Origin of the sequence: Photorhabdus viridis (assembly GCF_040256935.1) — a bacterium.
In the GTDB taxonomy this organism is placed as follows: Bacteria; Pseudomonadota; Gammaproteobacteria; order Enterobacterales; family Enterobacteriaceae; genus Photorhabdus; species Photorhabdus viridis.
In genome coordinates, this window is sequence record NZ_JBEJZY010000038.1 from 1 (window position 1) to 57,664 (window position 57,664).

The 57,664-nt window shown below is 41.9% G+C and carries 49 protein-coding genes and 5 pseudogenes; 22 read left to right on the plus strand and 32 right to left on the minus strand.

Annotated features, from left to right (window positions below; genetic code table 11):
* Positions 1-173: 173 nt before the first annotated feature.
* The 4 genes from hemG to pepQ are packed head-to-tail and all read right to left on the minus strand — an operon-like array spanning position 174 to position 4,169.
* On the minus strand, positions 174-710 hold the full coding sequence (hemG, locus tag ABR397_RS16200; RefSeq protein ID WP_350306661.1) for a menaquinone-dependent protoporphyrinogen IX dehydrogenase: 537 nt from the start codon (positions 708-710) through the stop codon (positions 174-176).
* A 23-nt stretch (positions 711-733) separates the two neighbouring features.
* Positions 734-2,185 (minus strand): Trk system potassium transporter TrkH, encoded by a 1,452-nt coding sequence (trkH, locus tag ABR397_RS16205; protein WP_228939524.1) that lies wholly within the window; start codon positions 2,183-2,185, stop codon positions 734-736.
* A 38-nt stretch (positions 2,186-2,223) separates the two neighbouring features.
* On the minus strand, positions 2,224-2,835 hold the full coding sequence (locus tag ABR397_RS16210; protein ID WP_350306662.1) for an IMPACT family protein: 612 nt from the start codon (positions 2,833-2,835) through the stop codon (positions 2,224-2,226).
* Positions 2,835-4,169, minus strand: a complete 1,335-nt coding sequence (gene pepQ, locus ABR397_RS16215) for a Xaa-Pro dipeptidase (protein ID WP_350306663.1) — start codon at positions 4,167-4,169, stop codon at positions 2,835-2,837. The genes ABR397_RS16210 and pepQ overlap by 1 nt, the downstream gene beginning before the upstream one ends.
* 274 nt (positions 4,170-4,443) lie before the next feature.
* Between pepQ and fadB the strand changes: the two genes are divergently transcribed.
* Entirely contained in the window at positions 4,444-6,630 is a 2,187-nt protein-coding gene (fadB, locus tag ABR397_RS16220) for a fatty acid oxidation complex subunit alpha FadB (protein ID WP_350306664.1), read from the plus strand.
* Between the two features lie 11 nt (positions 6,631-6,641).
* Positions 6,642-7,808, plus strand: coding sequence for an acetyl-CoA C-acyltransferase FadA (fadA, locus tag ABR397_RS16225; RefSeq protein WP_350306665.1), 1,167 nt, complete (start codon positions 6,642-6,644; stop codon positions 7,806-7,808).
* A gap of 81 nt (positions 7,809-7,889) precedes the next feature.
* Here fadA and fre read toward each other — a convergent pair whose 3' ends face one another.
* From fre to pepE, 3 genes are all read right to left on the minus strand, one after another.
* Positions 7,890-8,591, minus strand: a complete 702-nt coding sequence (gene fre / locus ABR397_RS16230; protein ID WP_350306666.1) for an NAD(P)H-flavin reductase — start codon at positions 8,589-8,591, stop codon at positions 7,890-7,892.
* A 10-nt stretch (positions 8,592-8,601) separates the two neighbouring features.
* Positions 8,602-10,074, minus strand: a complete 1,473-nt coding sequence (gene ubiD, locus ABR397_RS16235; RefSeq protein ID WP_350306667.1) for a 4-hydroxy-3-polyprenylbenzoate decarboxylase — start codon at positions 10,072-10,074, stop codon at positions 8,602-8,604.
* A 144-nt stretch (positions 10,075-10,218) separates the two neighbouring features.
* Positions 10,219-10,944 (minus strand): dipeptidase PepE, encoded by a 726-nt coding sequence (gene pepE, locus ABR397_RS16240; RefSeq protein WP_350306668.1) that lies wholly within the window; start codon positions 10,942-10,944, stop codon positions 10,219-10,221.
* 223 nt (positions 10,945-11,167) lie between these two features.
* Here pepE and rfaH point away from each other — a divergent pair, with 223 nt between their 5' ends.
* Positions 11,168-11,656: a transcription/translation regulatory transformer protein RfaH gene (gene rfaH / locus ABR397_RS16245; protein WP_350306669.1), complete on the plus strand. Its 489-nt coding sequence runs from the start codon at positions 11,168-11,170 to the stop codon at positions 11,654-11,656.
* 49 nt (positions 11,657-11,705) lie between these two features.
* Here rfaH and hemB read toward each other — a convergent pair whose 3' ends face one another.
* The 12 genes and pseudogenes from hemB to udp all read right to left on the minus strand — a co-directional run bounded on the left by hemB (position 11,706) and on the right by udp (position 20,098).
* On the minus strand, positions 11,706-12,719 hold the full coding sequence (gene hemB / locus ABR397_RS16250) for a porphobilinogen synthase (RefSeq protein ID WP_350306670.1): 1,014 nt from the start codon (positions 12,717-12,719) through the stop codon (positions 11,706-11,708).
* 109 nt (positions 12,720-12,828) lie between these two features.
* Positions 12,829-13,605, minus strand: a complete 777-nt coding sequence (gene tatC, locus ABR397_RS16255) for a Sec-independent protein translocase subunit TatC (protein ID WP_350306671.1) — start codon at positions 13,603-13,605, stop codon at positions 12,829-12,831.
* A 21-nt stretch (positions 13,606-13,626) separates the two neighbouring features.
* The gene (tatB, locus tag ABR397_RS16260) at positions 13,627-14,070 is read right to left on the minus strand and encodes a Sec-independent protein translocase protein TatB (RefSeq protein WP_350306672.1); all 444 of its coding nucleotides are present in this window, start codon (positions 14,068-14,070) and stop codon (positions 13,627-13,629) included.
* 3 nt (positions 14,071-14,073) lie between these two features.
* A complete protein-coding gene (gene tatA / locus ABR397_RS16265; protein WP_021325746.1) occupies positions 14,074-14,334 on the minus strand; it encodes a Sec-independent protein translocase subunit TatA in 261 nt (86 codons plus the stop codon).
* An 83-nt stretch (positions 14,335-14,417) separates the two neighbouring features.
* Positions 14,418-16,058, minus strand: coding sequence for a ubiquinone biosynthesis regulatory protein kinase UbiB (gene ubiB / locus ABR397_RS16270; protein ID WP_350306673.1), 1,641 nt, complete (start codon positions 16,056-16,058; stop codon positions 14,418-14,420).
* Entirely contained in the window at positions 16,045-16,695 is a 651-nt protein-coding gene (ubiJ, locus tag ABR397_RS16275) for a ubiquinone biosynthesis protein UbiJ (RefSeq protein WP_350306674.1), read from the minus strand. The genes ubiB and ubiJ overlap by 14 nt, the downstream gene beginning before the upstream one ends.
* A 1-nt stretch (position 16,696) precedes the next feature.
* The gene (gene ubiE / locus ABR397_RS16280) at positions 16,697-17,452 is read right to left on the minus strand and encodes a bifunctional demethylmenaquinone methyltransferase/2-methoxy-6-polyprenyl-1,4-benzoquinol methylase UbiE (protein WP_350306675.1); all 756 of its coding nucleotides are present in this window, start codon (positions 17,450-17,452) and stop codon (positions 16,697-16,699) included.
* A gap of 41 nt (positions 17,453-17,493) precedes the next feature.
* Positions 17,494-17,701 (minus strand): annotated as a pseudogene (locus tag ABR397_RS16285) (hypothetical protein); the annotation flags it as partial.
* A pseudogene (locus ABR397_RS16290) lies at positions 17,680-17,784 on the minus strand (zinc ribbon domain-containing protein); the annotation flags it as partial. The pseudogenes ABR397_RS16285 and ABR397_RS16290, both read right to left, overlap by 22 nt.
* A gap of 77 nt (positions 17,785-17,861) precedes the next feature.
* A complete protein-coding gene (locus tag ABR397_RS16295; RefSeq protein WP_046974960.1) occupies positions 17,862-18,392 on the minus strand; it encodes a DedA family protein in 531 nt (176 codons plus the stop codon).
* Between the two features lie 74 nt (positions 18,393-18,466).
* The gene (locus ABR397_RS16300; protein ID WP_350306676.1) at positions 18,467-19,249 is read right to left on the minus strand and encodes a tyrosine-protein phosphatase; all 783 of its coding nucleotides are present in this window, start codon (positions 19,247-19,249) and stop codon (positions 18,467-18,469) included.
* 93 nt (positions 19,250-19,342) lie between these two features.
* Positions 19,343-20,098, minus strand: a complete 756-nt coding sequence (gene udp, locus ABR397_RS16305) for a uridine phosphorylase (protein WP_350306677.1) — start codon at positions 20,096-20,098, stop codon at positions 19,343-19,345.
* A 660-nt stretch (positions 20,099-20,758) separates the two neighbouring features.
* Between udp and pcp the strand changes: the two genes are divergently transcribed.
* Positions 20,759-21,415, plus strand: coding sequence for a pyroglutamyl-peptidase I (pcp, locus tag ABR397_RS16310; protein ID WP_350306678.1), 657 nt, complete (start codon positions 20,759-20,761; stop codon positions 21,413-21,415).
* A gap of 233 nt (positions 21,416-21,648) precedes the next feature.
* Here the strand turns inward: pcp and ABR397_RS16315 are convergent, their stop codons facing one another.
* Together ABR397_RS16315 and metE are read right to left on the minus strand one after the other, a co-directional pair.
* Positions 21,649-22,488, minus strand: coding sequence for an intradiol ring-cleavage dioxygenase (locus ABR397_RS16315; RefSeq protein ID WP_350306679.1), 840 nt, complete (start codon positions 22,486-22,488; stop codon positions 21,649-21,651).
* 240 nt (positions 22,489-22,728) lie between these two features.
* Positions 22,729-25,005: a 5-methyltetrahydropteroyltriglutamate--homocysteine S-methyltransferase gene (gene metE / locus ABR397_RS16320; RefSeq protein WP_350306680.1), complete on the minus strand. Its 2,277-nt coding sequence runs from the start codon at positions 25,003-25,005 to the stop codon at positions 22,729-22,731.
* Positions 25,006-25,114: 109 nt separating this feature from the next.
* Between metE and metR the strand changes: the two genes are divergently transcribed.
* Entirely contained in the window at positions 25,115-26,062 is a 948-nt protein-coding gene (metR, locus tag ABR397_RS16325) for an HTH-type transcriptional regulator MetR (protein ID WP_350306681.1), read from the plus strand.
* A gap of 119 nt (positions 26,063-26,181) precedes the next feature.
* Here the strand turns inward: metR and ABR397_RS16330 are convergent, their stop codons facing one another.
* The 3 genes from ABR397_RS16330 to ABR397_RS16340 form a co-directional block, all read right to left on the minus strand.
* Entirely contained in the window at positions 26,182-27,831 is a 1,650-nt protein-coding gene (locus tag ABR397_RS16330; protein ID WP_350306682.1) for a Na+/H+ antiporter, read from the minus strand.
* Between the two features lie 271 nt (positions 27,832-28,102).
* Positions 28,103-29,449 (minus strand): NCS2 family permease, encoded by a 1,347-nt coding sequence (locus ABR397_RS16335; protein WP_350306703.1) that lies wholly within the window; start codon positions 29,447-29,449, stop codon positions 28,103-28,105.
* A 445-nt stretch (positions 29,450-29,894) separates the two neighbouring features.
* Complete coding sequence (locus ABR397_RS16340) at positions 29,895-30,647, minus strand: sulfite exporter TauE/SafE family protein (RefSeq protein WP_350306683.1); 753 nt, start codon at positions 30,645-30,647, stop codon at positions 29,895-29,897.
* A 262-nt stretch (positions 30,648-30,909) separates the two neighbouring features.
* Here ABR397_RS16340 and eptB point away from each other — a divergent pair, with 262 nt between their 5' ends.
* The 6 genes from eptB (at position 30,910) to fghA (ending at position 39,867) form a co-directional block, all read left to right on the plus strand.
* Entirely contained in the window at positions 30,910-32,574 is a 1,665-nt protein-coding gene (gene eptB, locus ABR397_RS16345; RefSeq protein WP_350306684.1) for a kdo(2)-lipid A phosphoethanolamine 7''-transferase, read from the plus strand.
* Between the two features lie 240 nt (positions 32,575-32,814).
* Positions 32,815-35,340, plus strand: a complete 2,526-nt coding sequence (locus tag ABR397_RS16350; protein ID WP_350306685.1) for an AAA family ATPase — start codon at positions 32,815-32,817, stop codon at positions 35,338-35,340.
* On the plus strand, positions 35,337-37,154 hold the full coding sequence (locus tag ABR397_RS16355; protein ID WP_350306686.1) for a nuclease domain-containing protein: 1,818 nt from the start codon (positions 35,337-35,339) through the stop codon (positions 37,152-37,154). Before ABR397_RS16350 ends, ABR397_RS16355 begins: the two co-directional genes overlap by 4 nt.
* Before the next feature lie 207 nt (positions 37,155-37,361).
* Positions 37,362-37,694, plus strand: a complete 333-nt coding sequence (locus ABR397_RS16360; protein WP_350306687.1) for a hypothetical protein — start codon at positions 37,362-37,364, stop codon at positions 37,692-37,694.
* A 96-nt stretch (positions 37,695-37,790) separates the two neighbouring features.
* On the plus strand, positions 37,791-38,900 hold the full coding sequence (locus ABR397_RS16365; protein WP_350306688.1) for an S-(hydroxymethyl)glutathione dehydrogenase/class III alcohol dehydrogenase: 1,110 nt from the start codon (positions 37,791-37,793) through the stop codon (positions 38,898-38,900).
* Between the two features lie 118 nt (positions 38,901-39,018).
* A complete protein-coding gene (gene fghA / locus ABR397_RS16370) occupies positions 39,019-39,867 on the plus strand; it encodes an S-formylglutathione hydrolase (RefSeq protein WP_350306689.1) in 849 nt (282 codons plus the stop codon).
* Between the two features lie 323 nt (positions 39,868-40,190).
* Here the strand turns inward: fghA and ABR397_RS16375 are convergent, their stop codons facing one another.
* Positions 40,191-41,129, minus strand: coding sequence for an Rpn family recombination-promoting nuclease/putative transposase (locus tag ABR397_RS16375; protein WP_350306690.1), 939 nt, complete (start codon positions 41,127-41,129; stop codon positions 40,191-40,193).
* 262 nt (positions 41,130-41,391) lie between these two features.
* On the opposite strand from ABR397_RS16375, the gene ABR397_RS16380 reads away from it, so the two are divergent.
* The 7 genes from ABR397_RS16380 to ABR397_RS16410 all read left to right on the plus strand — a co-directional run bounded on the left by ABR397_RS16380 (position 41,392) and on the right by ABR397_RS16410 (position 49,910).
* Positions 41,392-42,120 (plus strand): DUF969 domain-containing protein, encoded by a 729-nt coding sequence (locus ABR397_RS16380; RefSeq protein WP_350306691.1) that lies wholly within the window; start codon positions 41,392-41,394, stop codon positions 42,118-42,120.
* Positions 42,117-43,136 (plus strand): DUF979 domain-containing protein, encoded by a 1,020-nt coding sequence (locus ABR397_RS16385; protein WP_350306704.1) that lies wholly within the window; start codon positions 42,117-42,119, stop codon positions 43,134-43,136. Before ABR397_RS16380 ends, ABR397_RS16385 begins: the two co-directional genes overlap by 4 nt.
* A gap of 94 nt (positions 43,137-43,230) precedes the next feature.
* Positions 43,231-44,001, plus strand: a complete 771-nt coding sequence (locus tag ABR397_RS16390) for a LamB/YcsF family protein (RefSeq protein WP_350306692.1) — start codon at positions 43,231-43,233, stop codon at positions 43,999-44,001.
* 56 nt (positions 44,002-44,057) lie between these two features.
* Positions 44,058-45,671 carry a 5-oxoprolinase subunit B/C family protein gene (locus ABR397_RS16395; protein ID WP_350306693.1) on the plus strand — a complete coding sequence of 538 codons (1,614 nt, stop codon included), beginning with the start codon at positions 44,058-44,060 and terminating at the stop codon, positions 45,669-45,671.
* Between the two features lie 35 nt (positions 45,672-45,706).
* Positions 45,707-47,461, plus strand: a complete 1,755-nt coding sequence (locus ABR397_RS16400; protein WP_350306694.1) for an acetyl/propionyl/methylcrotonyl-CoA carboxylase subunit alpha — start codon at positions 45,707-45,709, stop codon at positions 47,459-47,461.
* Between the two features lie 1,046 nt (positions 47,462-48,507).
* The gene (locus ABR397_RS16405) at positions 48,508-49,092 is read left to right on the plus strand and encodes an RtcB family protein (RefSeq protein ID WP_350306695.1); all 585 of its coding nucleotides are present in this window, start codon (positions 48,508-48,510) and stop codon (positions 49,090-49,092) included.
* 5 nt (positions 49,093-49,097) lie between these two features.
* Positions 49,098-49,910, plus strand: coding sequence for a nucleotidyltransferase domain-containing protein (locus ABR397_RS16410; protein ID WP_350306696.1), 813 nt, complete (start codon positions 49,098-49,100; stop codon positions 49,908-49,910).
* A 638-nt stretch (positions 49,911-50,548) separates the two neighbouring features.
* On the opposite strand, the gene ABR397_RS16415 is transcribed toward ABR397_RS16410, so the two are convergent.
* Positions 50,549-50,971 carry a cupin domain-containing protein gene (locus tag ABR397_RS16415; RefSeq protein WP_021324965.1) on the minus strand — a complete coding sequence of 141 codons (423 nt, stop codon included), beginning with the start codon at positions 50,969-50,971 and terminating at the stop codon, positions 50,549-50,551.
* Positions 50,972-51,416: 445 nt separating this feature from the next.
* Here ABR397_RS16415 and ABR397_RS16420 point away from each other — a divergent pair.
* A pseudogene (locus ABR397_RS16420) lies at positions 51,417-51,725 on the plus strand (DUF5655 domain-containing protein); the annotation flags it as partial.
* An 84-nt stretch (positions 51,726-51,809) separates the two neighbouring features.
* A complete protein-coding gene (locus ABR397_RS16425) occupies positions 51,810-52,097 on the plus strand; it encodes a hypothetical protein (RefSeq protein ID WP_350306697.1) in 288 nt (95 codons plus the stop codon).
* Positions 52,098-52,352: 255 nt separating this feature from the next.
* On the opposite strand, the gene ABR397_RS16430 is transcribed toward ABR397_RS16425, so the two are convergent.
* Together ABR397_RS16430 and ABR397_RS16435 are read right to left on the minus strand one after the other, a co-directional pair.
* Positions 52,353-53,597 carry a hypothetical protein gene (locus tag ABR397_RS16430; RefSeq protein WP_350306698.1) on the minus strand — a complete coding sequence of 415 codons (1,245 nt, stop codon included), beginning with the start codon at positions 53,595-53,597 and terminating at the stop codon, positions 52,353-52,355.
* A 234-nt stretch (positions 53,598-53,831) separates the two neighbouring features.
* On the minus strand, positions 53,832-54,638 hold the full coding sequence (locus tag ABR397_RS16435; RefSeq protein ID WP_350306699.1) for a helix-turn-helix domain-containing protein: 807 nt from the start codon (positions 54,636-54,638) through the stop codon (positions 53,832-53,834).
* A 44-nt stretch (positions 54,639-54,682) separates the two neighbouring features.
* Here ABR397_RS16435 and ABR397_RS16440 point away from each other — a divergent pair, with 44 nt between their 5' ends.
* Positions 54,683-54,982, plus strand: a complete 300-nt coding sequence (locus ABR397_RS16440; RefSeq protein WP_350306700.1) for a hypothetical protein — start codon at positions 54,683-54,685, stop codon at positions 54,980-54,982.
* A 258-nt stretch (positions 54,983-55,240) separates the two neighbouring features.
* Here the strand turns inward: ABR397_RS16440 and ABR397_RS16445 are convergent, their stop codons facing one another.
* From ABR397_RS16445 to ABR397_RS16460, 4 genes and pseudogenes are all read right to left on the minus strand, one after another.
* Positions 55,241-55,420, minus strand: a complete 180-nt coding sequence (locus ABR397_RS16445; RefSeq protein ID WP_350306701.1) for a TatD family hydrolase — start codon at positions 55,418-55,420, stop codon at positions 55,241-55,243.
* A gap of 192 nt (positions 55,421-55,612) precedes the next feature.
* Positions 55,613-56,563: a nucleotidyl transferase AbiEii/AbiGii toxin family protein gene (locus ABR397_RS16450; protein ID WP_350306702.1), complete on the minus strand. Its 951-nt coding sequence runs from the start codon at positions 56,561-56,563 to the stop codon at positions 55,613-55,615.
* A complete protein-coding gene (locus tag ABR397_RS16455) occupies positions 56,556-56,951 on the minus strand; it encodes a DUF6088 family protein (RefSeq protein WP_042527235.1) in 396 nt (131 codons plus the stop codon). The genes ABR397_RS16450 and ABR397_RS16455 overlap by 8 nt, the downstream gene beginning before the upstream one ends.
* 74 nt (positions 56,952-57,025) lie before the next feature.
* Positions 57,026-57,334 (minus strand): annotated as a pseudogene (locus ABR397_RS16460) (DUF4942 domain-containing protein); the annotation flags it as partial.
* Here ABR397_RS16460 and ABR397_RS16465 point away from each other — a divergent pair.
* Positions 57,335-57,448: pseudogene (locus ABR397_RS16465) on the plus strand (IS110 family transposase); the annotation flags it as partial.
* Between the last annotated feature and the right edge of the window lie 216 nt (positions 57,449-57,664).

Consider the following 57,664-nt stretch of genomic DNA (forward strand, 5'->3'; position numbering starts at 1 on the left):
AGAGTCAAGCGCTTATTTGCTTTGCTCTGCCTGGCCTCACACGCTTTGTCAGCGTTGTGTCGGTCAGTGGTGGCGCATTATAGGGTGTTCTTCGCCGCTGGCAAGCGTTTATTTAAAAAAAACTTTTGTTCGCGGTTTTTTTCAACTAAACACTGAAAAAAAGAACAAATCAGTTATTTTTCACTCACCATTCCAAGGAAATCATCAGCAAAATGATCGACTTGCTGCCAGTCGGTATATTCAATTTCTTTGGTTGTATCAGTTTCCCCACCTGTCATCTTCATGATCAGTTTAACCATTACACGATCAAACCAGCGATAACGAGGATAAAGTAACGCACCAGCAAAAACACCACACAGATCTGGCTGCCATGGGGTATTAAGCAAAAATTTACGGACATACACATTCGTTTCAGGTGTACGCTTCTCTGGTTTCCTTGCTGTCAGATTCACGCCAAAAAATGCGGTTGGCATTTTATTAAGCTGCTGTTGATGACAAATAGAAAATTTCTTCAGTGCTGAACTAAAATGACCATATCTGATTGAAGCTCCAATCATAACTTTGTCATAAGATTTCAAATCGATTGTTTCTGCTATTGCCAAGTCTCTGAGATCACATATCTGCCCTGCTCTGTGTAGATTCTCAGCAATGTAGGTAATAATTTTCTTAGTCTGCCCATCCCGACTGGAATAAAGCAATAAGCAGTTCATAGCGATATCCTTCTTCCAATAGATTATTCACGCCAGAAGGTCGGTGTAAATAAAACTAACAAAGTAAATACTTCCAAGCGGCCAAACAACATCGTTATAACTAATATCCATTTAGCCGCTGGATTCATTGCAGTGAAGTTATCAGCAACAACACCCAACCCAGGCCCTAGATTATTCAGTGTAGCGGCTATCGCAGAAAAAGCAGAAAGTTCATCTACTCCAGTGGCGATAAGCAATAACAAGCTGATGATAAATACCAAAACATAAGCAGAGAAGAATCCCCAGACAGCTTCAATAATACGTTCAGGTAATGCTCTTCGCCCTAATTTTAGGGTATAAACCGCATTCGGATGAACCAACCGCTTCAACTCACGGGAACCTTGGAGGAATAGCAATAAGATACGAATGACTTTCAGCCCCCCCCCCGTCGAACCCGCACAGCCACCGATAAAAGCAGAACACAGCAGCAGTATTGGCAAAAATGATGGCCAGCGGGCAAAGCTATCTGTACTGAACCCAGCCGTTGTCGCCATTGAAACAACCTGGAAAAAAGCTTGGTTCAGTGTCTCCATTCCCGATTTATAAACAGCATAGTGCCATAAGATAAAAGTACAGATAATCACCAGTGCTAATTGAATAGAGATGAACATACGGAATTCAGGGTCCCGCCAGTACACTGTCAGGCTGCGTCCCGTTAACACCGCGAAGTGCAGACCAAAATTACAACCAGAAATCAGCAGAAAAATCGCAATGATAGTATTTATCACTGGGCTATTAAAATAACCAATACTGGCATCATGAGTAGAAAACCCACCAATTGCAATGGTTGAAAAGCTGTGAGAAATAGCATCAAAAACTGACATACCAGCTGCCCATAACGCCAGAGCACAGGCAATTGTCAGTAACACATAAATCAACCACAGAGTTTTTGCTGTTTCAGCAATTCGTGGACGCATTTTATTATCTTTCAAAGGTCCAGGCATTTCAGCCCGATAAAGCTGCATTCCTCCGACCCCAAGCAGAGGCAATATTGCAACAGCCAGCACAATAATCCCCATCCCCCCCAACCATTGCAACATCTGCCGATAGAAGAGAATTGCTTTAGGCAAGGTGTCAAGCCCAATAAGTGTTGTAGCACCCGTTGTTGTTAAACCAGAGAAAGATTCAAAGAATGCATCCGTAATAGAAAGATTTGGCTGCTCAGAAAAAATGAAAGGTAAAGCCCCGACACTACCAAGTACCGTCCAAAACAAAACAACGATAAGAAATCCTTCCCGAGGCTTTAATTCATGTTTTTGTTCCCGGTTTGGTATCCAAAGCATTAAACCGATAACTAAAGCAAAAATAAATGTCTGACTAAATGCACGCCCAGCGCCATCACGATAGATTAGGGCTACCAACCCTGGAATAATCATGGTGACAGAGAAAAGAATGACAAGCAGCCCAACAATACGGGTTATGGCACGAAAATGCATTCAGCTGGTTCCTTAGAAATCCAGTTAACAGAGAATATTTACAGATCAGGTGTTAAATACAGTACACCACGACTCAGATCACGTAATTTATCACCGACTTCACCCACCAGGGTAGCTGGAAGTGAAATTCGCAAAGTAACATTCTCTGCATATTCACTGGCAATAATCTGCCCCTCTGATTTCTGTAATAACTGTTCAATCATAGAGATATGGGCATATTCACACTGCAAGGAGCAGACCTTCTGTGGAACCTTATATTTTGTTTCCAGTAATTTCAGCGTCTGTTGGACACTATTTCCATATGCCCTTACTAATCCACCAGTGCCTAATTTTATTCCGCCAAAATAACGGACAACAACTGCGGTTATTTCACCGACATTATTTCCCATAAGCTGGGATAGTATCGGCTTACCTGCGGTCCCTGAAGGCTCCCCATCATCAGAAAAACCCAATTGTTGTGAATCATCCGGAGCACCAGCAACAAATGCCCAGCAATGATGCCGGGCATCAGGGTACTGAGCTTTGATTTGCTGGATAAACGCCTTAGCTTCATCTACCCCACAGGTATGCTCCAACAGGGTAATAAAGCGACTTTTTTTAATCTCTTCAGTCAAACTCACTGGAGCTGCGGGTATCAAATAAGGCTTCATTATGGCAGTTGCAGATCCCTAGTCATGTTTTCCACCTTATTTTCATGAATAACAATATTATCTTCGATACGAATACCACCGAATGGTTTAAGCATCCCAATTTTATTCCAATCAAAGTGCTTACTGAACTCACTTTCACGCCAAGGTGCAAGCAACGATTCAATGAAATAAAGGCCCGGCTCGATAGTTAGCGCCATACGGGGTTCCAGAATACGGGTACAACGCAGATATGGATATATGGCCGGAGCTGCTAAATGTGTACCTGTATCATCCTGCATAAACCCTGCAGCATCATGGACCTGTAATCCAAGAGGATGACCAATACCATGTGGAAAGAATGGCGTTGTCAGCCCTTTTTCAATGATAGCTTCTTCACTGATATCTTTAACGATACCGTGTTTTTTCAGTAAGTTAGCAATCCGATGATGCATCTGAATATGATATTCGGTGTAGCGAACTCCTGCTTTAATCGTACTGATTAGCGCTTTTTGTTCAGCATTCATATCTCTAACCAGAACAGCAAATTCATTATTACTTTTTGCTGAATAAGTACGGGTGATATCTGCTGCATAACCATTATATTCAGCGCCAGCATCAATCAGGAAACTACGCACTTCTAAAGGTGCATTGTGCTGCAATACGGTGTAATGCAAAACAGCCGCATTTTCATTTATAGCAATAATATTATCATAAGGCACATCTGTATCACGATGACCTGTTGCCATCAGATAAGATATATTAATATCAAATTCACTCATTCCAGCCTGAAATGCTTCATGAGCTGCCAGATGCCCGACAACAGCCGTTTTTTGCGCTTCACGCATACAGACCAGTTCATAATCTGTTTTATATGAACGATAAAAATGCAAATAATCCAAAACAGCTTTCGGATTGATATTATGTTCAGAAAAACCAAGTTCTTTTGCTCTTGGTTGTGAACAACCAATATAAGCAACATTCTGTTTCACATAAGGACTTAACTCTGAATTGATATCTCCGGTATTTGCCAAATGAATCATTTCAACTTCTTTAGTCCAATAGCTAGTTGGCAACGGTTCTACACTGTGCCAATAATCTATCGGTGAATAAAACCATAATTTAGGCTTATTAATGCCATCTACCCATAACCAACAATTAGGTACTTTAGTTACAGGTACCCAAGCTTTGAAGTGAGCACTAACTTTAAAAGGATAGTCTCTGTCATCCAAGAAAATACGCTGTAATTCACCGGAGTGAATAAGCAAAGCATCCAATTGATTACGGGCCAGTACTTCGCGGGTACGTTGTTGCAATGTAGAGATGTGTTCGTGGTACAGAGATGCCAACTTTTCCATTTCAATTGACCTTTTTTTATTTTATGGCTGAACCATTAGCTTATCACAGTCATTAATATTTGCAGGTATCACACGAAAATCATCCCAATTTATCGAATCCTGCTAACTCCTTATTTATAAAAATATAAAAACAATTATTGTCAATGAGATACAAATCTCACTTGTGATCACCCTTGCAAAAAACTAATCACTCATTTGCATTTACTTAACATAATAACCACAATCAAGCCTATCTGGTCATACCAGATGGTATGCGCTCATTTAGGAGAACGACATGCTCTATCAAAGTGAAACAATTCAAGTAAGCTGGCTGAAAGATGGCATTGCTGAACTGGTTTTCAATGCCCCCGCCGCTATTAATAAACTGGATACCAAAACTGTTGCATCTCTAGATAAGGCTGTCGCCAATCTAGAGCAACAAGCTGAATTAAAAGGCGTTTTATTACGCTCTGATAAAGCTGCATTTATTGTTGGTGCAGATATTACTGAATTTCTCTCTTTATTCGATGCACCTGTAGAAAAACTGCGAGAGTGGCTTGATTTCGCAAATAGCATTTTTAACCGGATAGAAGATTTACCCGTCCCAACCATTTCAGCAATAAATGGTTATGCTCTTGGCGGCGGTTGTGAATGTGTTCTGTCTACAGATTTCCGTATAGCCTCCCCCGATGTGCGCATTGGGCTGCCAGAAACCAAGCTTGGCATTATGCCTGGTTTCGGCGGCTCAGTTCGCCTTCCACGCCTTATCGGGACTGATAACGCACTGGATATCATCGCCGCAGGTAAAGACATTGGTGCAGAAGAGGCATTGAAAAACGGCCTGATTGATGCCGTTGTCCCTGGTGAAAAATTGATTAATTCTGCAATATCAATGTTGGAACAGGCTATTGCAGGGAACCTTGATTGGAAAGCAGCACGCCAGCCAAAGTTAGAGCCCTTGAAACTCAATGAAGTTGAACGTGGCATGAGTTTTAGCGTGGCAAAAGGTATGGTGATGAAAGTGGCCGGCCCTCATTACCCAGCGCCTATTACCGCAGTTAAATCCATAGAAAAAGCCGCTACACTTGGCCGTGATGAAGCACTGGAAGTGGAAGCCGCCAACTTTATCCCTCTGGCGCAGACAGATGTTGCCCGTGCTTTGGTCGGTATTTTTCTTAATGACCAGTACATAAAAGGTCTGGCGAAAAAACATCTGAAAGAAGTTACGACACCTGAGTATGCCGCAGTTCTGGGCGCAGGGATCATGGGTGGTGGTATCGCCTATCAGTCTGCCCGTAAAGGGGTTCCTGTCATGATGAAAGACATCAATCAACAGGCCCTTGAATTAGGTATGAATGAAGCTGCAAAACTGCTGAACAAACAGTTTGAACGTGGCCGTCTGGATGCCATAAAAATGGCGCGAACCCTTTCTTCTATTCAACCTACATTAAATTATGCCGGTATCGAACAGGCTCAAATAGTGATTGAAGCCGTATTAGAGAATCCTAAGATCAAAGCAGCTGTACTCTCAGAAACTGAAACTCTGGTTAATGAAGAGTGTGTTCTGGCATCCAACACTTCAACAATTCCAATTTCAGAATTAGCTAAGTCCCTAAAACGCCCAGAAAATTTCTGTGGTATGCATTTCTTTAACCCAGTGCATCGTATGCCACTGGTTGAAGTGATCCGCGGTGAAAAAACCTCTGAAAAAACAATTTCAACTGTAGTTGCTTACGCCAGCAAAATAGGTAAAACACCTATTGTCGTTAACGACTGTCCGGGATTCTTTGTCAACCGGGTGCTGCTCCCTTATCTCCTTGGCTTCGGTATGTTGTTGCGTGACGGTGGTGATTTCCGCCAGATAGACAAAATTATGGAGAAGGAATTTGGCTGGCCAATGGGTCCTGCTTATCTTATTGATGTCATTGGTCTAGATACTGCATATCATTCTCAGTCAGTCATGGCTCAAGGGTTCCCGGATCGTATGCAGCGTGATTATAAAGATGCTATTGATGTTCTATATGAAAATCAACGCTACGGACAGAAAAATGGTATCGGTTTCTATAAGTACACACAGGACAAGAAAGGCAAACCGAAGAAAGAGCAGGACGAGCAAACTGATCAACTGTTGGCAACTATCTGCCAACCGAAGAACAATTTCTCCGGTGAAGAGATCATTGCCCGTACTATGATCCCAATGATCAACGAAGTTGTCCGCTGTTTGGAAGAAGGTGTCATTGCCAGCCCAGCAGAAGCGGATATGGCTCTGGTTTATGGTATTGGTTTCCCTCCGTTCCGCGGTGGTGTTTTCCGTTATCTGGAAACAATGGGAACAGCAAATTACGTTAAAATGGCTGATAATTATGCTCACCTCGGTGCTCTTTATCAGGTACCACCTGGTTTGAAAGCCAAAGCTGAACGTAATGAAAGTTACTACCCTACAGCAGCAACGATTGCTGTCAGCACCGGAACAACAGCGTGAGGTCTGGAAACATGGAAAATGTAGTCATTATTGATGGCATCCGCACCCCAATGGGGCGCTCAAAAGGTGGTGCATTCCGTCAGGTCCGGGCTGAAGATCTCTCCGCTCACCTGATGAAAGAGATATTTAAACGTAATCCGGCAATACAAAAACACAAAGTAGATGATATCTACTGGGGCTGTGTTCAGCAGACTCTAGAGCAAGGATTCAACATTGCCCGTAATGCTGCATTACTGGCTGATATCCCTCACTCTGTACCCGCTGTGACCGTTAACCGGCTGTGCGGCTCATCAATGCAGGCGCTGCATGATGGTGCCCGCATGATTATGACCGGAGAAGCCAATGTTACGCTGATTGGTGGTGTAGAGCATATGGGTCATGTTCCGATGACTCATGGTGTGGATTTCCATCCTAAAATGAGCCTGAGTGTCGCCAAAGCCGCGGGAGTTATGGGCTTGACCGCCGAGATGCTGGCAAAGATTCACCATATCAGCCGTGAAATGCAGGATGAATTTGCGCTTCGCTCTCACCAAAATGCAACACAAGCAACACAATCAGGTGCATTCTCCAATGAGATATCACCAATTTACGGTCATGATGCCGATGGCATACTAAAATTATTTGATTACGACGAAGTTATCCGTCCAGATACCAACCTGAAAGATCTGGCAGCTCTGCGTCCAGTCTTCGATCCTATAACAGGATCGGTTACAGCAGGCAGCTCCTCTGCCTTATCCGATGGCGCATCTGCGATGCTGATAACCAGTGAAAGCTATGCTAAAAATCTGGGACTAAAACCTCGCGCCCGCATCCGCTCAATGGCTGCTGTTGGTTGTGATCCTTCCATTATGGGATATGGCCCTGTCCCTGCTACACAGAAAGCTCTCAAAAAAGCAGGTTTAGAGCTGGATGATATTGGCGTAATTGAACTAAACGAAGCATTTGCCGCTCAATCACTTGCCTGCATGAAAGGTCTGAAGTTGCTGGATCGCATGGATGATAAGGTGAACCTTAACGGTGGAGCAATCGCTCTCGGGCACCCATTAGGCTGCTCAGGTGCTCGCATTACAACAACATTGTTGAATCTAATGGAGCGCCGCGATGTTCAGTTTGGGCTGGCAACCATGTGTATCGGTTTAGGCCAAGGTATTGCCACTATTATAGAAAGAATGGATTAAGAACTTATCTGTAAAAAAATATTATAACTGAGTCGTTGTTGCCGTAATTCCCGCCTGTCAGGGGCGGGCTTTTTTATTATTTTAAATGAATTCGAAAGCATCACTATACATGTTGTCAGCAGAAGCATCACGCTCACTGCAAAAGCGCTCACGAGCAATTTTTGCCATTTCAAATCGTCCCGCAATATAGATATCATGATTGGCTAAACTGCCAAAATCCTCTAATACCGCTTTGAGCACTGTTCCAGTACGTCCACACCAACCATTCTCCGACTGTTCAACAACCGGAACAACCACCAGATTAGGATAACGCTCTGTAAGTAATTGTAATTCAGCAAGCTCATATAAATGTTGTGATTCTCTGCCACCCCAATAAATAGAGATCTCGCGCTCAGGTTGTTCTTCCAACGCTGTCAGCAATATAGAACGGGTATAAGAAAAACCCGTCCCTCCCGCAATCAATAACAACGGATTAGTGCTGCTCTGCCGGAACCAAGCCTTACCATGAGGGATATCAATATTGATCATTTTCTGATCCAGAATTTTATCCATCACAGCCATCGCATATAAATTCAGCTCAGAAGCACCAATATGCAGTTCAATAAACTTCTTTTCTGAAGGTGTTGATGCCATTGAAAACGGACGTTTATCTCTCTGATCCATCACCACCATCAGATACTGACCGGCGCGGAATGAGAACGGAGAATCAGGAAATAACCGTACCCGATAAACCGTCTCCGTAATAGCCTCTACAGAGGTTACTTTACAGCTCAGTGTTGTCATGCGTTCCCTCTTATGGTCCTAAAATATCTAATTCATCCCAAATCTTGTTGACGCGGGTACGCACTTCTTCACTCATCACAATAGGGCGTCCCCATTCCCTCTGCGTCTCCCCCGGCCATTTGTTCGTTGCATCCATTCCCATTTTCGACCCTAATCCTGAGACTGGCGATGCAAAATCAAGATAATCGATTGGAGTATTCTCCATTAATACTGTATCTCTTGCCGGATCCATTCGTGTAGTTATTGCCCAAATGACATCATTCCAGTCTCTGGCATTAATATCATCATCACAAACAATCACAAATTTTGTATACATAAATTGCCGCAGATACGACCAAACTCCCATCATGACCCGCTTGGCATGACCGGCGTACTGTTTCTTCATGGTCACGACGGCAAGACGATAGGAGCAACCTTCCGGCGGCAGATAAAAATCAACAATTTCAGGAAACTGCTTTTGTAAAATCGGTACTAACACTTCATTCAATGCAACCCCTAGCACAGCAGGTTCATCTGGCGGACGACCAGTATAAGTCGAATGATAAATAGCATCGTGACGCTGAGTAATATGCGTTACGGTGAACACCGGGAACATATCGATTTCATTATAATAACCCGTATGGTCACCATATGGCCCTTCTGGAGCTAATTCACCGGGTTCAATATATCCCTCTAATATGATCTCAGCACTTGCGGGTACTTCCAGGTTATTTGAAAGACATTTCACAACTTCTGTTTTGTATCCTCTTAATAACCCAGCAAAGGCATATTCCGATAACGTGTCAGGAATTGGCGTCACAGCACCTAATATTGTTGCCGGATCGGCACCTAAAGCAACAGCTACCGGGAAGCGTTCTCCTGGATGAGCCTGACACCATTCCTGAAAATCAAGGGCTCCACCGCGATGAGATAACCAACGCATGATGAGTTTATTTTTACCCAGCACCTGCTGGCGATAAATACCAAGATTTTGCCGCTCTTTATTCGGACCACGGGTTACCGTCAACCCCCAAGTAATCAACGGAGCAGCGTCTTCTGGCCAACAGTGCATTATAGGAAGCCGGGTTAAGTCTACATTATCACCAGCCCAAACTTGCTCCTGACAAGGCGCACTATTAAGCCGTTTGGTCGGCATATTAAGAACTTGCTTAAATTTCGGTAGCTTCTCCACCAAGTCACGAAAACCTTTCGGAGGATCAGGCTCTTTCAAAAAAGCCAGTAACTTACCTACATCATGCAAAGCCTTAACATCTTTCTGCCCCATCCCCATAGCAACACGTTCAGTAGTACCAAACAAATTACACAATACAGGCATTGAATAACCTTTGGGATTCTCAAACAGCAAGGCAGGCCCACCAGCACGAAGAGTACGATCCGCAATTTCAGTCATCTCTAAATAAGGATCAACTTCGAAGCTAACACGTTTCAACTCACCTTTCTGCTCCAACAAGACCAGAAAATCTCTTAAGTCACGGTATTTCATACTATCCATTCATGCCGGTTTTTAAGGGGAAAGACATTATAAGCTATCCCACTTAGCTTTTTTATGTTTTTATCGCAAGACTACAAATTAAACCAATAACTTACTAAAAAGCAATGGGTTTAATTCAACCTTGCGACCTCAAAGTCAAATACAACGCAATGGAACCCAATTAGCTAATACTTTGGTATCAAACTGCTCAGGGAAAAATTTATTATGTTGGAATATTTTAAACCCTTCATTCTTACCACTAAAATAACGAAGTTCTTCGCCATCAATATGTAAACCACTACCTTCACGTAATGCAATCACTATCTCTTCTGGGTTCATTGCACAGAACTCAGCCAAACGTTCATCACGAGTTTCTCCCATATGTCCACTAATATGGCTATCAATATAGTGAGGGTTAATTTGTACGGGGAACAATCCGATGGATGGTATGACAACAGCGTTACAGACAGGCATATCGTTAGTAGTACGAATACTTGGAGTCGCCACATTGCAACCCGCACTCCAACCAATATATGGAATATTACGTTCACGCACTGCGCGCTGGATTGGTACAATCAAACCGTTTTCATGTAATAACTGATTCAGCAACCAAGTATTTCCGCCACTAACCAAAATACATTCTGCATTTTCAATCGCCTGAACAGGAGAGTTAAAACGTTCAATATTTGTTACCCTTATTCCTAAAGCTTCTCCTAGCTCTTTAGCACGCTGCTCATGATCACCTCGAATAACCGCGTATGCAATCAACACAGCAGAACAAATATCATGTTTCTCAATCATTACATCTAACCGCTCTTTAGCATAACTCAACCAATTCGGATTACCTGAAAGTTTGCCATTACTCAGCAGAAATACTTCCATATTTCTTTTCCTTATATTAATTGCAGACAAAATCACCAGCATTATATTGATCGCTTTGCCTGTGGCTTACCATGATATTACTCACAGCTTTCTTACTAAGAAACGTAGTATCTACTCATAACAATAAATATCTATCACCAAACAATTATCACTGAGATAATTCCTGTAATGCCCTTTCCTATTTTGCTATGCTTAATAGTCATTGGATCAAGGTTAAATAAACATGGAAAACTGGTACCTCATCTACTGTAAGCGTGGGCAAATTTCACGAGCAATAGAAAATCTGGAACGACAGGATGTTGCCTGCCTGACTCCTACCGCGAAAATTGAAAAAATAACTCGCGGTAAACGTACTGTGAATACAGAACCCCTTTTTCCTAATTACCTATTTGTTCAGTTTGACCCAGAAGTTATTCATACCACAACTATCCATTCAACACGCGGCGTTAGCCATTTTGTTCGTTTTGGTATACGCCCGGCTATCGTACCGGATGCTCTTATTAATGAAATTATGTCCACAACAGAACAAGAATATGTATCACCAGATACACCTGTGACCGGTGATACAGTATTAATCACAGAAGGAATATTTGAAGGATTGCAGGCTATCTACAATGAGCCTGATGGAGAAACCCGCTCTATTCTATTATTGAATATTCTGAATAAACAATTACCTAAAGCGCTTGATAACAAACAGTTTGTGAAACTTTAATCAAACAAAAAACGGGCAGAATTTACATTCACCCGTTTTTAATCAAATATTAAAACCTCTGCTCATATAGCTGTTGAGCAACCTGTTTTGCGAAATATGTCAATACGCCATCTGCTCCTGCGCGTTTGAAACATAACAGGGATTCCATAATTACTGACTCCGGTAGCCAACCATTATGGATCGCAGCCATGTGCATGGCATATTCGCCAGATACTTGATAAGCGAAGGTCGGTACACCAAAGGTGTCTTTTACCCGGCGGATCACATCTAGGTAAGGCATACCCGGTTTAACCATTACAGTATCGGCACCTTCCTGCAAATCCTGTGCAATCTCCTGCAATGCTTCATCACTGTTAGCCGGGTCCATCTGATAGGTTTTTTTATTGCCCCCTTTCAAATGACTACTTGAACCGATCGCATCACGGAATGGGCCATAATAACCCGAAGCATACTTAGCCGAATAGGCCATAATCTGAGTATTTACATGACCTTCCGCTTCAAACAACTCGCGGATTGCCCCAATACGTCCATCCATCATATCGCTCGGTGCAACAATCTCAGCCCCAGCTTCCGCATGTGACAAAGCCTGTTTGACCAAAATTTCTTTGGTTACATCATTAATCACGTAACCATCTTGATCGATGACCCCATCCTGACCATGTGTAGTGAATGGATCTAATGCTACATCAGTCAGCAATCCCAATTCAGGAACAGCATTTTTCAGCGCACGAACCGTGCGTTGAACCAGTCCATCAGGACTATGAGCTTCTCTCGCATCCAAAGATTTTTTATCTGCTTCAATAACAGGGAACAAAGACAAAACAGGAATACCCAGTCGGGCAATCTCTTCAGCCTCTTTCAGCAAAAGATCCATTGTCAGACGATACACTCCTGGCATAGAAGGTACTTCTTGACGACGGTTAATGCCTTCCATCACAAACACCGGATAGATTAAATCATTAACAGTTAATTGATTTTCAGCAACCAAACGACGGGAAAAATCATGACGGCGCATTCTGCGCATACGGCGACCTGGGAAAGTTCCTGGAAATGCATAGCTCATATAGCTCTCCTAACTCAAACCCAGCACATGGACGCTGGGTTAATTAATATGCTATCGCTTTGAGTTAATTATCTTAGCACTACAGAACAACATGTTAAGATTACTATTATCACCTTTCCGTATTCTCTTCTGATGTTTGCTCTTCTTCTGAACGATCTCCCAGTTTGCGCTGTCCGGTGTAAAAACGGGAAAGCAAAATCCCCAATTCGAATAGCAAATACATAGGAATCGCGAGTAAGGTTTGCGAGAAAACATCCGGCGGCGTCAATAACATACCAACAACAAAAGCACCTACCAAAATATACGGCCGCTTTTTCTTCAAGGATTCGGGCGTAACTACGCCACTCCAGCACAACAAAATAATGGCAACCGGGACTTCAAAAGAGATGCCAAAGGCCATAAACAACGCCATGACAAAGCTCAGATAATTACTAATATCCGTTGCAATCAAAACCCCTACAGGAGCTGTCTTAGCAAAGAACCCAAAAGCTATCGGAAATACAACAAAATAAGCAAATGCCATCCCCAAATAGAACAGCAGGCTACTGGAAACGAGCAGAGGGATCATCAAGCGACGTTCATGCTTATACAACGCAGGTGCAATAAATGCCCATACCTGATAGAGAACCATAGGTGCAGATACGAATATAGACACCATAATGGTTAGCTTTATTGGTGTAAAAAAGGGAGAGGCAACATCCGTCGCTATCATACTGGCACCTTGAGGCAATTGCTTAATCAAAGGCGCAGAGATCATCTGATAGATATCGTTAGAAAAATAGACCAACGCTAAAAAAACCACTAATACAGTAAGTAAACTGTTTAGAATTCGCTTACGCAGTTCAATAAGGTGACTGATAAGTGGTTGAGTATCATCAACAGCCATGTTTTCGTGTTCACCATTAACTTAATCAGAAGTTTTTTTCTTCGTTTCAGAAACCGCCTGATCATCCACCGGAGAAGATGATATAGGCGAAGCCACAATCTGAGACGCTGCTGGCTTTTGAGCCACTTCATCTGTTTCTGATGCTTTCACATTCCCTGCATCAGGCTCATTTTGGTATGCCTTTTTCAAAGACTCAGCCGCTCCTTTTAGTTCATCCATCGAAGCCTTCAATTCCGGGGACAAATTCTGTAACCCCGCCTCTTCTTCGACTTTTTTCAGACTCTCCTGGAGCTCTTGCAATTTAAGCTCCTGAGCAAGCTCATTTTGGACGTTAGCAGCTAAAGAACGTAATGCTCTGATCCAGCCGGCAACCGTTTTAACTGCCACAGGTAACCGCTCTGGCCCCAGAACCACCAAGCCAATGACCATAACCAACAGCAGTTCACTAAAACCAATGTCAAACACGGTTTACACCTGCTCTTTGTTTTTGCTCTCAGATGATTCAGATTGAGCTGCGGATTGCTTTTCAGCAATGTTTTTAGTCTCAAAATCAGCATCATTACTGGTTTTCTGAGCTTGCTGAGGTGGATTATCATCCCCTATCGCTTTTTTAAAACCTTTAATAGATGCTCCCAGATCAGACCCCAGAGTACGGAGTTTGTTTGTGCCGAATAACAGTACCACGATGACAGCAATGATGAGTAATTGCCAAATACTTATACCGCCCATTCTGGTTTACCTCTTTAACAGGAATTATCATTGATGACTCATTATACGACGAACTATATCTTCGAAAATACCGAAGACAAATTTTACTTTGTTTTACTTAACTGACACCAGCCAAACAACCATGAAACGACGCCCGCGCCCATAAACAACCAAGGAATATTGACTAAGCCAGACAACAAGAACAAACTCCCACAAAGAAACAATGTCGCACCAACACCGAGCAAATACTGCGACTGTCGCTGTTTTGTCTGCTGCCCTTTTAACTGATCTGATAGCTTCTCAATGTTGGCTTGCAAATGTTTATGCTGTTGAAGACTGTCATACACTAACTCAGGTAGTTCCGGCAACTTTTCTGCCCAATAAGGCGCTTTTTCTTTCAGCGCCCGAATAATAGCCGGCAATCCAACCTGGCTATGTAACCACTCTTCCAGAAATGGTTTCGCTGTTTTCCACAAATCAAGCTGTGGATAGAGCTGTCGTCCTAACCCTTCTACATACAAAAGCGTTTTTTGCAGAAGCACTAACTGAGGCTGCACTGCCATATTAAAACGGCGGGCAGTATTAAATAGATTCAGAAGAACATGACCAAATGAAATTTCCGCCAGTGGCTTTTCAAATATTGGCTCACAGACTGTACGGATTGCAAATTCAAAGTCTTCAACATTAGTATCACTGGGAACCCAACCTGAATCCACATGAAGTTCGGCAACTTTCCGGTAATCACGATTAAAGAAAGCGATAAAATTTTCCGCCAGATAACGTTTATCATCTTTATTAAGCGAACCAACAATACCGTAATCAATGCCAATATAAAACGGATCTTCAGGACGTTCATAGCTGATAAAAATATTTCCCGGATGCATATCCGCATGGAAAAAACTGTCACGAAAGACCTGAGTAAAAAAGACCTGTACTCCCCGTTCAGCCAACAATTTCATATTGGTATTCTGTGCTTCCAGTGCTTCAATATCAGAAACCGGGATACCATACACCCGCTCCATCACCAAAACATTTTCACGGCAATAATCAGAATAAATTTCCGGTACATAAAGCATTGAGCTGTTTTCGAAATTACGGCGAAGCTGAATTGCATTAGCGGCTTCACGTAGTAAATTCAGCTCATCAATCAACGTCTTTTCGTATTCCCGCACCACTTCACGAGGGCGTAAACGACGTCCATCAGGCAACAGCATAGGTACCCAATTAGCCAAGCGATACATTAACCGAATATCCGCTTTGATAATCGGCAAAATATCAGGACGGATTACTTTGATAACAATTTCCTGACCATTCTCTTTTAACAGGGCAGTATGTACCTGCGCAATTGAAGCAGAGGCCAAAGCTACAGGTTCAAAATTATCAAACCAAGTTTCCAGCGCCCCCCCTAAAGAGGCTTCAATATATTGACGAGCCAGAGCACCGTCGAAAGAGGCAACCCGGTCTTGCAACAATGCCAGTTGATCAGCTATTGGCGGAGGAAAAAGATCACGCCGTGTTGAAAGCATCTGTCCAAATTTAATCCAGACAGGCCCTAACTCCTGTAAAGCAAGTCGCAACCTCTCCCCGAGCGATTTATCTTTATGTCTATTCGGGATCCAAAACAACAAATAACGTCCAAAACGAAGAGGCCAAGTCAAACGAATGCGAGGAATCAGCTCATCCAATCCGTAAGAAAGAAAAACCCGAATGATCAAATAAAGGCGCCTTAATTCACCTGGAGTCATATTTTTCCTCTAATACTGCCAATCGTTGTTCTATTTGACTGATATCTTCAGTCAACACGCTGACTTCTTCGCTGAAATAAGCCACTTCAAGCGCATTTGGCGCCAGTTTCCATTCCTCCGTTAATGTTTCCACCAGATAATTTTTCTGGCATTCTATTGAGCCGGAAACAAACTGAAATCCTTTTTTAATGGCCTTGCTGATACCTTCAGCAGCAATATCCCCGAGATAAGGGGAAAGATAATGGGCCAAATCCCATTCAACCATATCCAACAAAGCAGACCATTGCTGAATAACCTGCATATCCCCTTCAATAACCATTTCACCGCTATTGAACAACCTGGAAATTTGTTGGCGATCCCGTAACTTAAGCAAAGCAGTAAAATTAGTTTTAACTGTGCAATCAGCAGCTTCAGCCCATTGACTTAATACATCCACTTGTTTTTCACTGAATACTAATGTGAGTGGTGTATTCATTTCTTGCAGTTCAATCGACAAAACTTTGCCCGCCAGCCGCATACGAGCAGGTCTTAATACAGGTGCACTGTACAACAGGTGATTCAACGATCTTTCCATCACCGCGGTTAAGACCGGCATAAGTGTGGAATTAATGGCTGTACTCAGTGATGGTTTTTCCATCTCAGAATTTAAAACCTCTGTGTAGTGCAACAATACCACCGGTCATATTGGTATACGTCACTTGTTCAAAACCCGCATTTTCCATCATGGTCTTAAGTGTTTCCTGATCAGGATGCATACGGATGGATTCCGCCAAGTAACGATAACTGTCAGCATCCTGCACAAAAACCTGACCAATTTTTGGCAGTACATGGAAAGAGTATGCATCATAAGCTTTGCTTAATGGTGCAAGCAATGGTTTAGAGAACTCAAGCACCAATAAGCGCCCGCCCGGTTTCAAAACCCGAAACATAGAACGCAGGGCTTTTTCTTTTTCAGTTACATTACGCAAGCCGAAAGAGATAGTAATGCAATTAAAATAGTTATCAGGGAAAGGCAACGCTTCCGCATTAGCCTGCACATAGCTGACATTACCAACAATACCGGTATCACGTAATTTCTCACGCCCAACCTTCAACATAGACTCATTGATATCAGCAAGAACAACTTCACCCTTTTCACCAACTATACGGGAAAACTTGGCTGCCAGATCTCCGGTACCGCCAGCTAAATCAAGGACTCTCTGACCCCGGCGAACACCACTGGCATTAATAGCCATACGTTTCCAAATACGATGAATGCCAAACGACATTAAATCATTCATTAAATCGTACTTTGCCGCAACGGAATGAAATACTTCGGCTACCATACCTTCTTTTTCATCTTTGGCTACGGTGCGGAAACCAAAATGTGTGGTTTGTTTCGTTTGGTCTACCATGTTATCTGCCCGTTTTTTATTCAAACTGTTATAAAAGTGTATCAGCCTTTCAGATAAAACCCTATCCTAGCGTTAATCATTAGCACAGGATGGATGGCTTTATTAACCAATTCGGGATCAATAGAACGTTTCACTTCAACCCCTAACTTACGGAACCCCTAAGCCTTGCATATCATCAACAAACAAACGCATTTTATCGTACATACGGGATGCCTTATCCGCAATTAAACGCGCATTCTGGCTTTGATATCACGGTCATGTTCTACCGCGCATTCAGGGCATTGCCAGCGCCGTTTATGCAGCGGCATTTCCGACATCTTGCAACCACAACATTGCTAAGTTAAATTAACACTGTATAGATGTCCAGATTGATTTACACAAGTGTCTCAGCCTGCGAAGCCGCTCTCAATTAACTTATCCATTGAGCTAACCATTGCAAACCAAAAGCGCCCGGAGCTAATACCCCAAAAGACCAGATAAGCGCAGAACAGATATTGGCAATCTGGAAATAACGCAACGGCATGGTACAAATACCTGCCACCAATGGCACAATTGCACGGAATGGCCCAAAAAACCGACCAAGGAAAATACTCCAAATACCCCAGCGCTCAAAGAAATTATGCGCTCGTGTCAGCAATTGTGGTTTACGGGAAATCGGCCAGATTTTACCAACATCACCTTTAAAATGCGCACCGGCGATATAGGATACCCAATCGCCCAAAAAGGCCCCTACCGCCGCAGCCAACCAGATTGGCCAGAAATTAAGGCCGCTTTCACCTATTAATGCACCTAATCCAAGCAGTATGATCGTTGCAGGCAATAACAAGGAGAAAAAAGCCAGAGATTCACCAAAAGCAAGTAAGAAAACAATCGGCATGATCCAGGTATCGTGTGCTTTTACAAAAGCGATTACCAACTCAACTATTTCATGAAGGCTCAAATTCAAATTCCTGTATTGATTAATACCACATTCAATTTAACCACTGTTGTATTAACCAGAATTAAACCAACTTCTTATTCAAGGAAATAACCTTGTAATTTTTGACGGGCAGAAAAATCAAGGCCAAGATCTTTCTCCAGCCATACATCTACACTGCCATAATTCTGGTTAATACTGTTTAGTGCCGCCATTAAAAACTCTTCTCTGACGGAATAGACATAAGCAAATTTCTTAACCATATCATCACTCATGGTTTTCGCATGTTCATTTAACAAATACTCACGGTAAGGCGCCAGCGTGGCGTTCGTCACCAAATAATCTTCCATTACCGTATCTAAATCAGCTCCAAGTGCAAACAACACCAGTGCAGAACCCACACCCGTTCTGTCTTTACCTACCGCACAATGTTGTACTATCCCGCCCTTTTCCGGCTGTTGCAGCAATTTAACTAATATCTTATAAGCCTCATTTTTCAAAGGCAGTAATTTATAAAGACGGAACATAAACGACTGCGGATCAAATTGCGCCAACATCTCTGATGTCAATTTTTCCAGATTCGCATTCACTTCCTTGGATAATGGATTGGCAGGAGCATGATGATAATTAGCCCCATTCCATACCTGATCAGGCTTATCTTCTATTTCACCTGTGTCTCGATAATCTATGATTTGAAAGAGGTTTTTATTTGTCAGGAAAGATTGGTCTTTCTCTGTTAAGCGATCCAAAGCGCCAGAGCGAAAAAGTAAACCTGATTTAATTTTCCCACCACTGGCTACCGTTTTACCACCTAAATCACGAAAATTAATCCCGCCATGAAGGGGAAGTACTGATGGGTGCAATAAAGATGTAGTAATCATGATGACTCTTAATTAGTTGTAAATTTTAAAACATTAACAGATTTCTACTTAAAAGAAGAGTGAGCCGGAATATTCCGGCCCAAAAAGTATTATTTACAACAAACGACGAGCAGCTTCGACGACGATCCCTAATGCGTTACTTTCTGTTTTCTTAAGTAACTCAACATCAGGAATTTCCTGCTGAGTACGGTTAACAATGACACCGGCAACCATACCTGCACGCAGCCCCTGGCTTGCACACATCGTCAACAAAGTTGCAGATTCCATTTCATAATTCATGACGCCCATCGCCTGCCATTCAGCCATTGAGCCTTTAAAACGGCTCACAACACGGCCGGAATAGGTATCGTAGCGTTCCTGACCGGGGTAGAAAGTATCGGAAGAAGCCGTTACACCCACATGTGTCGTTGCGCCAGAATCTTTTGCTGCTTCATACAGTGCAGTAGTACAGTCAAAATCGGCAACCGCCGGGAATTCCATCGGAGCAAAATGCAAGCTGGCGCCATCCAAACGAACAGCAGCCGTGGTTACCAGCACATCCCCAACATTGATATTTTCCTGGATTGCACCTGTTGTCCCAATACGTAAGAAAGTACGAACCCCCAATTGTGCTAATTCTTCAACGGCAATGGATGTTGATGGGCCACCAATGCCCGTGGAGCACACAATAACTGCTTTACCATCAATTTCTGCACGCCACGACGTGAATTCACGCAAAGAAGCAAGATGAACAGGGTTATCCATCAATCTTGCAATTTTTTCCACACGTTTCGGATCACCCGGAACAATAGCTAAAGTTGCGCCTTGTAGGTCGCTTTTGGTCAGACCTAAGTGAAATACATCAGACATATCAGACTCCTCAAAGGGAAAAATTTATAATGAAATTGGTTGAAATCTACTGTATTGAGCATTTAGACATCTTTTAGTGATAAATATCACTTCGAAGTAAGATAAAAAAGAAAAACGCACATTATTTTGAGATGTAAATCACAAAATAATCATAAAATGAGTAAAAATAAGCGAATCATTATAAAGAAAAAAATTAACGCATGCCTAAATAGTAATCACAAACTCGAAAATAAAGAATCGAATGTTTCCTTTCTGCCATAAGTTAAACTGAATACGTTCATATATGGAAAAAACAGCCAATTGTTTAATTATATTTATGATTAAAACAATGCCTGGAACAGTATATATCCAAATGGATAACTTGATTTATTCATTGTCAAGACGAAAAATCAATAATTATCTCATTGAAACTTTCTATCCAGAGAATTGATAGCAGTAAATATCAATCTAGTCATAAAGAAAAATATATCTCAATAACCGTCAATTTCCAAAAATAAAAATAACCACGGTGGATTCGACTAATAAGAGAATTTTATTTATTATCTTTATATCTCAACAAAAATAAAACAATTACCAAATATAAATATCACCGTCACCCTTTAATAGGATGCATATTGTTTAAACATATTAGAACCTTTCCATCATACAGGAGTACTCCCTATGGCAAGACAGAAAACAGTTTTAATTACAGGTTTTGAGCCTTTCGACAATGAAACAATTAATCCATCATGGGAAGCAGTCAAGCAGTTGCAAGGGCGCGAATTGTGTGGAGCGCGTATAGAAGCACGCCAGCTTCCATGCGTGTTCGATGTCTCCCTGACTTGCTTATATGCGGCTATTAATGATATCCAGCCTGATCTGGTGATTGCCGTAGGACAAGCAGGTGGTAGAGCTGATATCACCGTGGAACGCGTGGCGATTAATATCAACGATGCACGCATTCCTGATAATCAAGGTAACCAGCCTATCAATACGCCGATCGTAGCAACGGGTCCCGCAGCCTATTTTGCTACGTTACCCATCAATGCAATGGTCAAAGGTTTACATAAAGCAGGACTCCCAGCTTCAATTTCACAGACCGCAGGTACTTTCGTCTGCAATCATGTCATGTATGGCTTGCTGCATTATTTGACGTATATCAATCCTGAAATACGCGGTGGTTTTATCCACATCCCTTATCTGCCAGAGCAGGCAGTGCGGTACTCCGGCACACCGAGTATGGCCCTGGAAACAGTAATAACAGCACTGGAAATCGCCATTGATGAAGCATTAAAAAACAGTGAGGATATCGTCATCAGTGGAGGTGCAACTCATTAATTTAATATTCTGCTCACGCAGTTAAAAACTCTCCACAAAAGTGACAGGCACAGAGAAATATGATCGACTGAATAATGTTGCAAAGATAATCCTCTCTGTGCCTGCACAATGTCCGTATGTAACTATCAAGCACCTGATATTTTTTTAATTATTAACCAATATGCCATTTACATAAGTTACTTTATAATTTTGACTGTTATTATATTGAAATTTAGTTTATTCAACAAAACCTGTCACACCGCATGTGAATATAAATCATCTTTAGTTATGAAATTAGATATATTTTCCAAGTCTACTGACAAAATTATTTCACCCAGTATCCCACGATTAATATCAGATTCGTCTATTTTTGTTACTTTTATTTCTGAAAGATGACCATTCATATTTTTGAAATATTCATCATCACGATTTTTAGTTCTGCTTATCCTCCGTTTTGAATACAGATCATATTTATAAACCTCTGCATTGATCTCTTCAGGAAAATACATTTGACCAACAAAGGCAAAATGTTCTTCTTCATTTATATCTTTGCTGATCTGTCTAATCGCAATATGAACATGAGTTGCTCTACCAACATAAAACCCTGGATAAATAGTAGTAAAATTGACTACCCCATTTTTATCCGATTGTTGAGCCCCTCTTAGAAAAACTTTATCATCAGTTCTGTTGATACCAGATATTTCACCGGATTCAGGTGGTATATCTGGACTGATATAACTCCAACCAGAATATTTCCCCCGACTATTGCAGTGCCAAATATCAATAAATAATTTATCAACAGGCTTACATGTTTTCTCATCCATAATAGTTATTTTTAACAAAAAAGGTATTCCTGATTCTGAATCAGTAATATCCCGCCTTACAATTTTACTATTTCGAAAATATGGCCCTGATATCTGCTCTGGAGCAAGGGTACACACACCTATTCCATTTCCATTCTGTGACGATAATTTTCCTTCCGCACGGGCCAAGCCAATTGGAGCAAGTGCAGCCGTCGCCGTGATAGCAGCACTACCTTTTAAAAAATCTCTTCGAGAGCTACTTTTCTTACCTTGCAAATTATTAACATCCATATAATCCTCTCTTTAATTATTTAGTTTCTATTACAATGCTTCCAGATTCCATTTTGTTACGTCGCGGGTATTTTGTTAATAAAACGTATTTTTTCCAATATCAATATGGAATATATATATAATTCATAAAAAATTTTATTACAGAAGAGGCTCCATTTAGCAACAAATATCCCCAAGAGAAATATTATTTATGAAAAAGCCCATCACCAATAAAGGTGATGGGCAAATGACTGGATTGAGTTATTTTACTGATTCGCGGAGACGTTTCGCCGCCTGTACCATATTTGCCAGTGACTGACGGGTTTCAGTCCAACCACGGGTTTTCAGGCCACAATCCGGATTAACCCACAAGCGTTCAACCGGGATACGATCAGCCGCTTTGCGTAACAATGCTTCAATCCATTCAACACTGGGCACGTTAGGTGAATGAATATCATAAACACCTGGCCCGATCTCATTCGGATAAGAGAAGTTTTCGAATGAATCCAGCAACTCCATATCTGAACGGGAAGTTTCAATGGTAATCACATCCGCATCCAAGGCCGCAATGGAAGGCATGATGTCATTAAACTCGCAATAACACATATGAGTGTGAATCTGTGTGTCATCTTCAGCAATTGCAGCGCTCAATTTAAATGCATCTACAGCCCAATCGAGATATGCCTGCCACTCTTCGCGGCGCAGTGGTAAGCCTTCACGCAACGCCGGCTCATCAATCTGGATGATACCAATGCCAGCTTTCTGCAAATCATCCACTTCATCACGCAGTGCCAATGCAATCTGTTTAGCGATAGTCTCACGGCTGACATCTTCCCTTGGGAATGACCAACAAAGGATAGTCACTGGCCCGGTTAACATTCCTTTGACCGGTTTATCCGTCAGCGATTGAGCATATTTAGCCCACTCTACAGTGATAGCTTCTGGGCGGCTGACATCACCAATAATCACCGGTGGCTTAACACAACGGGAACCATAACTCTGAACCCAGCCATTCTGCGTAAAGACAAAGCCGTCAAAGTGTTCGCCGAAATATTCCACCATGTCGTTACGTTCAGCTTCACCATGAACCAAGACATCCAATCCTAAACGTTCCTGTTCGTTGATTGCCTGCTTGATATGTTCACAAATGTTGGTGCGATAGCTGGCGCCATCTACCCGGCCTTTTTTGAAATCCAGACGCAAGCCGCGGATTTCCGTTGTTTGCGGGAATGATCCAATCGTTGTTGTTGGCCACAATGGCAGGTTATAGCGCTGACGCTGTACTTCCGCACGCTGCGGATAGGGCTGATTACGTTCACTATCCTGTGGCTCAATAGCGGCAAGGCGATGAGCAACAGTCTGATTATTCACCCGTTTAGACTCACGGCGGGCACGGATTGGCGCACTGTAAGCATCCAATTCTGCTTGTTTACCGCCTTCTGGCTGATTCAACGCCGCAGCCAGCAAAGCCAATTCCTCACATTTTTGCAATGCGAACGCAAACCAGCTTTTCACCTCTACATCAAGAGCAGTTTCATCATTCAGATCGATAGGGCTGTGCAGAAGAGAACAAGATGAACCAACCCACAGTGTACGACTCTCTACCAGTGGTTTAATCAACTGATATTTAGCGGTTAAATCAGCACGCCATACGTTACGACCATTAATTACGCCAAGGGAAAGCAGCCACTCTTTTGGTAGGGACTCATGCAGCTGCGCAACATCATCTTTACCGGCAACCAGATCTACATGCAACCCCTGTACAGGTAGAGATTTAATGATCTCCAGGTTGTGACCAATGCTATCGAAGTAAGTGGTCAGCAACAATTTAACCTGCCCCTGAAGCGCCTGATAAGCAACCGAATAAGCTGTCAGCCACTCTTCCGGCAATTCCAGCACCAGAGCAGGTTCATCAATCTGAACCCATTCAATACCACGTTTAGCTAACTCAGCTAACACTTGCTGATAAACAGGAAGAATGTCTTTCAGTAAAGAGAGGCGATCAAACACCTGACCTTTCACTTTACCCAACCACAGGTAAGTCACCGGTCCCAGTAAAACAGGTTTCACTTTATGACCCAGAGCCAGAGCCTCGTCCACTTCCTCCAGTAACTGAGTCCAACTCAGTTTAAATTCCTGACCTTGCTGAAATTCCGGCACAATATAATGGTAGTTAGTATTAAACCATTTAGTCATTTCTGCGGCGGCGGCGGGCTCACCAGTCGGCGCACGACCGCGGGCAATGCGGAATAGTGTATCCAGATCAATAATGCCATCTGCATTCTGATGACGGGGTGGTACATTACCCAGCAATAAGCTGGTGGTCAGAACATGATCATACCAAGCGAAATCACCAACCGGCACTAAATCAACACCAGCCTGCTTCTGTTGTTCCCAGTGACGGGCACGTAACTCACGGCCAGTTTCCAATAATTCTTGCTGAGAGATTTTTCCTGCCCAATAATTTTCCTGAGCTTTTTTTAATTCTCTTTTCAAACCGATACGTGGAAAGCCAAGTGTGTGATTAATAATCGTCATTTTCATTATCCCGTCATTTTTAGCCGTCTAGATGTTTACACATCCATAATCAACAGGTAAGGTATAAACCACAAGCGCAATTTATTCATTATCATCCTGAAGGTTTCTCATGATCGAAATAAAACATTTAAAAACATTACAATCATTGAGTCATTTTGGTTCATTAGCAGCAGCGGCCAATCACTTGCATCAGACACAATCCGCTTTGTCTCATCAATTCAGCGATCTTGAACACCGCCTTGGCTTTCGATTGTTTATCCGTAAAAGTCAACCGCTTCGTTTTACACCGCAGGGTGAAGTTTTATTACGGTTGGCAGAACAAGTTCTCCCATTGGTCCAAAACGCACTGTTCGAATGTAAGGAACCGGGCCAGACCAATTTGCGTATCGCTATTGAATGCCATAGTTGTATTCAATGGCTAACACCCGCACTCAAACATTTCCGCGAAACCTGGCCGCAGGTCAATATGGATTTCAAATCCGGCGTCACTTTTGATCCACAGCCTGCACTATTGCAACGGGAATTAGATGTCGTTCTGACATCAGATATTCTTCCTGATAGCGATCTGCACTACACGCCCCTATTTGATTATGAGGTCAAATTGATTGTCGCCCCGGATCACCCTCTGGCAAATGAGCTGCACATCCAGCCAAAGGATTTAATTGATGAGACGTTGATGATCTATCCCGTTCAGCGCCAACGATTTGATATCTGGCGACGTTTCTTGCAACCCGCCGGCGTCACCCCCCCCCTGAAAAATGTAGATAACACGCTGTTACTGATTCAAATGGTCGCTGCCCGTATGGGGATCGCGGCTCTGCCACACTGGGTTGTTGAAACATTTGAACGGCAAGGACTCGTGGTAACGAAAACGCTGGGAGAAGGTTTATGGAGCAGGCTCTACGCTGCCGTCCGTGAAGGTGAACAACACCAGCCTGAGATTAACGCATTTATCCATTCCGCACGCCAGCACGCGATGGATAATCTGCCATTCGTGAAGGGGATTTCAAGATCAAGCGTTGCTAAAACAACGCAACAAGCAAACCTCCTCCAATAGTAAATTTATCACCCATCCCACCGGAACCAAGATACTATTCATCATTGCCAAGGTTCCGGGTTCCGGTGGAAAAACCAACACCATCAGCCAGACACGGGTAAACACAAGCAAACAGGCTATCAGTGCTCTTTCCCTACCAGTAAAGCCTCCAGTAGATCCAAATCATGCAACAAAGTCTGAAGTGTCTCATTGCTGATTTTTCTGGTTGCACGCAGATGATATAACTCACCGCGCTCTGCTCTTAACGCAGTCAGACGGAAACGACGCTCCAAATCTTCCACCATCAGGTTATGTTCTATCTCATCCTGCCCTACAGTACGACGGCGCAAATGACCAATTACCCTGGAAGCAACTTCAGTAATAACCTCAGCATCCAATTGCTCTTCTGAGCTGGCAGAAAGGCGTTCCTCCATCTTATTCATACCGACAATAGCCACTTCAGCCATTGCTGCCCGCGCCATTCGGATTTCACTGATATCAGCCTGCTTATCGAAAGCTTTAATTCCCCGTAGCAGGAATGGCAAAGAGACAACCCCAACTAACAGCGAGAGCAGGATAACCCCGGCAGCAATAAAAATAAGCTGATAACGTGCCGGGAATGGCGTGCCATCCGCCAGAAGTAGAGGCACAGACAATGCGCCGGCAAGAGTAATTGCACCACGAACCCCGGCAAAAGATGCCAGCCACAATTCACGTGTAGTATAAGTCGCGAAACTCAGAGGATTTTTTTTCATAAAGGTTTTGCTGATATTCTTCATCAGCCACAACCAACAGAAACGCAGCAGTAAAAGAGCACCATAAATCACTGCAACTGCGGCAAACAGCATCCAGGTTTCAACTGTTGGATCAAGCTCTGCTTGTACAACGGAGGTTTGCCAGATCCCCGGTAATTGCAGGCCCAACATGATAAATACCAGACCGTTAAATACGAATTCCAGCATTGACCAGACACTATCGGCCCGCAAACGCATCGCCAACGGCGCGTTACGGATAACGCCAGATTTACTGATAGTCATACCCGCAGCAACGGCGGCGAGGATACCGGAAACACCAATATGTTCGGCAATCAAATAAGAGGTAAAAGGCAACAGCAACATGAAAACAATTTGAGTTGCCGGATCGCCCCCACTCCAGCGATTCATCAAACGCAGGGATTTACTGTACAACCAGGTCACCGCAATACCAGATAACAAACCACCGATAGCAACTTTAAAGAATTCGATAGTCGCGCCGGTAACAGTAAATACCATCGTTCCCATCGCTATCGCGACAGCGAACTTTAAGGCCACCAGACCGGAAGCATCGTTCATTAACGCTTCCCCTTCCATCACACTCATCATGCGTTTAGGCATACGCCCTTTTCCGACAATGGATGATAAAGCCACCGCATCCGTTGGCGATAACACAGCAGCAAGGGCAAAGGCAGCAATTAATGGAATACCTGGCATCAGCCAGTAAATCAGATAACCAATACCGATCACAGTAACCAGTACCAATACCAGCATCAGTATGAAAATTTCCCTTCCGTACTGGAAAAATTCCCTGGTTGGCGTTTTCCAACCATCAACGAATAACAAAGGAGGGATTAACAGGACAAGAAACAGCTCAGGATCAAAAGTAACATGTAAACCAAAATGCGGAAAGGCTAGCAATGCACCCATTGCAATTTGCACTAACGGCAAAGGTATGCGGAACGGAATCACCTTAGTTAGAACACCAGAGACTGAAACCACCAAAATCAAAATCAGAATAGTAAAGAATATTTCCATGTTGCCCTTACAATTTACCTGAGAACCGTTGATATACAGATTGAGACTTTTCTCTTCCCGCCAAAACAAAAACAATGAGAATAGATCTTAATGCAAAAATAACTGAATCAATCGAAAAAGGTAGATACATGCTGAATCGTATCCAAAAGAATTGCAGGAATATTGTAAACTAATCAGATAAATAGCGGTGAAATAATTGAGAACTCAAAAGCAATCGCAAGAAATGGCAAAGTGCGCAGGCATAGAGACACCTTACGCACTTTTTAATCAATCAAATAGCCCAATCACCAGCATAAAATACTACCAAAGCGATCGTGATCACGATTGTACCGACATTTAACTTACGCCATTCGCCAGAACAGACACGACCAATAACCAAAGAACCGAAACCCAGCATAATACCGGTGACAATATTGCAAGTCAGAACAATAAAGACCGCACAGAGCATACCGGACATCGCTCCAACAAAATCATCGAAATCCAGCTTTTTGACATTACTCAGCATCAGCAAACCAACATACATCAGCGCCGGCGCGGTCGCATACGCGGGTACAAGATATGAAAGTGGAGAAAGGAACAAAATTAACAGGAACAGGATACCGACAACTGTTGCCGTTAAACCTGTTTTACCTCCTGCTGCGGTACCCGCCGCTGATTCGATATATACCGCAGCCGGAGAGGCGCCGATGACGCCTGCAAAAATACTGCTGACAGAATCGGCAGTCAGCGCTTTACCGCCATTAATAATCTGCCCGCCCTTATCCAACAGATTCCCTTGCCCTGCCACTGCGCGGATTGTGCCGGTTGCATCAAATACGGCGGTCATTACCAATGCCAGCACACTGGGTAATACAATCGGCTGCAAAGCTCCCATAATATCCATACTAAAAACCAAAGACAGGCCGTCATCTCCCAAGTTGGGTACTTTAAAGAAGCCTTGATATTTCACAGCCGGATCAAAAATGAGCCCGATAACAGAAATCACCACAATCACTAGCAGCACGCCACCTGGAACTTTCAATTTTTCCAGGCCAAAAATAACCGCCAGACCAAACAAAGTCATCATAACCGGAAAAGAGGTGAACGAACCCAAAGCAACAGGCAGACCTTCCAACGGGTTCTTAATGACCAAACCAACGCCATTTGACGCAATCAACAACAAAAATAGCCCAATACCAATCCCCGCACCATGCGCAATACCCATAGGTATATTGCGCAAAATCCAGGAGCGAATACCGGTAACAGAAATCACAGTAAACAAACAGCCCATCAGGAATACCGCGCCGAGCGCAACCGGAATACTAATTTGCTGCCCCAAAACCAAGCTAAAAGCGGTAAATGCAGTCAGTGAAATTGCACAACCAATCGCCATTGGCAGATTAGCCCAAAGCCCCATTAACAAAGAGCCAAAACCAGCAACCAAACAGGTCGCAATAAAAACAGCAGTATGAGGAAACCCAGCCTGCCCTAGCATACCCGGAACAACGATGACTGAATAAACCATCGCCAGAAAAGTCGTGAGTCCTGCCAGAATCTCACGGCGTACCGTTGTTCCGCGTTCGGTCAATTTAAAATACTTATCCAGCTTGCATTTAGCTGGCGCCTGAGTGCCGGACATCATGTTGTTCCCCTGCATTATATTCATGTATTTCTCCGCTTTCTGCCAAACGAAAACGATTACCTTACCTAATAACAATAATGAATATTGTACCAATTGGTTTCACCAACCATAAAAGCAATCGTTTGGCTTTCAGAATAAAAAACGATGAGAGAATTTGAGGCGAAAGATTATCCAGTGATCATGGTGTTGGAATCAAGAGCTAACCGTATTTTTAACACAAAAAAACTGCCTGTTTATTGTCATGTTTTTCTCGTGAAAAACTTGATAAAAGCATAATTGTAGATAAAATCACCAACAGGAGGTAAACCATGAGCATCAAAACCAAACTGATAAAAGCGAGCTATTTGGCGAACAAAAGACAGAGAAAATAAATGCGAAATGAATCGAAAATAACAATTTAATGATATTATACGAAACAAATAAATTTTTATCAGTTACTATTTCAAAGAGTAAATATATAACGATATATCAGCATTAACCCTGAAACCAGCACAATGATATTGATAAACCTCAGGAATGCCTCTCTGGAAATTTTCAGTGTCACCTGGCGGCCTAAATAAATTCCCAATAACATCGCTGGGATAAATACCAATATTAATAACAAGAATGAACTATCCAGATAAATACCCAGGACAACAAAAATAATCACTCTTGTCAGGGTACTGAAGCCCATGAAAGTCGTCTGAGTAATCCGGAAAGCTTCCTTATCGGGTATCCGACCGGTCAAATAGATGGCATAAAGAAAACCACCACTACCAAATAATGCACTGAAAACACCGCCTACCAAACCAAACGGAATCGCCGCTTTAAGCGGGAATTGACGATAGGCTTTACCCGAAAATAATGAATAAAGTGAATAGAAAACAACAAATAATCCTAATACCAGAACCAAAACATCGGGTCGGGCCATCAATAAAATGACTGCACCAATCAAGCTACCGATAATCATTAACGGAACAATTAACCTGAGCTCACTAAACTCGGCTCTTCTACCATCTCTGGCAACATTAATGACTGCGGCGGTTAAATCTATCAACGCAAGTAGAGGAACAATTTTCACTACAGGGATATAAAGCGCCAGAATCGGGCTGGCAATAAGTGCAGAACCAAACCCAGCCATACCGAAAACCAAGTAAGCAAAAAAAACAGCAAAAATACAAATAAACAGATCAGGCCATGTCAGTACATGTAACATTGATATTTCTCTGCAAATAGTTATCAATCCAAGTGATCATTGTCTCAATACTAATAGCTTTTACTGTCGTTTGTCAGAATAATCTGCAAAAAATAACTACAGCAATTCAAGATACTTTTATGTACAAATGTGCTGGTAATTGGCTGATAGAAAAAATAAAGGAGCCAGAATTGTAAATAACCACAAATATTTGCTAAGTAATGAATGATCTACAAGTTTGCCTCATTTTTCAAACTAAGTTTACCAAGGTTTCCCTAAGCTAATGAAAAAAATAAAATCTCTGCCACATCCCATACAAGCTCTATTACTGGCGATCTATATCGGCATTTTTCTCAATCTATCGGTTTTTTATCGTCATTTTGAAGAGACTCATGTTGGCATTCACACTTCTAAGTTGGTTACCGGCAGCATTAAAGCTTTTACCATTGTCCTATTTACCTTTTTTCTGTTACGTCTTCTTTCTTTAGGCGGACGCTGGTTTTACCGTATTACTACCAGCTTATTAGTTCTTTTCTCGGTTGCCGCCAGCTATTACATGACCTTCTTTAATGTCGTTATTGGCTACGGCATTATTGCTTCAGTCTTGACTACAGATATTGATTTATCCGTTGAAGTTGTTGGTTACAACTTTATCATCTGGCTAATTTTGCTCAGTATCTTGCCACTACTGCTTATCTGGTCGGGTAATTTACGCAATACTCTGCTTGAACAACTGCGAACGCCCGGCCAGCGAATAAAATCACTGGCAGTCATGCTAATGGCTGCATTACTGGTATGGGTTCCGCTGGACTGGGTGAACACTCAGCAAAAAACTAACGACGCGCTCAATAATATCGATATGCCAAGCTATGGCGGTGTGATTGCGCACTCTTACTTACCTTCTAACTGGCTAACTGCGCTAGGGTTATATATTACGACTGCGACAGATGAATATCTGAATCAGAATGAACTGTTTGATCCGACACAAAAGTTCACTTATGTCGCTCCACAAGACATTAATGATACCTACGTGATATTTATCATTGGTGAAACTGCGCGTTGGGATCATATGGGAATATTGGGATATGAGCGCGATACAACCCCACTTCTGAGCAAAGAACCGAACCTGATCGAATTTCGTGGTGAATCCTGCGACACTGCCACCAAACTTTCCCTGCGCTGTATGTTTGTACGCGAAGGGGGCACCAAAAATAACGACCAGCGCACACTAAAAGAACAAAACATATTCTCAGTTATGCATAAATTGGGATTCAGCTCAGAACTTTTCTCAATGCAAAGTGAAGTTTGGTTTTATAACAAGACCGAAGTGGACAATTTTGCTTTCCGTGAACTGATCGCCTCTGAGAGCCGCAACGATGGCAAGCCTGTTGACGATATGATGTTAATTAATGAATTAAAAGAATCACTGGAACATCATCCAAACGGCAAACATCTGGTCATCTTGCATACTAAAGGCTCTCACTATCTATATTCACAACGTTATCCGCGCAGCTTTGCTAAATATCAGCCGGAATGCATGAACGTCGATGATGACTGTAGCAAAGAACAGCTTATCAACGCATTTGATAACAGCATTTTATACACCGATTACTTTATTAAAAACGTCATTGACCAGGTACAGGATAAAAAAGCGCTGGTATTTTACACCTCAGACCACGGTGAATCGATCGACGATGATTACCATCTGCACGGCACACCACGTCATATAGCGCCTCCGGAACAATTCCGTGTGCCATTGATAGTTTGGGCGTCAGATAAATTCCTGGATGCCCCAAATAATGCTCAGGCTTTTGAAAACCTCAGAACACGGGCCAAAACAGGTAATATCTATCGCCATGTTGAGCTATATGACACCATTCTCGGTTGCCTCGGCTATACCTCACCGGACGGTGGAATTATGGCAAGTAATAATCTGTGCGGTGATTAAGAAACATTTCCAGTCCTGAAATGTATTGATACTTTCTTGTAAAATGAATGCCTAATTATTCCATTTTATACTTCAATGAATAATATAGGCATTCATTTTATCGATTGTAGTTAGATATTTTCAATAGATAAACTAAGAACTCAATAAATCAATTCAGATTAAATTAAATCATAGGTGAATATATTTTACGATATGTTATGATTCATTTTCAGACATATACTTAGGCCAACGAGAGACAAGATGCAAACAAACGAAAGAAAAGTACTATGCACTATAGAAAAAGGATATTCCTACGAAAGAGAAGATCAGCTAGGGAAACTCAGAGTGTATTTTGAGATTTTGAATAATGGTGAAATTGTACCAATTAATAAAGAAAGTTTATTTTGTGAAACTGAACAAGTTTTCGTGACTTCAGGGTATAGCGAATTACGTGAAAAGTATAGTTCCTCACTTTTTGCAGCAACATGCGTTCCAACAAACTTTGAGAAAAAAGAAGGGAACTGCCAATATATCACCAGAGCAAACTTTTGCGAAGAGATCAAAGGGCTTTTAGCCTGCCAAGTTTACGATCTTCCATTTCCTGATGTTAACGAAGCAGCTATTCTTTTAACAGAAAAACCCGTAACAAAAACAATCCTAATCCAAAATGACAGCTATATCTATGGGCCTTTCGATTATATTGATGAAATAGACCCAGCAACAAACCAACATATTTTACATTTAAAACCCATAAGTACGCCATTAAATAAAATCCAGCAATTTCATATTGGAAAAATAGGCATCCAGAAATGTATCGCATATTTATCACAAAATAATCATTCACATATGACTTTTCTATGCAATATAAAAAGAATATTTGAAAACATAGATGATACCATCGATTATATAACTAACGATCAAATCATTTCGACCTACGGGAATAGAATTGCACAAAACTCTGAGATAAGAAGTTTCAACAAAGGAACAATAGCACAAATTCGTAAGTGCTATACTTCCTCACAAGAATTCAGAACTTTCCCTGAGAGATTTAATAGGCTATTTCAAAGTTTAGAAATGGCAGAAAATTGGGATAATACCCGGAAAGATTTGATGGATAGTTTTCTTTCAATTGATAAAGGAAGAGAAATTTTAAAAAAATATATCGACGAAAATAAAGAAGAATATTTTCGGGAAGAGAAACAATCTTTTTTAAAGAAATTACAAGAAGATAAATTAAATCAGCAGCAAGCATTTAATGAATTAGTCAATAAAAAAGAGCAAATAAAAGCGGATATCCGCAAAATGCTGCGAACAAGAGAGCTGTTTCAATTCAATGGTGGTCAAATATCAACAATCACCATTACGGCAGAAGAAAGAAATAAGATTGAACAGAAACTATCTTCCCGGCGTAAAGAATTAGATACTCTAACCGCAGAAGTGAAAGTTTTAGAAGAAAAACATAGTCGTTTTAAAAAAATCGAAGACTTAAAAAATGAAATAGATGATCTGGAGCGTGAACGCGACAGATATAGAGACAGAAAAAGGCAGATGGAAGAACAGGTTGAGGATGTTGCGAAAAAACTGAGAGAAAGTAATGAAGTATTAACCAGCAGGTTAGTTCAGCTTAAACCCGATGTAGATGCTTTATGTGGTTTAAAGCCAAAAGCAGTATTTAGCTCATTAGATTATAATGTCATAACAAGAGAAATCTCAGCAACTGAAAGTGATGAAGATACCCGTGAAAATCTAATCAATAGCGTCCTTGATGCTTTAAATAATCGAGGCCGTAAAACAGATTATTATACCGTTGCGAATATTCTGACAACGATAGCACAATGTCAGTTTACATTATTTAGCGGATTACCTGGAACGGGGAAAACATCGCTGGCAAAAATACTCGCAGCCAGCCTGGGGCTACAAAATCGCTTATTAAATATTCCTGTTGCACGAGGTTGGACTTCATCAAGAGATGTATTAGGTTTCTATAATGCTTTATCCCAATCATTTATCCCTTCTGCTACTGGGTTGTTTGATTTAATTAGACATCTTCATTACGAAATGAAAGAAAAAATTGAATCAGCCGCCCCAGCTATTGTTTTACTTGATGAATTTAACCTTTCACAACCGGAACACTACTTCAGCCCATTCCTTGAAATGGCCGATCCTGAGTCTAAACGAATAATTTTAACCGGTAATCCCGAGGAGCAACATTTTCAGGTACCCACCTATTTACGTTTTTTAGGCACTATCAATCAGGACGAATCTGTTCAATCCCTTACTCCCAGGTTGTTAGACAGGGCTGCTATAATCAATTTTGATGATTTTGAACAAGACTATGATTTGAGTGTAGTAAAATCAGATATCCATAAAGATTTAAGCATTTCTCCAATTACTGGAAATAGATTCATTGATATTTTCCTTCCAAGATCTTTAGAAATGACACCAGATATTGAGCGAATTCTGCAATTAATCATCGAAACTTTGCGTGATGATAATCCAGAATTCGGAACTCCCATTATTGTTTCATATCGAAAAATAAAAGCTATTCGCTCATACCATAATGTGGCTGGCCCAATGATGTATATCGAAAGTAAATACAAAGCATTAGATTACGCTGTAGTTCAACATATATTACCTCTTTTAAATGGCTATGGACAGAATTTTGGTAATCGGTTAAATACCTTGTTAGATAATTTACCTGACGAAATGGAACGCTCACATAAACTGCTGAGAAGAATTATTAGCATCGGAAACCAAAATATGTTTTGTTATGGGGCTAATATATGATCCGTTGGGAAATGTTTATCAATTCAATTTCTGATGGAAACGTTGTTGATCTCAGAATCAACAACAAATATCAAATTACAGAATTAGATCATATTCTGTTTCAAGTTTCTTTATCGGAAGATGATATTGAGAAAAATAGCACTCCTATAATAATCATAGGAGATACGTCTCTAGAGTTAATTTTTTCTCACTATGAAAATAGCAACAAAATATATACGTCAATAGAACCATTGAGCTCACATCGTTCAAGGTATTTTTATAATTTCTTTGGGGAAATCCAAGTTTATCTTTATTTAGAAAACCAATATGATCCTATATATAGTGTTACCTTTGATATTCTGGCAAGACGAGAAAATGTCGCCTTAGCAAACATTATGTTAGAATATTTAACCGAAAATTTAGAGGATATTGTTTCCATTTGTTTTTCAAAAAGCAGGAAAACCACCTCATTCAATGAAGATAATATTTTTAATCTCAATAAATTAGAAATAATAAAAGAAACAGTTAACTATTTGACGCAACATTTTCCGTTATTTATTATAGAACATAAGCACACTTTAGAACCTAAATTAATTCTTTCAAAGCAAGGGCAACCAACCGGACCAGATTCAATTATGTGGGCGTTATACAATCTTGACCAGTTATCTCCTGCGAATAATGAAGACGCCAACATCTTCTATAATAATAGAGGATATTCTTTCAATGAACTTCCTAAAGAGACACTAAAAGAAAATACGAATACTTACGAAAACAAAGTCATCCACGCTTTTCTAAAACAAGCTAATCTCTTCCTGATAATGCTTAAAGAATCACTGACTTCTCCTAAAGATAAAATCCAATCTTTAGAAAAAAATGAATTTATCCAATTTAACCACACAATGTCAAAATATACATATTTAGCCTTAAAAAATAAATACAAAAAAATTGAAAACCTAATTAGCACTTTAGAAAAAACAAGATTATTGTTTAATAAAAAAATACCTTCAACAGCACCAATAGGTATCGTTCCTAAAGTCACACCTTATGTTGCTAAACATAACCATTACAGAAAAACCTTTTATCTTATTGAGCAGTACCACCATGCACCAACATCTTCTTTTATTGGCAAAGAACTTTTTTCTGGATTAAAAAACCTCTCAGCAATTTATGAAACTACTGTATTGATTTTATTACATGAAATTATTCAAGAAAGTTATAAAGTTCAGCTAATTGAACAAAGTTATAGACTTCATGCGGAAGAGTTACCTTTCGGCGGCGTCACAATAAAAAGACCAGAAAATGAAATTAATAATTATTTCTTATTTAAAAATGAAAAATATGACATTGAATTATTTTACGAAGCAAAAATTTTCCCTTTAAACGCCCATAGTAAAAAAGGTGATCTTGTTGATACAAGTAACAATACGGATTCTAATAAATATGGAAAACACCATTTTCACCCTGATTTTATCATGAAAGTAAACTCAAAAAGCTGGAAAAATCCACTAATTATAATACTTGATGCAAAATATAAAGATGCAAAAACAATAAAGGAGCATGATATTAATGAATTAACAAGGAAGTATTTATTTAATATACATCAGGTTAATGAAAATATGGCCTTAGGAATGTCTCCGGTAAAAATGCTTTTTATTCTATTCGCACATAATTCTGAAGAAACCGTTGTCAGATCAGTTGCCCCACAACATTGTATCAATGGTCAGTTTCCTGTCTTACCACAATCAATCGCTATTTCAGTTAAACCTAATGAAAAAAATATATTAATCGAACACTTTATTGCACTTAAAGAAATCATGGATAATAATAAAGACTAATTGTATGAATCTACCAATTGAAATTATTTTCAATCAAAACAATATAAGATAATTATGTCACTCCGAGAACACACATAACATTCATTTTCTCTGATTGTTTTAAGGTGTTATTTATTTTCATCTACTAAGATTTATTTTTAAATCTTGAACAATTTGTTTAGTTAAACATCTAAATATCATTAGTATTTTTCTGAAGAGGAAATTATTATGGAATATCAAAAAATTGGACAAATGAGCCTTAAAAACTCAGGCGGATTTGTTGCTAGAATCCAATTTAGTTATATTGATGCCAACAGTGAAAAATTTCTCAGTAAGCAAGGTGATGATATTACTCTTGGAGTAACAAAGACTATTGATCCAGGTGATCTTGGGGTTCCTGATGGGGCGATGGTTTATATGCATGTATTTGTAGTATGGGGGCGTGATAATGAAGCTCATCAGGTTTTTTCATACAAAAAAGGGAGTCAAGCGATTGCCAACTATATGATCAGTGGTACAACATTAAATAATGATCTTGGCTTGATCGATGTTATACAGTAGTACATGCAGGCCCTGCAAAAGCAGGGCCTTATAGGCTAAAGCTTTACTTTTTCTGCCTACGGTAAATCCTAGAGCGGTTATCCAATAAGGAGAAATATGAAATCACGAGCCGCTGTTGCATTCGGGCCGGGCCGCCCCCTTGAAATCGTTGAAATCGATGTTGCCCCACCCCAGGCCGGCGAAGTGCTGGTCAAAATCAGCCATACCGGTGTGTGTCATACCGATGCCTTCACCCTATCAGGGGATGATCCGGAGGGCATTTTTCCTGCTGTGCTCGGGCATGAAGGCGCAGGTGTAGTCGTTGAAGTTGGTGAAGGCGTCACCAGCGTCAAACCCGGCGACCACGTTATCCCCCTTTATACCGCAGAATGCGGAGAATGCCCGTTCTGCAAATCAGGAAAAACCAATCTGTGTGTGGCCGTACGGGCAACTCAAGGAAAAGGTGTCATGCCGGATGGCACAACCCGGTTTTCCTACCAAGGGCAGCCTATTTACCATTACATGGGATGCTCTACATTCAGCGAGTACACAGTCGTAGCCGAAGTATCACTGGCAAAAATCAACCCGGAAGCAAACCATCAAGAGGTATGTTTGCTGGGCTGCGGTGTCACAACCGGCATTGGCGCAGTGCACAATACCGCAAAAGTGCAACCTGGCGACTCTGTCGCTGTCTTTGGGCTCGGCGGCATTGGCCTTGCCGTGCTCCAGGGAGCCCGTCAGGCAAAAGCGGGCAGGATCATCGCCATCGATACAAATCCGGCAAAATTCGAACTGGCCAGACAGTTTGGGGCAACCGACTGCCTGAACCCGAATGATTACGATAAGCCTATTCAGCAGGTCATTATCGAGATGACGGACTGGGGCGTAGATCATACTTTCGAGTGTATTGGTAATGTTAATGTTATGCGTGCCGCGCTTGAAAGTGCACACCGTGGCTGGGGACAATCAGTGATTATTGGTGTGGCGGGCGCAGGACAGGAAATCTCAACCCGGCCATTCCAACTGGTCACTGGTCGTTCATGGCGAGGCACAGCCTTTGGTGGTGTTAAAGGCCGCAGTCAGTTGCCTAAAATGGTGGAAGAGGCAATGAAAGGTAAAATTGAGTTAAAGCCTTTTGTTACTCACACCTTACCGCTCGAGCGCATCAATGAAGCATTCGAACTGATGAATGAAGGAAAATCCATTCGCACAGTCATCCATTACTAAGCTGTTTTGCAGGAGTTAAAAACCGTGCTGTGACAGACGGTTTTTAACAAAACAGTAAACGATGGCCGGGTTTACCGTGAAATGAGTGAACCTGTAAGTTTTACAGAGAGGAAAAAGAATGGAAAGGATTGAACGCCACGCTTGTTTTGGGGGATGGCAGGATGTTTATCAGCACGAATCGGCCGTACTTGGCTGTGCCATGAATTTTGCTGTTTACCTTCCTCCTCAGGCTGAACATCAGAAATTACCGGTACTGTACTGGCTCTCAGGCTTAACATGCAATGAACAGAATTTCATCACTAAAGCAGGGGCTCAACGCTACGCTGCCGAACAGGGTATTATCCTTGTCGCCCCAGATACCAGCCCTCGCGGTGAGAGCGTTGCAGATGACAACGCTTATGATTTAGGTCAGGGCGCCGGTTTTTACCTCAACGCAACACAGGAACCTTGGGTGCCTCACTATCACATGTACGATTATGTGGTATCAGAGCTACCGACACTGATCGAAGCACACTTCCCGGTAACAGCCTCCCGGGCCATTAGTGGTCATTCTATGGGCGGTCATGGCGCACTGATGATCGCGCTACGCAATCCAGATCGTTACCACAGCATATCAGCCTTTTCACCGATTGTTGCCCCCTCTCAGGTTCCCTGGGGAGAAAAAGCTTTTCGCGCTTATCTGGGCGAAGTTCGTGACACATGGAAAGCCTATGATGCAATCGAGCTGCTGAGCAATAGCGCCAAGCCATTGCATATGTTAATTGATATCGGTACTGATGACCCGTTTCTGCAAGAACAGCTACGCCCTGAGCTGCTAAAAAATGTGTGCGAAAGCACTGGGCATTCCTACACGCTGAACCTGCGCACCGGCTATGATCATAGCTACTATTTTGTCGCTAGTTTTATCGGCGAGCATATCGCATATCATGCCAAGGCATTGAAGGGAACTTGTTCAGATAATCAATAAATTACATACGAATCCCTTAATATTTTTATGATTAAGGGGTTCCCAAACCAATATACTGAAGGTTACTCAGTCAACTTAACTAACCTCAGCTCTACTGTAAGAACAGAGATTTCAGAAGCACGTAAATTCAGACTCGTTCTTATCACTTAGAATATAAATGTGCTGCTATACGTTTCGTGCATTGACTCAAGCATTTTTATGTTCCAATCTTTGCGCTATTGTCATCAGTACCTCCTCATACCTCGGGGACTGTTCTGCCAGTCGCCGTAAGATCCTCTTTTAACACGGATCGTTGAATGCTGATTAAACACTCTCAGCGCGAGTTAGTGGCGTATTTGCTCAAGCTCGTTCTCGCTCAACCCGGTGGTTTTCATCACCGTTTCACGATCGATTCCGCTGTTCAGCAATGCATGAGCAATTTTTAAAGTTGCCTCTTGGCGCCCCTCCTGACGTCCCTCCTGATGCCCCTCCTGACGCCCTTCCTGACGCCCTTCCTGGCGTGCTTTATGTTCCAATCTTTGCGCTATTGTCATCAGTACCTCCTCATACCTCGGGGACTGTTCTGCCAGTCGCCGGATAAAACCCTCTGGATCGGCGGTATCTCCCGCCTGTAATAAGTAGTTTAGCACGCTTTTTAACTGTTCATCCGTATAATAATCATACGTCAGCAGTATGACCAACTCTTGCAGCAACTCCGCCATATCTCGCTGCCGGATATGCTTTTGCACCATTTCCAGTAACGCGACCCGTTTGTGCGTCAGGATCTCATCATCAGGAATGACCGTCACATCGACCAGCGGGAAGGAACTGGAATAGATTTCCTTCGCCAGGGCCGGATCATCGAAGCAGTCGAGCCAATTGGTACTCCAGGGATACGGCTGTATTTTCCCGTGATAGAACAACACCGGAATGACCAGCGGTAATTTTTCATGTCCCTGCTCCAAATGCCGTTGCATGGCTGAAATACCGTAGCGCATCAGCCGGAATGCCATCATTTTGTCCGGGGAACTCTGGTGTTCGATCACGCAATACACATAACCTTCACCCCGCGCCGTTTTCAATGAATACAAAATGTCGGAATAATGCGCACGCAGATTGTCTTCAATAAACGATCCTGATTCCAACCGCAATGTATCCAGATCACAAACTGCCCGTAATTTAGCAGGCAAATGTATCTCCAGAAAGTCTCTGGCAGTATCAATATGACTTAAAAACTGTTTAAAAACAGCATCATGTGGTGTTGATGTATTTTTTCTCTTCATCGGCGAATGGTAACATACTTTATTTTATATTGAAGGAATATTAAGCAAAAAGCCGAGCAGACTGCGATGTCTTGACTTTTCTTTGACAAAAAGTATGTTCAGCAAGACTGCACTTCTTACGCTTGTTCCCCTAGGAATAGCACTACTGGCAGACGCCGACCGTTCCAAAGGAAGGTGTTAGTCACGGTATAACTTCTCTACTACGCAAGAATGCAACCTATAACGGCACAACAGGTATTTTTATGTACAGAGGTAACACAACATGCAACAAATAGTGAATCTATGGCCGTTGATTGGCATCGCGGTCATTGTAGTCGGCTTTTTACTGAAGTTTAACCCCGTATTGGTCGTCATTGTCGCCGGAATCATCACGGGACTGGCGGCACATATGCCAATCACGAATATTCTGGAAAAATTAGGTTCCGGCTTCCTTAATACCCGAAATCTGCCATTGATCCTACTACTACCACTGGCAACTATTGGCCTTTTGGAGCGACACGGTTTAAAAGAGCAAGCTCAGACTTGGATTAGGAATATCAAAACAGCGACCGCCGGACGTCTGCTGATTGTCTATCTATTCATTCGTGAGGTAACAGCGGCTCTCGGTCTGACCAGCCTAGGTGGACATCCGCAAATGGTGCGTCCATTGCTGGCCCCGATGGTGGAAGGCGCGACGGAAAACCGCCACCATGATCTGCCTGACGATGTGCGCTATCGTCTGCGTGCTATGTCAGCAGCCACCGACAATGTTGGCCTTTTCTTCGGTGAAGATATCTTTGTCGCCTTTGGGGCAATCATCTTTATGCATAACTTTATGCTGGAGTCCGGCGGCATCCAAACAGAGCCACTGCATATCGCCATGTGGGGGATCCCTACCGCCATCTGCGCCTTCCTGATCCATGCTTTCCGTTTATCCCGCCTTGACCACCACATCGCGACTGAGCTGGCAGCCCTGAATGGCATGGACCAAAATAAAAGGAAGACAAGATAATGTTTCAACAACAGTATCTTTACTGGCTGGCTGGCGTGATCCTGTTGGCCGTAGCAGCAATGTCCTGGCGTGATCACACCAACCCCCGCCGCCTGACCACCAGCTTATTCTGGGCGCTATACGGAGTCGTGTTTCTGGTTGGTGACTGGACTTACCGTCTGATGGAGTTGTGGGCAGGCAGCGAAGCTAAGGCACAAAAAATGCTGAATATCAGTGTGGGGCTGATCGTCGTGTTGATGGCGCTGATAGCCGGTCTTGGTGGCGTGCGACTCGGCAGCTATCATCAGCGCACACCTCAGCAACGACAAGAAAGCGCCTCTCGCCTGGGCCATCGTATTTTCCTTCCCGCACTGGCGATTCCTATTGTCACTGTGATGGGAGTGCTATTATTTAACCATGTTCCTGGACTACAACAGGCATTATTCGGTACCGGCAACCATTCCACGCTGGTGACACTGTTTTCCATGACAGTAGGTTGTTTAACCGGATACGGCATTGCGTTGAAAATGACAAGTGAAAGCATCACTCAATCAACCCAAGAAGCACGCCGCTTACTGGATGCTATCGGCTGGGCGTTTATCCTGCCACAGATATTAGCTACGCTGGGACTCTTATTTACCGTAGCGGGCGTAGGTACCGCCATTTCTCACCTGACTGAAAACTACCTGGCAGTCGATAACAGATTTATCGCCGTCACGACATACGTGATCGGCATGGCGCTACTGACAATGGTGATGGGCAACGCTTTCGCCGCCTTCCCGATTGTTACCGCCGGGATCGGTATTCCAATTCTGGTACTGCAACACGGCGGTAATCCGGCGGTTATGGCAGCCATCGGCATGTTCTCAGGCTATTGCGGTACATTGATGACCCCAATGGCCGCAAATTTCAATATCGTTCCCGCCGCACTGCTGGAACTGCCAAATCGTAATGCGGTCATTAAAGCACAAATCCCCACCGGAACGGCGCTGTTGATTGCCAACGTTTTTCTTCTCTATTTTTTGATGCTTTTATAAGGGGATCACATGAAAACAGTTCTGATTACCGCGCAGGTAAACATCCCGAGTTTCTCACTGCATTTTTGAATATCATTTTATCGAGGGCAATTTCATGAAATTTATCGATTTAAACAGTGATCTTGGCGAAGGTTTTGGTCAGTGGAAAATGGGTGACGATAATGCCATGCTGAGCATTGTCACTAGTGCCAATGTGGCGTGTGGATTTCATGCTGGTGATCCTGCCGGGATTCTTCAAACCCTGAAAGCTGCCCATGAAAATCAGGTAGTTATTGGCGCCCATGTCTCCTACCCCGATCTTGTTGGATTTGGTCGCCGCAATATGGACATTTCCAGCAATGAACTGATCGCTGATGTTATTTACCAGATTGGCGCGCTGAAAGGTCTGGCAACAGCAGCAGGAACTACCGTGAGTTACGTTAAACCGCACGGCGCGCTGTATAACACCATTGCCAACGATGAACACCAGGCCCTTGCCGTTATTACAGCAATTCGTGAAGTGGATGACAACTTAGCGCTGGTTGGATTAGCCGGTTCAAGAATGTTGGATTTGGCGAAGGAAAAAGGCTTACGTACCGTTGCCGAAGCCTTTGCCGACAGAGCTTACACGCCACAAGGCACGCTGGTTTCCCGGCGGGAAAAAGGAGCGGTACTGCATGATACCAACGAGATCGCCCGACGTATGTTGCAATTGGTCACTGAAGGGGGCATTGATGCGATTGATGGCAGTTTTACACGCATTCAGGCGGACTCCATTTGTGTTCATGGCGACAGCCCCGGTGCGGTGGAAATGGCGCGTCAGGTGAAAATAACCCTGCAACAAGCCGGGATCACCGTACAGTCCTTTATTCAAACCAGTAAGTAATCATTAGCATCACGCGCCTTCTTACATATGCCGCTTATCATGCTCAGGAGTGCCTAGTGCGTTTTTTACCTGTTAATTTGAATGCCATTATTGTCGAACTTTGCGATCTGGATGAAACCCTGGCGTTATTTGATTCACTTAACGCCAGCCCAATTCCAGGCATAGAAGAAATTATTCCAGCGGCCAGAACACTTCTGATTCGATTTCGGCCCAGTGTCGTTTCCGCAGTCAAACTTACCAAGAAAATCAGTGGCAGCAGCCTGAATACACGGAATAAAACAACCGGGAAACTCGTTGAAATCCCAGTGCATTACAATGGTGAAGATCTGGTTGAAGTGGCTAAAATCCTTGGTATCACCACACAGGCAGTCATCAAACAACATACAGAAAGTGAATACACGGTTGCTTTTACCGGATTCGCCCCTGGATTTGCTTATTTAGTGGCAGACTCTGATCTTTTACGTGTTCCTCGCCGAATGACGCCAAGAGCCCGCATCCCAGCGGGATCGGTAGGGCTGGCAGGAGAATTCAGTGGAATATACCCACAAGCCAGTCCGGGAGGGTGGCAAATCATCGGCGCCACACCAGAACGCATGTGGGATCTCTCGCGTTATCCCCCTGCCCTGTTGCAACCGGGTTTTCGAGTACGTTTCAGAGATAAAGGCAAAGGCGTAACAATAGCCGTTACCCAACCGAAAAATCCTGTTGCTCACACAGAAGACGACATATCTTCACAGGTTAATAAACATTCATCACTGGAAATCTTATCAACCGGGATACAAACACTTTTTCAGGATTTAGGGCGTTCAGGTCAAGCGGGTTTAGGCATTTCCACTGCTGGCGCACTGGATAAAACAGCGCTGCGAAGTGCAAATCGTATCGTCGGCAATCCTTCGGATAACGCCTGTCTGGAAATTGCAGAAGGCGGATTAAGCTTCATCTCTCATGGCAACGTCATTATTACTGTCACAGGAGCGAGCTGCCCAATCACGGTCCAAACGGCATCTGGCCGGAGATTTCAGGTTGATGGCTACCAACCGGTTGATCTGAGTGATGGTGATAAAGTAACGCTGGGCACACCCAGAGCAGGAGTCCGTTGTTATTTGGCAGTCCGTGGCGGTTTTGCCAATAAACCGATTCTCTCCAGCCTATCTTACGATACGCTAGCGCACATCGGCCCCAAGCCCATCGCTACAGGAGATATTCTGGATATTCTTACTGTCACGCGGGGTTCCGCTGTATCAATGGACGAAAGCCCGGCCTTCAATATGCCTGCCGCTGATGATATCGTCACACTGGATATTATTCTGGGGCCACGTACCGACTGGTTCACCGCAGAAGCGCTATCCTTGTTACAAAGCCAGCTCTGGCTGGTCACACCACAATCCAACCGGGTAGGTATTCGCCTGAATGGAGACACACCGTTATCGCGTTTTAACCATGAAGAGTTACCCAGCGAGGGAACTTCCGCTGGCGCCATTCAAGTTCCCGCCAGTGGGCAACCGGTTCTGTTTTTGGCGGATCACCCTTTGACCGGCGGCTATCCCGTCATTGGTTCGGTTGCCAGTTACCATCTTGATCTGGCCGGACAAATTCCTGTCAATGCCCGTATCCACTTCAACCCAATCAGTGAATTTCAAGAAATAAAAGGGAGTGATTGCTGCTTATGAGTACTGCAATAACTTTGAATAATAAAGAAAACCACATGAAAAAAGTTTTGATCGCTAACCGCGGTGAAATTGCCGTCCGTATTATCCGAGCCTGCCGGGATTATGGCTTACACTCCATTGCCGTTTACGCTGATTCCGATATCAATGCGCAACATGTACAACTGGCTGATGAAGCTTATGGTCTGGGAGGAAACAGCCCCGCTGACACTTATCTTAATATTCCCCGCCTGCTGGATATTGCTAAACGTTCAGGTGCCAGCATGGTACATCCAGGTTATGGATTCCTGTCCGAACGGGCAGAATTCGCCCGCGCAGTCATTGATGCCGGGTTAATCTGGATTGGCCCGGAGCCAGAAGCAATTGATATTCTGGGGGACAAAGTCAAAGCGCGTAAAATTGCCCAACGCGTAGGCGCACCACTGGTTTCAGGGACAAAAGAACCGGTGAAAAACGCAGAGGAAGCGCTGACATTTGCTGAACAACATGGTCTGCCAATTGCAATCAAAGCGGCCTATGGAGGTGGTGGACGTGGCATGAAAGTCGCGTGGCATCTGGATGAGGTCACCGAACTCTATAATTCAGCCGTTCGTGAAGCAACCGCAGCCTTTGGACGTGGAGAATGCTTCGTTGAACAGTTTCTGGATAAACCTCGTCATATTGAAGCGCAAATCCTGGCTGATAAACACGGCAATGTAGTGGTACTTGGCACTCGTGATTGCTCACTGCAACGACGCCATCAAAAGTTGGTGGAAGAGGCGCCAGCCCCTTTTCTGACCGATAATCAGCGCCAGCGTATTCATCAGGCAGCACAGGATATTTGTACCGAAGCCCATTATACCGGAGCTGGTACGGTAGAGTTTTTGCTCAGTGCAGACGGAACTATTTCATTTTTGGAAGTAAATACTCGCTTGCAAGTCGAACATCCTGTAACCGAGGAAACCACAGGTATTGACATTGTGATAGAACAGTTCAGGATTGCTGAAAGTAAACCTTTATCATTGACAACAACGCCAGTTCCATCAGGGCACTCTTTTGAATTTCGCATTAACGCGGAAGATGCAGGTAAAGGATTTTTACCTACTCCGGGAACAGTGACCTTATTTTCCCCGCCTTCCGGCCCTGGAATAAGATTAGATTCCGGGGTTGTGGCCGGCTCCAACGTTCCCGCAACCTTCGATTCACTGATGGCTAAGTTGATCGTCACTGGAGCAACACGCCAACAAGCTATTGCCAGAGCACGGCGTGCATTACAGGAGTTCAATATTGAAGGCGTTGCATCGGTACTGCCTTTTCATCGGGCAGTAATAGAACATCCGGATTTTACTTCTGATAACACATTCAAGATTCATACACGTTGGATCGAAACCGACTTTATCAACGATGTGCAAATATCTCCGCGCCAGAAAAATCAGCATCAAGAAAAGGTAACACGCACTTTCATTGAAATCGATGGCCGCCGACACGAACTGGGGTTACCTGTCGAATTATTAAAAGGGCTTTCACTATCTGCTCTCGGGCAAGACGCTGTCACCAGGGACAAAGATAATGAAGCTGAGGACACAATGGCAGCAGCTAATCAGGTATCAGCCCCAATATCAGGCGTTTTACAATCTTGGTATGTACAGGAAGGTGATGAAGTTAAACAAGGTGATGTCATTGCTGTGATGGAAGCCATGAAGATGGAAACACAACTGACGGCACATCGTTCCGGGAAAATCGCAATCCATGCGGAAGAAAGCTCTTATCAACAAGCGGGAAATGTACTGGCGAGTATTAATGCTGGAAGTTAATCATGACACTGTCAGGTTAATTTCTAAGAAACTAACTTGACCTACACCCACATTGCCCAACAATCCATATTGTACGGAAATTATCCGTACAATATAGGAAAAGGGGAAAATTACTTTTATTCAATCAAAAAAATAAAACTCGTTTATTCTTACCCATGAAAACGATTTATCAAATTTTTTAAATTATATACTTTAATTAATAATAAACCTGTAAAAACACCAACAAGGCTATGAATATTAAGAATAATCAAAAGATAATTTATAATTACACAAATGATGATAAATAGGATGTATTTTATTTTTATGGTAATTCCAAACAAATAACCAGTGACAAACAGAATATAACTTGTGATTATTTTAATATATATTTAAACAATAATAAACCATTAATTTCCCATAAATTACCTACTATATAATATTAAACATTGAATTTCATCAACAGATAATATAAATATTATTCACAAAAAATCATCTCGCAACCAAAAAACAATTAACAAATTGATATAATTGAAAATTAAATTTAAGAAAATTAATAAAAACATTAAATTAAATTTATAACCTCAATTTAACCATAATAAAAATCAACTTACAAAGAGATAATAAACATAGCTTGATAAAAACCAAAAACATCATTCCACACAGTAATTAGTTATATATTCACTCACATCTTTATTAATAGAAAATAAAATAACCATTCAACGACAATATTGTATCATCACTTAGTGACTTTATATTTTGTTTGTAATCGTAACGACAGACAATTTAAACATCATTAATAAATTCACATATAATTTTTTACCATACCTTTTTATATAGATTGGCATCACAATTTCAATATTATTCAATAAAATAATTGCATTTTTCATTAAGCGCAATAATATATTAATAGTAGAGTAAAATTCTGATTTACAATATTTTTCAATGATTCATAAGGAAATTAATATGAAAGTAAATTTAGAAGCATTGATTAAAAAGGGGAAAATAGTACTTACTTTAAATTATAGTAGCAGTGATGGATAAAATGGGTAAATAACTAGGAGAACAATGTGAGAACAAACGATTACGAATTGATGACTGCACCAAACAGCGCACCCGTAAAAATGTGGACTCATGGCGTACCAGTAGAAGCAGATGCTCGTGAACAACGACTGAACACAGCAAAAATGCCTTTTATATTCAGCAAATTGCATGCTATCCGCCACGCTATTGAAATCGCCGTGCCACACGGCCGTATCGTAAACCATACCGGCCACGATAAAGGCTCCTGGCAAAAACCGCCAGAAACCACCGATCACCACGGGAGCATATTGCAGGCAGGCTTTAAACGCTTGACCGATAAATACCCAGAATTACTGAAAACCAATAACCATCAACATTTAGGCACACTAAGCACTGGTAACCACTTTATCGAACTATGCCTGGATGAATCCGACCGAATATGGGTGATGCTACACAACGGTTCACGTGGCGTAGGCAATGCCATTGGCAGCCTATTGACATGCCGTAAGGATAGCGACGTCATCGACGAAATTCCGATGACCTACAAAGACATTGAAGCGGTAATGGTCGCTCAGTCTTCACTGGTAGAAATCGTTCCCCCCCTGCGTCAAGTGGTTTGCGTAAAAGGATAATCACTATGAAAGAAAAATTTGGTGTCAGTGACACCATGAAACAACACATATGCCAAAAACTGGCGCAACTTGAGACGGAACAGCAAATACGAATACTTTATGCCTGCGAATCCGGTAGCCGCGGTTGGGGATTTGCCTCGACAAACAGTGATTACGATGTACGTTTTATCTATGTTCATACCCCATCATGGTACTTACGCGTTGACCCACCAAGGGATGTGATCGAAATACCGATCAACGACGCGCTGGATATTTGTGGCTGGGAACTGCGCAAAACCCTGGGATTGCTGAAACGAGCCAACCCGACACTGATGGAATGGACTGATTCACCGGTGGTCTACCATGAGGATGCAGAGTTTATGACAGCATTGCGCACCCTACTACCGGACTACTTTTCCAACAACAAAGCGCGGTATCACTATCTGTCAATGGCGAAGAAAAACTTCCGTGGTTATCTGCAAGGCGAAAAAATACGACTGAAAAAATATCTTTATGTACTGCGCCCATTGCTGGCTGTACGTTGGATAGAAGCCGGTAAAGGCGTACCACCAATGCGCTTCGACGTTCTGCTGGCAGAAACAGTTAAGGATGCAATTCTGATGCAAGAAATACAGACTCTACTTGCTATCAAACGTAACGCCGACGAAACAGATTATGGCCCACGTTTTAAACACATCCATGACTTTATCCGCCGCGAGCTGGATGATTCATTTACCCGCCGTGAGTTGAAAAAAGATGAAAAACTTCTCCCGGATACTAAACTGGATTTGCTTCTGATGCATACAGTACTTGGCAATAACAAAGAGCATGTATATTGAAAGAATGGCTGAAAAAGCTGTCTAATGACATAAGATCTCAACGACAAAGTTGAACGTTTACAACGGATTAGTAAAACAGATTTTGACACCCTTGTTAACCTACAGCCAGTAATTTGAATAAGTTACTGGCTGTCAGCATACTTGCAATGACGTCTATGAATCACACAATAACCGGTAGTTTATCCAGCAAGAAAAATAACCCGAACAGTATAATGATAATTTAAGGTAATTTAGCCGCCTGACGGCGTCATCCGATAGGTATTACCAGGTTCCAGAAATATACTAAATAGTTACCTTACACCTTTATTATTACAGCAAAACATTACCTCTAATATATTTTCCTATTTCATTCCTAGTAAATATAATGTTTCATAGGCTAGTACCGGCTCCCCTACATGAGATGCCATTATTATATTAATTGAAAATTTCACATTATCCTTTTATCATTCCAATTACTTTTCCTGAGTTATAATTATCTTCATAAATATAATATTAGATATTCTTCTCTGCCAGTTACCTTCAATTAATTAACTTATCTTTATTACCTAAAGCAATTTATAACCCACCTCTGGCAGAATATCACAGCATTCTCGCAATCCACCAAGCACTAGCTCATGTTTCATTCAATTTACCCCAAGTTAAACCTTTAATTCTTCTGGGGTCCCATCTCTATATGGCACCAGCGTCGTCCTATCTTGCGAATCAACCGCGCAATGATTATTACCAACAACAACCATGACCAAATCGCTGGTTGCCTTAATCGCGTGATCTATTTCCCCATTCACAAAATAACAAACTCCAGGCTCTATTTCATGCTTTTCACCGGCATAAATAACATAACCCGTTCCTGCGAGTACAAATAAGATATGATGCCCTAAGTGAGTATGATTTTGCATCCCTTCATTTTTACTGAAACGAATTAGATCAGCGCCAAAGCCATCAAACGAAACTAATCCCTCTCCCGTCCCCATACTATTAACCATTTTGTGATTTCTAGCCATTGTATCTACAACGAGATGCTCACCATTCCAGTGACAAAACCTATTTTTAATAAATTCCATATTGCCTTCCCCCTTTATCTCTACAAATAAAATTTTATTTTAAAGTAACTATCATCTCTATTCATTAATTGAAATAGCACTATCGACCTATCAAATAAAATAATATTCCCCAGTGATATTTCAATCACCACGAACAATATCGACAAATGAATTAACTGGTTATTAACAATATATCAAATAGAAATATGTAATTCCATAGCATTATTTTACAAAGATTCACATTGTGATAAGGGTCACTATAAAACTCTTATTTTAAATATAATTGTATAAAATAATTCCACTATAAAATAATCTCAATCAAAATTAAGATTAATTATATTATTAAGTCAGAACAACCATAACAATAATTAAACCAACCTTAGTTCTGCCTAAAAACAGCTATTCTTTTTTTTAATTAAAAAATATATACAACTAATCCAGCTGCCATTTTCAGGAAAAAACTTATTTATACACACAACTAAAAAGCTACGTAATCTCACTGGGTGATGAAGTTCAGTACAAAGAACTTAAATTGTACAGCGCGTTTCACCGGATCCGTAATTTTGTCTGCGCCACCGTTTACCCAATAACCGATCCCCACATTCGCATGTGGCTTAAGCTCAATCCGAACAACATTAATCTCGAAGAAGGGTTCAGCCGCGATGTAACCAATATCGGCCATTGGGGGACCGGCGATGTCGAGTTGCTCGTCCGTAATGAACACAATCTCAATAAGGCCAAAATCCTTATTGAACAGGCTTATCAGGAGAATTAATTTTGGTATCTAAAAGGCATCACAAGCGTCGGTGGTTCCGCCTCTCAACGTCCGAAAGACTTACTTTCACACATTCTTGAGCAGATGAATGATTTGTTTGGTGCAGAAACCACCGAAGGCGATAAGCTAACCTGGCTTTACGGCGCCGCAACTAAAGTTTCTGAGAATGAATCAGTTATGGCACAACTATTGAATAACAGCGTTGATCAAATCATGCATGGTGATTTCCCTCATGCGGTGGAAAATGCAGTTATTAAAAGTATGAGTGCCTTTGAAAAGCACTCACACGCGTATCTGTCAAATCCGAATATTACGCGTCTAGCGAACCAATTTATTTTTGAGGTTCTGATGAGAAGGTTGAAAGGGGAGTGATTCTTTCTTGGTCTGAACAAGCTTTTGCTTGAAATGGATATATACCCAAGAAACTTCAAGATTTCCTCTTTTACAGCACACGTCACCCACTTGAGTCCTGACCTGGACTACTTTTCGCCAGTAATCAACAGACTACTGAGCGAACAAACATCTTTAACCCATTGACTGAAAATATCATAATATTGCCGACGCGTATTCATTTGGATACTATTAATATTATAATCAAAAAAACTATGTAATATCTTTGAAAAAACTCTACAACACAGAATTATCTTTAAAATTACCGTTAGCATCTACAATTGTATCCCATTGCTTAAATTCATTACTCTCCATAACTACACATCCTTTTGTCATAGATTTAAAGTAATTAAGAATATAATTATTATTTCTAGGTGGAAACTCATCAAAACTTGCTTTTAATGTTTTTTTTCTTAAGTTTTCTATATACACCGGGCAAATGAGATTTCTTCCATTTAGAGAAAAAACATTAACTGCTTTGATGAAAAAATCCTTTCTTCCCTTAAAATAATATGTATTCCATATGGATTTAGGAAACAAATCTTTATAGTATTTATCTGAATTAACATTATAATAATGCGCTCGTTTATCTAATATTCCTATTTCACTAAAAGCACTAGACCCGATTAATAAAAGACTATTAGGCCAGAAAACAATAATAAAAAAAACAGAAATAACCACAGCAAAAATAATTTCTTTCAATATTTTTATATCAAATGACGATTTTTTACTCTTTGGATAAACTCTTGAATAATATATCAAAGCTGGAAATAATGAGAAAAAAGAACATAATGACAAAAATAAAAAAGCATATATAAAACCAGAGAGAGTAGTACCATTCATATTCATAACAATGAGTGATACTGGAAAAGTAATTAATGTAGCAGAAAGCAAACAAATTAAGGCAGTTATAATAACAGAACCAATTATTTTAATAACACGAACAATATTTTTATCAAAATATCCATATTCTGATTTTATTCTAGGAAACAGTATAGTAGCTAAAAATGACACGGAGAATGTACTCAGAAGAATTCGAAAAGTTTCCCCAGCAGAAAAAAATACCTTTTCTAAATAAACATACTCCTTTAAAAAATCCAAAAATGCATCGGATGAAAAAATAAAAAAAGAAGCCAACATAGAAATAGCACTAATATATGTTATTGATGGTATTCTCCTTGTACTACCTATATAACTCTTATCAACAAAAGAAGAGAATAATATCAGAATAAAACTTGGAAAAATAAGAATCATTGATATTAATATTGATATAATAAAGAAGGAAATTAATATATAAAATAGAGTTAGCTTATTATCCATAGAACTCATGAATAAATCTAATCTAGAAAAATGCTCTAAATACCCCCAAATGATGAAAACAGATAAAACTACATAAAGAGGCATAATTTTCAATGCATAAATTGCATATTTTTTCATCTCACTGAAAAAAGCACTAATATCAGACTCCGCTATTTCAGACATATTCACCTCAATGTAAAATGTTACTTTGATCAAAACATATCAAAATATCATAATGGTATATCTTAGATATAGGCAAACAGCCCGTAGGCCATGCCTATAGCATATTATTTAACTTAATGATTTTTATTAAGAATATTGGCAAGAGTTGGTTTTATACCAACACATTAAAACACTGCTTTTAAGAGCCATGCTGGGGATGAAAATACCCTCAGTGCTATAACCCCAAACCTAGCATTACTCTTCTTCCTCATCAGGTTCTAACACACTTAATACCACCTGCAACATAGCAACAGATCCTGCCCGAATGAATGCATCTTCACCATCCATATCAGTTATCACAAAACGTTCACTAGGTGCGGGGCCACTCTCGAACATATAAAAGATATGCCCTAACTGACCAACATCATACTCTTCATCTTCTGGCTCGTCAGGGTCTACACTCAGGCAAGCTGTCGGACCATCATTAATGAAAGTGATCCTTACATTCGAGTAATCCAATTCTTCTGATTCCGTGTCTTCTTTTACGTAAACATTACTTGGACCATCAAATAAGAACTGATGGAAAGCAATCTCGCTAATATTTAAAGCAATACGATGTTCATCAGAATCGAACACAAAAAACTGCACAACATCCTCATGCCCACTCTCTTGTAGGTAAGCATACATTCGACGCTTATCTGCATTACTTATCGACAAGACAAGGTAATCCTGGTGGCCTCTCAAATACAATTTCAGGGTCCAGACACATCCATCCATCTCTATGCCCTTGTCAGCCACGCCAGACAAGTCTTCATCGGAATAACGACCTGTCTGCTCAACTTTCTTACGAAATGCTGACACTGCTTTGTCTGCTCCCGGAAACACTACGTTTAATGATTTTCCCAGTGCGATGCAAATGGCCTGAGCTGTAGCAAGGCTGGCAGCAATTTTACCAGTCTCAATACGTTGGATCTGCTGCTGACTGGTATGAGCAAGCTCAGCAAGCTGCCTCTGAGTCATAGATAGCTGGGTGCGGTATTGCTTAATCTTATTCGGTGACATATACACGATCCTCTGTAGCTGTATTAAACACAGATTACACTTATATGCGTAAAAACACAAATATGAGTTTATTTGTCGCTATGTCATTAATATTCATGCAACAAATTGCCAAATTCAGAGTTTTCCCGACTTCAACCAAAGACTTCGCAGCCCAATCTTCGGCCCTACCACCACCAATACTGGCGGTAGGTCTTGATATATGCCGTAACTGTTTGATTGATATTATCTATTCAGAGAAGACAATGCCGTCTGCCGAAAACAATCATAAACATCCACCCAGAGCATTCTGCTGTTTTCAAAGACCGGCGGAATTACAAATTGCTGATAACACTTCTGATGGATAAGATGACTTCCAATGCTTACAGTTCAATCTTAAGTTCATCAACCTGAGAAACTTGGAACCGGGGATACTGGCAGCCATAGAGCTGAATGTCCTGTTCAATGGTTTGTTATACAAAACTATGCAACAATCCATTGCAGCATCGCCACCAATTTTTCGGCCTGAGTGCTGATAATCATCGTGCAGGGAAACACCTCAACCACCAGCCCTTTTCTTGTCAATTCCGTGACAAATGAATGGATATAACGCTGTTCTGCCGCTTCTAGTAAATCAGATCCATAAAATTACCTTCCATAATTTTGCCCATCTTATCTTCTGTTTTATTAAGAATTTTAGAAAGAGTTTTAACAGCATTATTAACATCCCAAGGCATTAACTCTCTCCCTCTTATTTTTGCAAAAGGGCCATCAGTTTCAGTAAGAATTCTATCTATAGGTATCAATCAGCAACATCCCTTCCTCTCTGAAAATTTAACATACCGGGTCCCACAGAGAACAATGCACCGATATCTATCGCTTCATCTAATACTAATGGTGCGAAGGCCGGACTCGCACATGATAAATAACCTTATGATTTATAGACGGTAAAAATTATAAACCTAATATTGTACCAACACTTGAGGATAACCCTTGCTCTATGCATCAAGTACATCTAATGCTGTTTGACGGAAACAATCATAGGCTTCTTCCCATGAAACGTGGCTTTCACCAAACACCATTGGCGCGAGAAACTGTTGATAGCGCTGCTTATAAACAAGATTACTCGCCAATTCTTCCAGCCCCATTTTTAGTTCTTCAACAGGCGATTCGCAGAATTCAGGATACTGAGCACCGTAACGTTCAATATCCTGCTCAATGCATTCCTGCACAAAGCGCTTCAAAACTGGAATATCAGCACCTTTCTCTCTAACAATACAAAAATTATCGTAGATATGACGCACCAGTGACTCATCCACTGCACGTTCCACATCACGCATACTTGCAGCCGTTCTGCGCATCATCGAGATCAGTTTTTCAGCCTGCGTGCTGCCGATAGTTGCGCAGGAGAAAGCCCTCACTGCTTCGCCCTTCTTTGTTAGATCCATTACTAATGAGCTAATAGCACGGTTTTCCGCAACCTCAAGCAAATCCGTTTCCATTAGTTCCAGTTTGATAAATGGCCTTAAACAGGGAATTTGTGCATATTCCTGCGGGTAGCGCACCGGAATTTCATTATAGCGATATTCATCACGAGTAACCTTTGGATACTCTTCATCCATGCGAAACGTACCTGAGGCTGCAATCGTTTCGATAATGGTCTGAATAATCCCCTTACGAATGTTTTTACGCTGACCTCTGGAATATTGCTGGGAAAAACCGGCGACAGGGACAAGCTTAATGTCCACGTCCTCCGACATCCTGTTCAAAGATATCCCCGCTTTTGACAATGCAGTTCCACCGGCAAAAACCAGTTGATGTGTGTCAAAGACCAGAGGCTGGAGCAGGCGCAATAACTCAACGATGTAATGATCTTTCTCTACAATTGCAACTGATTCAATGCCCAGAGCATCGGCGACGTCTGGAAATAGCTTTGTTAAATCATCCATTTAATTTACTGTTCCCTACTGACAACGTTCTCTTAAAACGTGGTGAGGTTTTGATTTCCAGTGACGCGGGAATCTGAGTGGATTTACCGCTATTATAGGCGCTTGTTGCACCTACCAGGCGGTAATCCACTTTTAGACGTTCCAACGCCTCAATCACTACCGCAGCAGAACCTCCGGGAGCAGCAGGCATCAGCTTACCGGTAATCGCATTTTGCCGCGCTTTGGTGTAGACGCCATAGCCTACTTTCAACAGCTGCCCTTCCTTCACCAGTTCACGCAGTGCTCTACCAATTTGGTCGTAGCCAGCAAGATCTTTGAAATCGTCACGAGTGAAAACATAACGCTTTGAGCGTTTCAGTCGTGACTGAATACGAGCTTTTGTGGTCATGTTATCCTCCTTTGATCATTTCTTCATCATAGCAAACATACGACATTTTTAACAGCAAACATACGACACTTAACTTAGCCTGCAGCTAACATCCCCGGGTAATACTTTACGATGATGTCATTCATCCTACCTATCAGCTCCGGGCGCTTGAACGTCAGATGCGCAGTTCCCTTCTGAAAGTAGCGAATGCTGAAGAAATCATCCTCGTAAACTTTCTTCGATGGGTTATCCCTAATATGTTCCATCAATCGGGTAGTGATATCACCACGGTTGTCAGGAACCAGTTTACCATCGAGCAGAAACAGCATTCTCTCCAGATCTGCTAACTAATCCCGCCGCCAGCCCGAGTTAAGACTGAAGCCCCAGCGACTATGGTTCACCATGTAGCAAAAGCCCCCGGTCCATGGATAACGGGACTCAAAACACGACGACCCGCGGCGGTGGCAAATAAACTAGCCCGGATAGTGTGGGCGATAGCTGCGCATCACCGCAGGTAAGACCGTGACTCGCTAAACCTGAATAGCCTGATGGGCATAAAACCCGCGAGGAAAATAAGGCGTGAGTCAGCGAATAACATAGGGGCTTGCAGCTGTTAGGCTACATAACCTGAGCTTCGCTTAAGGGAAGGGAACTAAAGTGCCTGAGGCACGAGCAAAGTTTTTGCTAAAGAAAACAAAATCATGGAGACCCTCAGGCATGGTTAATTTAGAAGA

Bases quoted from the DNA above. Each gene is read 5' to 3' on its own strand.
- hemG (WP_350306661.1), bottom strand. From the start codon at position 710: ATGAACTGCTTATTGCTTTATTCCAGTCGGGATGGGCAGACTAAGAAA.
- trkH (WP_228939524.1), bottom strand. From the start codon at position 2,185: ATGCATTTTCGTGCCATAACCCGTATTGTTGGGCTGCTTGTCATTCTT.
- ABR397_RS16210 (WP_350306662.1), bottom strand. From the start codon at position 2,835: ATGAAGCCTTATTTGATACCCGCAGCTCCAGTGAGTTTGACTGAAGAG.
- pepQ (WP_350306663.1), bottom strand. From the start codon at position 4,169: ATGGAAAAGTTGGCATCTCTGTACCACGAACACATCTCTACATTGCAA.
- fadB (WP_350306664.1), top strand. From the start codon at position 4,444: ATGCTCTATCAAAGTGAAACAATTCAAGTAAGCTGGCTGAAAGATGGC.
- fadA (WP_350306665.1), top strand. From the start codon at position 6,642: ATGGAAAATGTAGTCATTATTGATGGCATCCGCACCCCAATGGGGCGC.
- fre (WP_350306666.1), bottom strand. From the start codon at position 8,591: ATGACAACACTGAGCTGTAAAGTAACCTCTGTAGAGGCTATTACGGAG.
- ubiD (WP_350306667.1), bottom strand. From the start codon at position 10,074: ATGAAATACCGTGACTTAAGAGATTTTCTGGTCTTGTTGGAGCAGAAA.
- pepE (WP_350306668.1), bottom strand. From the start codon at position 10,944: ATGGAAGTATTTCTGCTGAGTAATGGCAAACTTTCAGGTAATCCGAAT.
- rfaH (WP_350306669.1), top strand. From the start codon at position 11,168: ATGGAAAACTGGTACCTCATCTACTGTAAGCGTGGGCAAATTTCACGA.
- hemB (WP_350306670.1), bottom strand. From the start codon at position 12,719: ATGAGCTATGCATTTCCAGGAACTTTCCCAGGTCGCCGTATGCGCAGA.
- tatC (WP_350306671.1), bottom strand. From the start codon at position 13,605: ATGGCTGTTGATGATACTCAACCACTTATCAGTCACCTTATTGAACTG.
- tatA (WP_021325746.1), bottom strand. From the start codon at position 14,334: ATGGGCGGTATAAGTATTTGGCAATTACTCATCATTGCTGTCATCGTG.
- ubiB (WP_350306673.1), bottom strand. From the start codon at position 16,058: ATGACTCCAGGTGAATTAAGGCGCCTTTATTTGATCATTCGGGTTTTT.
- ubiJ (WP_350306674.1), bottom strand. From the start codon at position 16,695: ATGGAAAAACCATCACTGAGTACAGCCATTAATTCCACACTTATGCCG.
- ubiE (WP_350306675.1), bottom strand. From the start codon at position 17,452: ATGGTAGACCAAACGAAACAAACCACACATTTTGGTTTCCGCACCGTA.
- ABR397_RS16300 (WP_350306676.1), bottom strand. From the start codon at position 19,249: ATGATTACTACATCTTTATTGCACCCATCAGTACTTCCCCTTCATGGC.
- udp (WP_350306677.1), bottom strand. From the start codon at position 20,098: ATGTCTGATGTATTTCACTTAGGTCTGACCAAAAGCGACCTACAAGGC.
- pcp (WP_350306678.1), top strand. From the start codon at position 20,759: ATGGCAAGACAGAAAACAGTTTTAATTACAGGTTTTGAGCCTTTCGAC.
- ABR397_RS16315 (WP_350306679.1), bottom strand. From the start codon at position 22,488: ATGGATGTTAATAATTTGCAAGGTAAGAAAAGTAGCTCTCGAAGAGAT.
- metE (WP_350306680.1), bottom strand. From the start codon at position 25,005: ATGACGATTATTAATCACACACTTGGCTTTCCACGTATCGGTTTGAAA.
- metR (WP_350306681.1), top strand. From the start codon at position 25,115: ATGATCGAAATAAAACATTTAAAAACATTACAATCATTGAGTCATTTT.
- ABR397_RS16330 (WP_350306682.1), bottom strand. From the start codon at position 27,831: ATGGAAATATTCTTTACTATTCTGATTTTGATTTTGGTGGTTTCAGTC.
- ABR397_RS16335 (WP_350306703.1), bottom strand. From the start codon at position 29,449: ATGTCCGGCACTCAGGCGCCAGCTAAATGCAAGCTGGATAAGTATTTT.
- ABR397_RS16340 (WP_350306683.1), bottom strand. From the start codon at position 30,647: ATGTTACATGTACTGACATGGCCTGATCTGTTTATTTGTATTTTTGCT.
- eptB (WP_350306684.1), top strand. From the start codon at position 30,910: ATGAAAAAAATAAAATCTCTGCCACATCCCATACAAGCTCTATTACTG.
- ABR397_RS16350 (WP_350306685.1), top strand. From the start codon at position 32,815: ATGCAAACAAACGAAAGAAAAGTACTATGCACTATAGAAAAAGGATAT.
- ABR397_RS16355 (WP_350306686.1), top strand. From the start codon at position 35,337: ATGATCCGTTGGGAAATGTTTATCAATTCAATTTCTGATGGAAACGTT.
- ABR397_RS16360 (WP_350306687.1), top strand. From the start codon at position 37,362: ATGGAATATCAAAAAATTGGACAAATGAGCCTTAAAAACTCAGGCGGA.
- ABR397_RS16365 (WP_350306688.1), top strand. From the start codon at position 37,791: ATGAAATCACGAGCCGCTGTTGCATTCGGGCCGGGCCGCCCCCTTGAA.
- fghA (WP_350306689.1), top strand. From the start codon at position 39,019: ATGGAAAGGATTGAACGCCACGCTTGTTTTGGGGGATGGCAGGATGTT.
- ABR397_RS16375 (WP_350306690.1), bottom strand. From the start codon at position 41,129: ATGAAGAGAAAAAATACATCAACACCACATGATGCTGTTTTTAAACAG.
- ABR397_RS16380 (WP_350306691.1), top strand. From the start codon at position 41,392: ATGCAACAAATAGTGAATCTATGGCCGTTGATTGGCATCGCGGTCATT.
- ABR397_RS16390 (WP_350306692.1), top strand. From the start codon at position 43,231: ATGAAATTTATCGATTTAAACAGTGATCTTGGCGAAGGTTTTGGTCAG.
- ABR397_RS16400 (WP_350306694.1), top strand. From the start codon at position 45,707: ATGAAAAAAGTTTTGATCGCTAACCGCGGTGAAATTGCCGTCCGTATT.
- ABR397_RS16410 (WP_350306696.1), top strand. From the start codon at position 49,098: ATGAAAGAAAAATTTGGTGTCAGTGACACCATGAAACAACACATATGC.
- ABR397_RS16415 (WP_021324965.1), bottom strand. From the start codon at position 50,971: ATGGAATTTATTAAAAATAGGTTTTGTCACTGGAATGGTGAGCATCTC.
- ABR397_RS16425 (WP_350306697.1), top strand. From the start codon at position 51,810: ATGAATGATTTGTTTGGTGCAGAAACCACCGAAGGCGATAAGCTAACC.
- ABR397_RS16430 (WP_350306698.1), bottom strand. From the start codon at position 53,597: ATGTCTGAAATAGCGGAGTCTGATATTAGTGCTTTTTTCAGTGAGATG.
- ABR397_RS16435 (WP_350306699.1), bottom strand. From the start codon at position 54,638: ATGTCACCGAATAAGATTAAGCAATACCGCACCCAGCTATCTATGACT.
- ABR397_RS16440 (WP_350306700.1), top strand. From the start codon at position 54,683: ATGCGTAAAAACACAAATATGAGTTTATTTGTCGCTATGTCATTAATA.
- ABR397_RS16450 (WP_350306702.1), bottom strand. From the start codon at position 56,563: ATGGATGATTTAACAAAGCTATTTCCAGACGTCGCCGATGCTCTGGGC.
- ABR397_RS16455 (WP_042527235.1), bottom strand. From the start codon at position 56,951: ATGACCACAAAAGCTCGTATTCAGTCACGACTGAAACGCTCAAAGCGT.